This is a genomic window from Pseudomonas jilinensis (assembly GCF_003586265.1).
Taxonomy (GTDB): Bacteria; Pseudomonadota; Gammaproteobacteria; order Pseudomonadales; family Pseudomonadaceae; genus Halopseudomonas; species Halopseudomonas phragmitis.
Genome location: NZ_QJSA01000001.1, coordinates 346,028 through 401,467, shown reverse-complemented (window position 1 = coordinate 401,467; position 55,440 = coordinate 346,028). Strand labels below are relative to the sequence as shown.

The following is a 55,440-nucleotide window of genomic DNA, read 5'->3' as shown; positions in this document are numbered from 1 at the left end:
TGTGCAACTCCAGCCCCTGCTGGGTGAAGAGTTCGCGCAGCCTGAAGACCTGCGCTTCCAGCGCCTCGCGCACCCCAGCATTCTGACTGACGAACTGCACCTGGTGTTCCTGACCACGGCTCTGGATGTGAATTTCCAGCGGCCCCAGCTCAGCCGGGTCCAAACGGATTTCCACACCCCGCAGATTCTGGCTGGACATCCACATCACCTTTTCGACCACGGAGTCCCCCCAGCCGCTCTGCCCAAAGGGAACACCCAGCGATTGAGAAGTCGCTGTTACCGCACGGCTGGTCAACGCACCTTGAGCTGCAGCCTGCTGCGCCGTCCCCAGGCGTTGAGCGGCATCACCCGTTTCGCTGTCACTGCGACCTGATCCCGACACGCTGTCCAGGCTATCGCCCAACCGCGCGGCGAAACTGCTCTCGGCGGTCGCAGGCTGGGCCGTGATTTGCCGCAGATTGAGCTTCATCTCGAGCAGATCCAGCGGCTCCTTGCCGACCGCTGAGCGGGAGTCTTCAGCAGGCTGTGCAACCTTGGACTGGCTCTGACTCGGGTCAACGGCCACTCCTGAGGCCATGGTGCGCGCATTGTCCAGCCAACGTACCCACTCATCGGCAATCGCGGCAATGACCTCCGGTGCGGCATTGGCCAGAGTCGGATCGGATACTTCCATCTCGCCGGCCTCGGTCATTTCCGCAGCCAGCGGGTCAACCGGCAACTCCTTGCCGTCGGCGGCAAGGGCCAAGGCTTCAATTGCCACCCTCGCCGCATCCGGATCATCACCATTCAGCAGCTCGATCAACGCCTCAAGCCGTTCAGGGTTCTGACCCGCCAGGATCTCGGCAAAGGACTCCGGGGTCTCGCCATCCAGTGATACTGCCTGGATCTGCTCATCACTGAACAGTCCTGCCTGGCGCAAATCCTGGCCAAGCGACAGCAGCAGATTCTGAGTGACATTCATTGCGCGGTCTCCGTAGGTTAATGCATGCAATCGGTAGCGTTACCGACTCCAAGCAAACTACGGGCCAGCTTATTGGAATAACGAAGCGATTCAGGGGGAAAGCAGTGGCTGCAGGCGTTGAAAGCACCTGCGCATGTCGGCCAGCGCCTGTTTGGCCCTGTCGCCATCCGCCTGCTGGCCAGCCAGCTCGGCAGCGAGGCAGGACTGCTCCAGCGCCCGGGCACCTATATTGCCGCAACTGCCTTTGAAACTGTGGGCCTGCTGGCGAAAACCTTCCCAGTCCTGACAATCCAGGCAGTAGCTCATCAGGTGCAAACGTTGCTGAGCGTCAGAACGAAAGGTGGCGAGCAATAACGCGAAATCGTCCTGCATCAGTTCACGCAGGTTCGCTTGTACCTCTTGATCAAGATCAGGCAATGTTACGGGCATACGATCCTTGTTTGTTAGTCAATTCCAGCGCATCAAGTCAACTAGGGAACCTCTGCAAAACGTAGGCGAGGCCGGCAAGACAAGGCAAAAACAGCCGAAAAAGCGGAGTTTACGTGGTGTAAATGAGCATTTTGAGGCTGTTTTTAACGCAGTATTGCCAACGCAGCTAGTTTTTCAGAGGTTCCCTAGTATGCCCAAGCCGCCACTCAAAGACCACCGCCACCCGGTTGCCGGCCGGGCTGAAGCTCATATCCCGCGCCAGCGCCCGGATCAGCGCCAGGCCGCGTCCGGCATAGCCATCGGTACTTTCTTCTGGAACTGGCGGGTTGAAACCCCGGCCACTGTCCTCCACCTCGATGAGCAACTCGCCCCCCTGCGCCAATGGCCGGTGATCCAGCGACACACGGATCCAGCCGTCATCAAGTTGCTGTAGGCGCCGATTACGTTCGGCGTAATATCGACTAAAGCCTGCTGAATCACGTTTCCAGCTGGAGTCCAGCGCCAGCAGGCCATGCTCCAGGGCATTGCTATACAACTCGGTGAGAATGGTGAACAGGCTGCCGGCGTGCTCACGCAGCCCCGGCACATCCATCAGTACCTCTAGCAGAAATGGCAAGGGGTTATGCTTACGAATCGAAGCCGCTCGAAACTGGTAGGACAATTGCCAGTCTTGCGCGGCCAGATGATCGCTGGCCAGTTGACGCTGAGCCGGCGGCTGAATGCCGTTCTCCCCCATGACCACTTCGAGCAGGCTTAGGTCATCCTCTGGGCTACCGTGGAACGCCTCGATATCTTCCAGCAACGCATCAAACACCATAGCCGGGAGCCCGGCCTGGCGCTCCAGCACAGCCATTACCCGCTGCTCGCCAAACTGCTCGCCGGCCTGATTGCGACTCTCGATCACGCCATCGGTCCAGCACAGCAGCCGCTCACCCGGAGCTACCGACAGCACCACCGGATTGGGGTCGAAACGCTCGGCACTGGCCACTCCCAGCGGCAAATGCGCGGAGGGAATCCGGTGTAGCAGTTCGGCCTGCGGGCCGATGATCAATACCTCGGGCAAACCACCGTTCCAGACCTCAACAAGACCTTTGCCTGGACTGATCTCAATGAGTACCGCGCAACAGAAAATGCCCACCGGTAAAATCCGCCCGAGCTTGTGGTTGAGTTCAAGCAGGATGTCACGCAGATGGAAGCCGCGCGCTGTCATGGCATAGAACACCTCGGCCAATGGCATGGCGCCAATGGCCGCCGACAGTCCGTGCCCGGTGAAATCGCCCAACAGAATATGCATACCTCCAGCAGGCTTGTAGGCCGCCAGCAGGATATCGCCGTTGAACATAGCGAAGGCCGATTGCAGATAACGCAGATTGGGCGCCCCCAGACAGCCAGCATGGGCCACCCGATCAAAGATGATCTTGGCCAGCTCCTGATCACGCAACAGGTTGCGATGCTGGCTAGCGATCAGGTCACGCTGGCTCTGCAGGGTCCGGTGCATCTCCTGCATGCGCTGGAACGCCTGGATTTTGGCTCGCAAAATGATCGGGTTGTAAGGCTTGGTAAGAAAATCGTCGCCGCCAGCTTCCAGGCACTGCACCAGCGCCGTCGTCTCGCTCAGACTGGTGAGAAAGATGATCGGGATCAGATCCTCGCCGGCGTCCTGACGAATCAGACGAGCCGCCTCGAAGCCGTCCATCTCAGGCATCAAGGCATCCAGCAGGACCAGATTCGGGCGCTGGCGAGCAAACTGCTCGACGGCCTCCCGGCCGTTCTCGGCACGGATGACTCGATGGCCCAACTGCTCCACCAGGCGGCCGAGAATCATCCGGTCGGAAGGATTGTCATCGGCGATCAGAACCGTCAGTGCCTGACTGGGACCGAGGTCTGTGGCACTGGCGCGACTGACCGATGACATGATTCACTCGATAGTGAAAAGCTGTTCGAAATTGGAAATGCTCAGAACCTTGCGCACATCGGCATTGCAATGCGTAATCTGGATATCGGCCATATCGCCGCCAGCATGATCACGCAACAGCAACAGCATACCCAGCGCTGAACTGTCGATATAGTCGGTGTCATGCAGATCGACTACATAACGCTCGGGGCTCAGCCCTCCGCGCTCATAGGCTTCGCGAAAATCCTGGTGAGCTCCAAAATCGAAACGTCCACTGACCTTGATGGTCAAAACCTGGCCATCAGCTGACATGTTGGCCTGAATAGGCATGCTGACACTCCCTTGGCGAAAAGCTGCGCCGCCCCGGTCGCCCGGAGTCAAGACGGCTGTCTCAACTATGTAGCACAGCATGTCACCGCTGTCATGGTGCCGGGGACCAGATTCAATAGTTACCGCGCGCCCTCTGAGATAGTTCGTCCAGCAGTTTCTGCTCCTGTCGATCTGCTCGGGCCCTAGCCTCCTGACGATAGCGTTCGATCAGCTTGCGTAGCGCTTCCAGCCGCTGGTAGCGCTGTTGCCACTGCGCCCTGGCCTTGTCGAGGCTTTGCCGATGCCAGGCCACAGTCTGGCCCTGCTGTTCGATAGCGCTCTGCATCTGACCCATGAAGCGCTGATAGTTAAGCAGCCAGTCCCGACCCACACCCTGCGCCCCTCGCTGAGACCAGCCTTTCTGATATTCACCGCTGTAGTATTCCAGGTCGCGCAGACGCGCCTCGGCATCATCCACCTGGCGCTGACACTGCCCGAGCATGGCCGCCGCCTTGCGTTCGTCCTCCAGCGCCATGTCCAGCACCGGGATCAGACGACGGATGCGGGTCTCACTCATGACTGATGATCTGCTCCAGAGCGCTGTGACTGTCGTTCAGATTGACGCTGACGTGCAGGCCCTGGCGCAGGAACGATTGCATAACCGGCATTTTCTCGACCGCCTTGTCGATCAACGGATCAGACCCAGCGGCATAAGCACCGACGCTGATAAGGTCGCGACTCTGCTGATAGCGGGCATAGAGCTGCTTGAAGCGTTGGGCCTGTTGCAGGTGTTCGGGACTGACAATCTGCGGCATGGCCCGACTGATCGAGGCTTCGATATCAATCGCCGGGTAATGGCCCTCTTCAGCCAGCCGCCGCGACAACACCACGTGGCCATCGAGAATAGCCCTGGAGGCATCAGCAATCGGGTCCTGCTGATCATCACCTTCGGACAGGACGGTATAGAACGCGGTAATGGAACCGCCACCCTGTTCGGCGTTACCGGCCCGCTCGACCAACTGCGGCAACTTGGCAAATACCGACGGGGGGTAGCCCTTGGTAGCTGGTGGCTCGCCAATGGCCAGGGCGATCTCGCGCTGTGCCTGGGCAAAACGGGTCAGCGAATCCATCAGTAGCAGCACATTTTTGCCCTGGTCACGAAAATACTCGGCGATCCGGGTGCAATACATGGCTGCGCGCAAGCGCATCAGCGGCGCATCATCGGCCGGCGAGGCAACCACTACCGAACGAGCCATGCCCTTCTCGCCAAGGATCTGCTCAATGAACTCCTTGACCTCACGACCACGCTCGCCCACCAGACCAACAATAGTGATGTCAGCATCGGTGAAGCGGGTCATCATCCCCAGCAGCATACTTTTGCCCACGCCACTGCCAGCGAACAGACCCAGGCGCTGACCACGTCCTACGGTCAGCAGGCTGTTGATCGAGCGGATACCGACATCCAGCGGCTCCTCAATCGGGTGGCGTTTGAGCGGGTTGATCACCGGGCCGTTGAGGTCGACCCAGTCATCGGCCTTGAACTGGCCCTTGCCATCGAGCGGTCGGCCAATGCCATCCACGACCCGCCCGAGCATGGCGTTACCCATCGGCAACTTGCCGCCACCGGCACTGGGTACGACCCGCGCGCCCGGTTGCAGACCCTGCATACTGTCGACTGGCATCAGGTAGATCTTGCTGCCAGCAAAACCCATAACCTCCGCCTCAATCCGGGTCTGCCCCTGCGGCGTGTCGCTGATCACCATGCAACGACTGCCCACTGGGGCCTTGCAACCCTCGGCTTCCAGGGTCAGGCCAACCATACGGATCAGGCGCCCTTCGACCACCGGCTCGGACGGCAACTTCAGTGCCTGCTGATAGCCTGCCAGACGTCGGGCAAAGCTGATGCGCTCAGGATTGTTCATCAAAGGGCTCCGGCCCAGGGCCCGAGACCGGCAGGTCCGCTGCCGGTGGATGTGCACGCTGCTCGCGGCGTTGCTCGAACAACTGGATGATCAGTTGCTCGAGCCGGGTTTCCAAGGTCGCATCGACCTGACTGTGTTCGGTCTCGATCCGGCAACCACCGGGCAACAGCTGCTCATCTTCGAGCAACCGCCAACGCTCCTCATGCCGCTCGCGCAAAGCCTTGACCGCCTCGAAATCGACAGGATTGAGGTAGATACGGATGTTTTCGGCCCCCATCGGCAGCACCTTGAGCGCCCCACGCAGTACCGTGAGCACCTGGCTGGAGTCGATTTTCAACTCGCGCTGCACAACCTGGCGAACCATATGCTCGACCAGATGCAGGAGCATGTCCTCGATTTGCTCGTCCTGCTGGCGCAGCGGTTCAAGCAAATGCCCCAAAAGCTGTTCAAATTCGGCAACCCGGGCATCCATGCGGTTGCGGGCTTCCTGCTGGGCCTTGAGTTGGCCGGCATGAAAGCCGTCTTTCTCACCGGTGGAAAACCCTTCGTTGTAGGCTTCCTCGCGAATCTGCTCCAGCTCTTCAACGGTAAAGGGTTTGGGCGCTTCGAGCTCGTCGGCCTCCTCAAGCTCAGACTGCGGAATATCCTCTGGCTCGTCTTCGGGCTCCTCACGTACCACCGGCACATGGTGCTCGGCCTCATCGAAGCTGGGCAGATCCCAGCGACTGAGCCCTGTCAGTTGATCGCCGCGAATCAGTTCCGAGTCGGGATTGCCGCCGGCCATTTAGATCATCTCCTCGCCACCCTTGCCGCCGAGCACGATCTCGCCGGCATCGGCCATGCGCCGGGCGATGGTCAGAATTTCCTTCTGCGCGGCCTCGACTTCGCTGATCCGCACCGGGCCTTTGGCCTCCAGATCGTCCTGCAACAGCTCAGAGGCACGCTTGGACATATTGCGGAAGATCTTTTCCTTGACCGGCTCGTCCGCGCCCTTGAGGGCAACGATCAGCACCTCCGAGGAAACCTCACGCAGCAGCGCCTGAATGCCCCGGTCATCAACATCAGCCAGATTGTCGAAGACAAACATCAGGTCTTCGATCCGCGCCGACAGATCTTCATCCAGTTCCCGGATTGCTTCGATCAATTGCGACTCTGTGCTGCTTTCCAGGAAGTTCATGATATCGGCGGTGCGCTTGACCCCACCCATGGTTGCCCGCGTGGTATTGGAATTGCCGGCAAACTGTTTCTCAAGAATCTCGTTGAGTTCCTTCAGCGCGCTTGGTTGAACCGTGTTGAGGGCGGCCACCCGCAACAGTACGTCGAGTCGCACCTTGTGATCAAAGTAGCTGACGACTTCAGCGGCCATATCCGGGTCCAGATAGGCCACCACAATAGCCTGAATCTGCGGATGCTCGTAGCGGATCACATCGGCCACCGCGCGCGGTTCCATCCACTTGAGGCTGTCCAGACCCGAGGTGTTGCCGCCCAACAGAATCCGGTCAACCAGGCTATTGGCTTTGTCTTCACCCAGTGCCTGGGTCAGCATCTTGCGAATGTAATTATCTGAGCCAACCCCCAGGCCCGTCTGCTCTCCGACGGTCTCGATGAAATCGCCCATCACCTGCTGGACCTGGTCGCGCTGCACTGTACGCATGGATGCCATGGCACTGCCGACCCGCTGTACTTCCTTGGGGCCCATGTGCTTGAGGATCGCCGCGGCGTCGGACTCACCCAGGCTCAGCAGAAAGATAGCGGCCTTGTCCAGCTTCGACAGCTTCTGGGGTTTTCTCGCTTCTTCAGTCATCGGCGTTGATCCACTCTTTCACCACCTGGGCGACACGGCCGGGGTCTTCAGCCACCAGGCCTTTGATAGCATTGAGCTGCTGCTCATAACCGGCATTGGGCGGCGGTAACATCATGGCCGAACTGGCCGGCCCGGACAGACTGACCTGATCATCACGCAGATCATCACCCAAGTCGATATCGTCAATTGATGCCGGGTAGCCCGCAGTTTCAGTCGACTTGCCTGCTCCGGCCAGATTCTTAAGTACCGGACGCAAGACTCCGAATACCAGCACCAGAACGAAAAGTATACCGAGAATCTGCTTGGCGATATCCCAGAACCAGGGTTCGGACCAGAACGGGATGCTGGGAATCTCAGGCACCTCACCCTCGGCCACGAACGCGGTATTGATCACGCTGACGCTATCACCACGACTGGCATCATAGCCCACCGCGTCCTGGACCAGACGAGTCAGGCGCGCGATATCCGCTTCGGTCAACGGAGTGCGGACCAGTTCACCCTCAGCATTGGGCAACAGCGGATCATCGACCACCACGGCCACCGACAGCCGGCGCAGGCGGCCCTGCTGCTGGCGGGTATAGCTGATCTGGCGGTCCAGTTCGAAGTTGCGGGTCGCCTGTTCGCGGGTATCGCGCGGCGGCGCCGGCACGACGGGCTGACCTGTTGCCGGATCGATTACCTGTTCCGGCGCTTGGGCCATACCTGGCGGCTGGTTGGTCAAGGCTCCGGGGATACCCATAGGGGCCTGACCACCGCTGCGCGCTTCGCTAAGCACCTGCTCGCTGCGCAGCGCCGCGTCCGGGCTGAACATTTCGGCTGTCGATTCGACTGCGCTGAAGTCGACATCAGCCGATACCTCAGCCTGATAGCGTCCGGAGCCGAGTACTGGTTGCAGGATACTATGGACCCGACGGGTATAGGTTTCTTCCATGCGCCGGGTGTAGTCAAACTGGCGACCGGCAATGGTCAGCTCACTCAACTCGTTCTGATCGGACAGCAGATTTCCATTCTGATCAACCACGGTGACCAGATCCTTGCTCAGCTCCGGCACGCTGGTCGCCACCAGATTGACAATAGCCATCACCTGAGCCGGCTCCAGTCGGCGCCCGGCATACATTTCCAGCAGCACAGAGGCGCTCGGTTTGCGGTCATCGCGGACAAATACGGTGGTACGCGGCATGGCGATGTGTACGCGAGCGGCCTTGACGTTGTAAAGACTGGAGATGGTACGAGCCAACTCGCCTTCCAGCCCCCGGCGATAACGAGTGGTCTCCATGAACTGACTGGTGCCCAGCCCCTGCTCACGGTCAAGAATTTCAAACCCAACATTGCGATCGCTGGCACTGACACCGGCGCTGGCCAGCCGCAGACGGGCATCGGCCAAGTCTTCGCTGCGCACCAGCAATGCGCCGCTGTTGGGCTCTACCCGATAACGAATCCGGCCCTGCTGCAATACTTCTACCACCTGCCCGGAGTCATAGCCTTCCAGACTGCCATACAGCGGCCGCCATTCCGGTTGCTGCGACCATAGTACAACGGCAAAACCAATAGCCACGCTGGCAGCCAGCCCCACCAGCAGGGCGAACTGACGCAGCATCGGCAGTTGCGCCAGGTTGTCGAGAAAAGCCAGGCCCAGCAAAGGCTTGCGCTGAGCCTCAGCGGACTCGACGCCGGCCCGGGTGGCAGGGGTATTGGCAGTGCTGGCGGTTTCCATGCAGCTATCCTCAGAACATCAGGGTCGGCGTTGGCTGATCAGATGGGCATCTTCATGATGTCTTCGTAGGCATTGATCAGGCGATTGCGCACCTGCGTCATGGCCTGGAAGGCAACACTGGATTTCTGCGCGGCGATCATCACATCGGTCAGGTCGATTCCCGGCACGCCGCGCTCGAAGCCGCTTTGCAGCTCACTGGTGGTCTGTTGCAACTCGTTGACCTTGTCCACCGCCTGCTTGAGCACGTCATCGAATGCCGGTGCATTGACGTTTTGCTGTACCTGGGCCGGTGCCTGCGGTTTGCCCATGGCTTCCATTTGCATGGAACGCATCTGCAGCATCAGTCGGTTGAATTCTACACCCTGGGTCATCGTAACCTCCAAGCCGTGATTTTTTTGACGGCGTGTATCGCTTTGAGGTTAGTTCAGCAAGATTGGTGCCAGGTTACCAAGCAACAGCATAGAGCGTGGTGTTCTGAACTGGGCGCGACACTCCCAGGGGATTACCCGGACTCAGTACGCCACCAGATCCCGCTCAACATCAAACCCGGCATCACGCATCTGCGCCAGCTTGTAGCGCAGGGTACGAGGACTGATACCCAGGCGCTCGGCGGCTTCCTTGCGTCGTCCACGCTCAGCGCGCAGCACGTCAATGATCAGTTGGTACTCGCGCTGACGAACGCCAGTTTCCAGGCGTTCAGGCCCGGCAGCGACAGGAACCGCAGGAATCGCCGGCGCTTCGGCCGTCGAGAACTGTACCAGCGGAGCCGCCGCCAGTCCCGGCGGGCCAGCCAGACAGAGATCCGCAGCGGCGATGAGCCCACCCTGTTGTAGAATCAGGGCGCGTTGTACAGCATTATCCAGTTCACGCACATTGCCTGGCCAGGGGTGGCTGCGCAAGGCCTGACAAGCATCCTCGGCAAAGCGCACACCAGTCTGTTTCATCTTGGCTGCGTGACGGGCCAGCAAACGTTCGGCAATTGGCAAAATATCGCCGGGACGAGCACGCAACGGCTGCCACTGCAGCGGAAAGACTCCGAGTCGGTAATACAGATCTTCACGGAAACGCCCAGCCGCAACCTCGGCAGCCATGTCCCGGTTGGTGGTAGCAATGACCCGGATATCCAGGTCAATCAACTTGCGCCCCCCCACCCGCTCCACTTCACGCTCCTGCAATACCCGCAACAGCTTGGCCTGAAGACCCAAAGGCATTTCGGAGATTTCATCGAGCAACAGGGTGCCACCATTGGCTTGCTCGAACTTGCCGGGCTGCGAGGCAACCGCACCGGTAAAGGCCCCCTTCTCATGGCCGAACAGGGTAGCCTCGAGCATATTCTCGGGTATCGCCGCGCAATTGATCGCGATGAAGGGCTTGTCGGCCCGTGGCGACTGCTGATGAATGTAGCGCGCAAGCACCTCCTTGCCTGTGCCCGACTCACCCGAGATCAGTACTGTCGAATCACTGACGGCAACCCGTTGCGCCAGCGCCAGCAATTGCTGACTGGCCGGTTCGACCGCCACCGGCCCCTGGTCAGCACTGGATTGCAACTGACCCTGAGCGTACTGGCGCACCAATGAAGTCAGAGCCTCCGGTTCGAAGGGTTTAACCAGATAATCCACCGCACCATCACGCATGGCGCCCACAGCCTGGTGTACGGTGCCGTAGGCCGTCATCAGCAGCGTCGGCACTTGCGGATAGCGGTTGCGCAGCGTACGCAACAGCGCGTGACCATCCATGCCCGGCATGTTCACGTCACTGACCACCATGGCCACCGGTTCACGCGCCAGAAGAGCCAGGGCGGCCTCAGCGCTTTCAGCCTCGCGATAGGCATAGCCTGCCAAGGCCAGGGTATCGACCAACGCTTCGCGCAGCGCCTGATCATCTTCCACCAGTAGAACTGGCAGCATCTTCTGAGTCATGATTACTCCTCCCCACCAAGCTGAATCGGCAATAGGACTTCGGCGCAGGTACCCCGACCGACCTTGCTGCGCAAATGAAACGCTCCACCGTGCGCCCGCACCACCGACTTGACCACCGCCAGTCCCAGACCGGTTCCCTGGGGCTTGGTGGTATGGAACGGCTCAGCCAGGCGCGCCAACAATTCGGCACTCATACCTGGACCGTTATCCACTACACACAGACTCAACTGCCCTTCCAGCCGCCGCGCCACCACCTTGAGCCCTGAGCTCATCGAACCGGCCTGGCAGGCATTTTCCACAAGGTTGAGCAAGGCACTGACCAAGGTTTCGGCATTGCAACGCAGCCACCCCTGCGGTGGGCACAGGTCAACCCAGCGGCACTTGATCCCGGCCTGCTCCAGCACCGGCTCGGCCTGCAGACGCAAGCGCTCGAACAATGCCGGCGGCGTCAAACGATCCTCCAACGGCAAGTCGCCTCGGGCGAACAGCAACATATCGCGCACCTGCTGCTCCATGGCCTGCAGCCGATCCTTCAGGCGCAGACTGAAACGTTGGCGTTGTTCAAGACTCAGAGCGTCATCACCCAGGTGACTGGCATACAGCAGCGCCGTCGACAGCGGTGTACGAATCTGATGCGCCAAGGAGGCAACCATGCGCCCCAGCGCCGACAAGCGCTCATGGCGGGCCAGACGAGCCTGCAACTCCCGGGTTTCGGTAAGATCGTTGATCAGAATCAGTTGGCCCGGCTCGCCACGCAAAGACCGGGTAGCAAGCGAGACCCGCCGACCACTGCGCAGCGAAACTTCATGGTAATCATCTTCGCGCGGGGCAAAGCGCTCTTGAATCAGGTCACGCCAGAGCTGACCTTCCAATGGTTCACCCAGCAGTTCACGCGCCACCGGATTAGCCTCGCGCACCACGCCCCGACCATCGAGTACCACCACGCCACCCGGCAACAGATCCAGGAGATTTTGCAGACGTGCCGTAACACAGGCTTTTTCCGCCAGCTCTTGGGTCCGCTGGGCATGCATATCGGCTAGTTGACGCTTGAGCGTATCAACCTGGGCCTCAAGCAAAGCATGGGATTCGATCAGTTGTGCAGAGACCTGCTCAAGCAGCGCGCGGCTCTGCTCGATACGCTCGGCCTGAACGGCCTCGGTTGGTGACTGCCTGTTATCAGGCAGCGAGTGTGCGGATACAGCCATGGGGCATCCCCTGATCGTTGAAACTCCGGTCAGGGAGGGCTTAAGCAAGCCCTATGCCACCAACTAATAAACAAGAAAAAACAACAAGTTACGAAAAAACAAGCAACTTAAACGTCAGTCTTCTGACGCATCGATTCCGCGATTTATGCCGTACTTGCGCATCTTCTCGACCAGCGTGGTACGCCGGATTCGCAAACGCTCGGCAGCCCGTGCCACGACCCCTGAAGACTCATCCAGCGCTTGCTGGATCAAGGTTTGCTCCAGACCACCCAGATACTCTTTCAGATCCAACCCTTCAGGTGGCAGGAAAGCTGGACTGTCCAGTCCAACCAGACCATTGAAGGCTTCACTGCGTTCATCTTCATCGTCACGCAGTTGACGCAGGTCCTCGTGATCATCTTCGACATAACGGAACTTTCGTGGCAACTCACCGACGCCAATGACCCCATGCGGATGCATGATCGCCATACGCTCGACCAGATTAGCCAGCTCACGTACGTTGCCCGGCCAGTCGTGCCGGCACAGCGACATGATCGCCGAGGTGCTGAAACGGATCGAGCCCCGCTTCTCGGTTTCCATCCGGGTAATCAATTCATTGAGCAGCAGAGGCAGATCCTCAATCCGCTCACGCATGGCCGGCATTTCGATCGGGAAGACATTCAGGCGGTAATAGAGATCTTCACGGAAGCTGCCCTGCTCAATCATTTTCTCGAGGTTCTTATGGGTCGCGGCAATGATTCGCACATCGGCGGTTTGTACCTTGTTGCTGCCAACCCGCTCAAAAGTCCGTTCCTGCAGCACCCGCAGCAGCTTGACCTGCATCGGCAGCGGCATGTCACCGATTTCATCGAGGAACAGGGTGCCCCCCTCGGCCAGCTCAAAGCGCCCGGCACGACTGGTAATTGCTCCGGTAAAGGCGCCCTTCTCATGACCAAACAGCTCGCTTTCAAGCAACTCGGCCGGAATCGCACCACAGTTCACCGGTACGAAAGGAGCATCCTTACGCCGTGAGTGGTAATGCAGATTACGCGCCACTACTTCCTTGCCGGTGCCTGACTCACCCAGAATCAATACGGTGGCTTCGGTGTCGGCAACCTGCTGCATCATCTGCCGCACTGCCTGAATCGGCCGGCTGGTGCCGACCAGACTACGAAACAGGTTAGGCTCGCGCTGACGCGGCCGGCTGCTGCGCTCATCGAAGACTTCGCGATAAACCTGGGCCCGGTGCAGAGTGTCGAGGAACTGGCTGTAGCTCAGTGGCGGCTCCAGCACCGCCAGCAGACGCTGACGCAGGTGCTCAGGCCAATGGCTGGCCTGGGCCGGGTCCAGCATTACCACAGGCAGGTTTTCATCCCACTTGTCCAATTGCCCAAGCAGGCCCTGAACACCATGGTCATGGTCACAGCGGCCGAGAATCACGCACTTGACCGAACCGGGCGACTCGAACTCGTCATTGACGTCGCGCTGCCAGTCCGAAGACGTGGAAATGACCGCCTCCTCCCCCAGGAACCCCAGAATCACACTCAAATCGTGACGATTCTGCGGGCAATCATCGATAAGCAAAATATGGCTATTGAGCAGCATAGCGTGGCAGACGTCCTGTTAACGCACGAGCGGCACCAGTGATTTTTGATAGCGGTGCGCCAGCTTTTTTTGAATGGCCCAAAGGTAGTCAGATTCGACACCAGAGTCAAATACTTGGCGCGGATAAGGTATCGCAAAACGCCCTTACCCGTTAGCCACACAGGACAAACGGTCAGGGCGAGCAACTAACGGGACAATTATAGCAATCGAGCGCAAAAATCCAGCGCTCAGGAGAACATCTGATAAACCTTGGCACCAGCCTTGCCGCGCTGCATGCCTTGCAGCTCCTCGGCCAGCTTGCCTTGGACCGCCTGGCACAGACCGATCACCTCCCGATAGGTGGCCAACAATCCGTCCAGAGTTTCCACCACCACCTGGTCATCACGCTCGGGCTGCTCCATGGCCTGGGCAACCTGCTGGCGGCACAGCTTGTCCAGTTCACCCACCTGCTCCCAGTCACCGGCACGCACCGCGGCGATCAGCGCTTCATGGGTCTGCTGCAACTGCTTGACGGCTTGAGCCATGACTATCTCCTTAGGCGGCGTGACGAATGCCATCCCAACCGATTTTGACTTCTCGCAACAACCCGGCCACTTCGTCGAGGATTGCCGGATCATTCTGCAGATTGGCAGCACTCAGACGCTGTTGCATGAATGCATACAAGTTATCCAGGTTTTCGGCAATCTCGCCACCCTGCTCCCGGTTCAAACCGTCGCGCAGGCCACCGATAATCGCTACAGCCTTGCCTACCAACTCCCCCTTGAGAGCCAGATTGCCATACTCCATTGCACCCTTGGCTTCAGCAATCCGGCGCAACCCACCCTCCATCAGCATCTGAATCAACCGATGCGGATCAGCTTCACTGATCTGGGCGTTGACGTTGACAGTTTGGTATTGCTTCATGGCGGCGTAGGCATTCATCGAGCACATCCTGAGTGAGTGTTGCACATACTTCCTGTATCGGCGGCCGGGAGAAAACTTTAGGGAAAATGTCAAAAACGCCGGCGGCGGAATCCTGCACGCCTTCAACCACGTCATCGCGAAGGCCGTAGGCCTGTGGCGATCCAACTGCCGGGGCGGGTACCGGTGGATTGCCACATCGGCGGATGGCCGCCTCATGCGACTCGCAATGACGAAATATGCTCAAGCCGGCTCGATGGCGTCCCAGCCGTCCTTGATCTGGGCCAGCAACAATTCAACCTCATCCAGGGTACGCTGCGTGTCATCCAGAGCCACACCTGCCAGCTTGCGAGTCATATAGTCGTAGAGTGCGTCCAGATTCTCGGCGATCTCACCGCCCAGCTCCTTATCCAAGGCTGCCTGCAAGGCACCAATGATGCTGATAGTGTTGCCAATAGCCACACCACGTCGCTCAACATTACCGGTTTCCAGAGCATGCCGGGCCAAACGTATCCGCTCAATAGCGCCAGCCAGCAACAGCTGGACCGCACGATACTGAGAGACTTCCTGGGAAACCTTGACCTGCTTGTAGGTGTCGATCGGATTGCTCATCGTTTCCTATCCTGTCTGACCACGCCCGGCAGATTGGACAACTGGTTTTCGAGATATTGGCTGGTCTGACTGAGCTGCCCTACCAGCATATCCATGGCGTTGAACTGCGCAAAAAGACGCGTTTCCATGGCAGACATCCTGCGATCCAGATCTTCACGCTGCTTATCGATATTCTTGAGAGTGGTCTGCAGCGACTTGGTACGTTGCTCGAGAATTCCACCGGTCTGTATATATGGCTCAGCGCGTGCTTCCAGGCGCCCCATCAAACCTTTCTCACCCGTCAGGAAACCCTGAACCTGATCGAAGTTACGCTCCAGCGCCTGATCCAGCTTATCGCTATCAATTTCCAGCTTGCCGTCCTGCTTGGTGGTAATCCCAAGATCGGCCAGAATACGAATATCACCAGAGCCTTGAGCATTGCCAAGCTCGGTGCGCATGGCACTGAGGAATGAACGTACGGTAGCGTCACCAACCAACGGTCCGGCCAGTGGCGTACCAGAATCACCGCCAACCTGGGTTACCCTGGTCAGCGAGTTGGTGGTATCGATCAGCTTGTTGTAGGCATCGACAAACTTCTGCAGGTTGGCCTTGACCCCGGCGCGGTCTTCAGCCACGGCCAAGTTGAAGGTATTGGCATTAGCAATATCCTCGGCCGACTGGGGTTTTTTGAGGGTCAGGCTCACACCTTCAATCACATCATCAATGGTGTTGCTGGCACTGCTCATCAGCAGGCCATCCACAGCAAAGCTGGCATCACGAGCAAAGCTGATCACCCTCGCGGCTCGCGGATCATCCGGATCCGCCGCAGGAGGCTGATAGTTGGTCGCAGTTGGATCAGGCGGGGTAAAGGCCAACCGACCCAGATCACCGGTGGCATTGGCCACTTCGACCTGGATATCTTTGCCTGAGCCGCTATTGGTAGAAGTCAACACAATGCGCGCCCCGCCAACCCCTGACGGATCATTGACGATAGCCGCGCTCAACCCTTTGTCGGCACCAGCGGCATTGATCGCATCACGGATCGCGCTAAGCGACTGCTTATCCTCACCGATCTGAACATTGATGACCTCGTCACCAACTGTGATGTTCAGCTCGCCCGTACCAACCTGGGTAGTGGCCGAATCGAACCCAGCCAGAGCCACCTTGCTGCTCTGGGCCAGGTTGAATACCTGAACACTGTAGTTGCCCGCTGCTGCGCTGGAAGTGGCCGTGGCGGTAAAATAGTCCGTGTTGGACGAGGTCGCGGTGCGCTTCTGGAACAACGCCGAATCATTGAGATTCTTCAGCGCAGTCTGAAAATCGGAAATAGCACTGCGGAACTGCCCCAGTGCAGAGAACTGTGCGGTGGTCTTGCTTTCCAGACGAGAGAGCGACGCGGCCTTGGGGGCACGTTCAGCGTCCATGATCGCTTTGACCATGGAGTTGATATCCAGCCCCGAACCAATACCGGTAATATTCATGCTACTCACCTCGTTGCCGTTTTCTTGACGGCATCAATGCCTGATGGGTTCACCCAGAGCTTTCAGGCAAGAAACGGGCCAGCTCAAGCCTCCGCTTCAAACAACAAGCTACGAATCTCCGATAGGTTCTCTGCCAGACGCAGAGCCTCCTCGGAAGGAATTTGACGGATCACATCACCAGTAGCCGCCTCGGTGACCCGGACTACGACTTGACCTGTGCCATCATCCAACTGGAAATTGATATCCCGCCGCACGCTCTGGACAAAGTCCTGCATGTCCGACACGGCTTTTTCCAGACTCTGGCGATCAGCCGGTTGGACATCAACTACTGCGGGAAGTGCAGTCTTGTTCTGATTATCTGGAGCCTCTGGCGCCTTGCCCGCTACCAGACTAATGACCTTACCGGCAGCCGCGCTGACAGCAGCACCTGCAGGCCGCTCAGCCCCCGGTGTTCCAAGCATTCCCATGTCCATGGCGGTATCCTCATTAAGGACAATGCGGGAGAAAGGCTAACACCTTTCCCCCGTCATTTCACATCCCGTCAATCTTACTGCAACAGGCTCAGTACCGCCTGCGGCAACTGATTGGCCTGAGCCAGAATAGAAGTGCCGGCCTGTTGCAGAATCTGATTCTTGGTCAGATTCGCAGTCTCAGCGGCAAAGTCGGTATCCTGAATCCGCCCGCGCGCTGCCGAGACGTTCTCAGCAATATTCTGCAGGTTGGCAATGGTATTCTCGAAGCGGTTCTGCACCGCACCGAGGTCGGCACGCTGGGAGTCGATCATACGAATCGCTTCATCAATCACCAGCACGGCAGCCTGGGCACCATAGGCAGAAGTGATGTCGATGGCACTGACAGTACTGTCGGCAGCCGCTGCGGCACTGGTGTCATCAAGCGCAATATCGCTCATCTCGACTTCGGCTGGCAGCGTGGTAAATTCAATATCCGTGACGGCCGGACCATCACCAGCAGCATTCGAGTTGGTAATTACCTGCCAATTATCATCCCCGTCTTTCTGCACACTCACACCCAGATTGGCGTCGTTAACAGCGGCCGCCAACTTGGCCGTGATAGTGTCGGCATCATCGGATGCATCCAGTTCAACACTCAGCTCCACTGGGTCAGCCACCCCATCCAGCGTCACCGCAATGACAGCCGTCCCCCCGACATAATCCGCCGGAGTATCGAATGTCGCAGCCCCAAAAGCCTCGGTATAAAAAGTTCCATTCAACGAACTCGAACTCATCTCGCCGATGCCGACACTGATAATCTCGTTAGCTGCGGAGCCAACCTGGAAGCTGGAAATACCAAAGTTGCCATCCAGCAGCTTGCGACCACCGAAGGTGGTGGTGTTGCTGATCCGGTCGATTTCCTTTTTCAACTGAGTGACTTCAGCATTCAGCGCTTCGCGCTCGGAAGTGCTGTTGGAGCCGTTGGCCGACTGCAGAGCCAGATCACGCATGCGTTGCAGAATATTGGTCGACTGCTGCAACGCACCTTCAGCGGTCTGCGCCAGCGAGATGCCGTCGTTGGCATTACGTACCGCCACGTTCAGGCCGTTGACCTGGCTGGTCAGGCGGTTGGCGATCTGCAGGCCGGCAGCATCATCCTTGGCGGAGTTGATGCGCGAACCGGTGGACAGACGCTGCAAGGAAGTCTGCAGTGAACTGGCCGAGCTGTTGAGGTTACGCTGGGTATTCAGCGATGCTACGTTAGTATTTACTGTCAAGGACATGGGTCGCCTCCACTGAAGCTATTTAAGGCTACTGCCTGGGTTGCGTCTCAGGCACCCACCACTTCCCAGGCACCGATAGAATCCGCATTCAGACAGGTTATCGACCAGGCTGGCTTAAGCTTTAGCCCAATAACGACTTTTTACTCATCCATGAGCAAGAAGCCGGGCATACGCCCGGCTTCTCAACATCAAAATGCTTAACCAGACTACTCAGCCCAGCAAACTCAACACAGCCTGCGGCAACTGATTGGCCTGAGCCAGGATCGAAGTACCGGCCTGCTGCAGAATCTGGTTCTTGGTCAGATTCGCAGTCTCGGCGGCAAAGTCGGTATCCTGGATACGACCACGGGCTGCCGATACGTTCTCGGCAATATTCTGCAGGTTGGCAATGGTATTCTCGAAGCGGTTCTGCACCGCACCAAGGTCGGCACGCTGAGAGTCGATAGTCTGAATCGCCTGATCAATGATCAGCACTGCTTTTTGCGCGCCATCTGCAGTAGTAATATCAATGTCTGAAACACTTTCATCAGTAATCGCCGCAGCAGCTGTATACGTACCAGCCGTTACTCCCGCACCATCAACCACAGCGAGTGAGGTAAGCGCATTAGCGCCATCGGTATCCTGCTGCGAGATGATGCTGATTGCATTGGTAGCCTCATCAACGAAGGCGCCCACTCCCATGTTGGCGTCATTGATTGCTGCGGCTATCTTGGCACTTACAGCCGCCACATCATCTCCCGCACTAATGGCGGCAGAAAAGCTGAAATTTTTACCACCTACTGTCGCAGTGATAGCCATCTCACCATCTTCGGCGGCAGTTGCAATAGTCGACGCTGCAATCGAGCCTTCATAATACGCCCCCTCAAGAGAAGAGCTGCTCATCTCACCGATGCCAACACTAATGATCTCATTGGCCGCGGAGCCAACCTGGAAGCTGGAAATACCAAAGTTGCCATCCAGCAGTTTGCGACCACCAAAGGTGGTGGTGTTGCTGATCCGGTCAATTTCCTTTTTCAGCTGAGTCACTTCGGCATTCAGCGCTTCGCGCTCGGAAGTGCTATTGGAGCCGTTGGCCGACTGCAGGGCCAGATCACGCATACGCTGCAAAATATTGGTCGACTGCTGCAATGCACCTTCGGCGGTCTGGGCCAGCGAGATACCATCATTGGCGTTACGCACTGCCACATTCAGACCATTGACCTGGCTGGTCAGACGGTTGGCGATCTGCAGGCCGGCAGCATCATCTTTGGCACTATTGATGCGCGAACCGGTGGACAGACGCTGCAAGGAAGTCTGCAGCGAGCTGGCGGAGCTGTTGAGGTTACGCTGGGTATTCAGCGATGCTACGTTGGTATTGACGGTCAGGGACATATAGTGCCTCCGATAGTGGCGATTGCCCAGTATCCACTCCATGGTTCGACCGAGGTCGGGCAACCATGAAATCTGCGTTCAATCCCTGTATCGGCAGCCACTGACAAAGCTTTAGGCCAGCACCGGCAATTCTTCGGTCAGCAAAAAGCCGGGCGCAGGCCCGGCTTTGCCCCACCACAAATACAACTTACTGCAACAGACTGAGTACGGCCTGGGGTAACTGATTGGCCTGAGCCAGGATCGAGGTTCCGGCCTGCTGCAGAATCTGGTTCTTGGTCAGCGTCGCTGTCTCCGCAGCAAAGTCGGTATCCTGAATCCGCCCGCGCGCTGCCGAGACGTTCTCAGCAATATTCTGCAGGTTGGCAATGGTGTTTTCGAAACGGTTCTGCACCGCACCCAGTTCGGCGCGCTGGGCATCGATAAGACGGATGGATTCGTCGATCACCAGAATTGCCGCCTGAGCTCCCGCCACATCGCGAATATCCAGGTCAGCAATAGTGTTGTCTGCCACCGGTGTAGCAGCCGACAGGTCAACAGTAGTGAATGTCGCACCTGAAGCTGGAGTGGAGTCACCAAAAGTGATGGTCTGCAAATCGCTGACCGTTGGATCATTGGCATCAGTGCGCGAAATCACCTGATAGTCACCATCAGCATCAAGGTGCACACCCACACCGATATTGGCGTCATTGATTGCCGCTGCCAGTTTGGCGGTAAGAAGATCACCAGTATCGCCAGCTTTCAGTTCAACCGTGATGGTTGTGTTCTTGCTGGTGTCAGTAAACACCAGATCAAGAGTAACCTGGGTATCGACAGTTACCGTACCAGCCGCATCACCAAAAGCTTCCGAGTAGAAGTTGGTTTGCAACGACTGAGCACTCATTTCGCCAATGCCAACACTAATGATCTCATTGGCCGCCGAGCCAACCTGGAAGCTGGAAATACCAAAATTGCCATCCAGCAATTTGCGTCCACCAAAGGTAGTGGTGTTACTGATCCGGTCAATTTCCTTTTTCAACTGACTGACTTCGGCGTTCAGCGCCTCACGCTCAGAGACACTGTTGGAGCCGTTGGCCGCCTGCAAGGCCAGATCGCGCATACGCTGCAGGATATTGGTCGACTGCTGCAGAGCACCTTCAGCGGTCTGTGCCAGCGAGATACCGTCATTGGCGTTGCGTACCGCCACGTTCAGGCCATTGACCTGACTGGTCAGGCGGTTGGCAATCTGCAGGCCAGCAGCATCATCCTTGGCGGAGTTGATGCGCGAGCCGGTGGACAGACGCTGCAAAGAAGTCTGCAGCGCATTGGATGAAGTATTGAGGTTACGCTGGGTATTCAGCGACGCCACATTGGTGTTCACCGTCAGGGACATGTCTTGCCTCCATTGTTGCCTGTTGCCCGTACCGCGATCACCAGGCAGCCATGCAATCTGCATTCAACGAATATTCGGCATCGATGCAGACGAACGACTGCATTGCCGCTTTTTAATGTCACAAGGTTGAATGAGCAGGAAGTGTGCCAACAACAATAAAGCGCCCAACCACGGCCACTTACAGCCAGCCAGACCGACTGACCAGCGAGATATTCCGGCAAACTTTTGCCGCGCAGGCAAGCGCCTGCCGCAAATACACACAAGCCGGGCATAAGCCCGGCTTGTGTTGAAAACCAACCCTACTGCCAGATCAGCCCAGCAGACTGAGTACCGCCTGCGGCAACTGGTTGGCCTGGGCCAGGATAGAGGTACCGGCCTGCTGCAGAATCTGGTTCTTGGTCAGGTTCGCAGTTTCCGCGGCAAAGTCGGTGTCCTGAATCCGTCCACGGGCGGCCGACACGTTCTCGGCAATGTTTTGCAGGTTGGCAATGGTGTTCTCGAAGCGGTTCTGTACCGCACCGAGGTCAGCGCGTTGAGAGTCGATCATCTTGATCGCATCATCGATAACCAGCACTGCTGCCTGCGCACCGGCTGCAGTAGTGATGTCAATGTCTTTGACACTGTTGTCAGTCGACACAGCAGGCGCTGCTGCTGTGACACCAATAGTGCCAACAGTCGTCGTACCAGCGTCCTGCACAGTCACACCAGTCAACAAACTGGCACCAGCGTCATTCGTCCTGGATACATAGTTGATCTGGAAGTCACCCGCAGTAGTACTCTCCTCAACGAAGGCACCCACACCCACGTTGGCATCATTCACCGCTGCGGCAATCTTTTCCAGAACCTGCTTATTAGTCTCACCCCCTTCAAAAGCAACTTTTACATCAACATTGCCAGTAGTAAGTGCAATCCTGAAAGTTGCCTCACCCTCGGTAACAGCACTAACAGTAGCACCAGTTAGCGCAGCGCTATTAGCGGTATAGTACGTACCTTCCAAAGAGCTGGAACTCATCTCACCAATGCCAACACTGATGATTTCATTAGCCGCAGAGCCAACCTGGAAGCTGGAAATACCGAAATTGCCATCCAGCAGCTTGCGACCACCGAAGGTGGTGGTATTGCTGATTCGGTCGATTTCTTTCTTCAATTGGGTTACTTCGGCGTTCAATGCCTCACGCTCGGAAGTGCTGTTGGAACCGTTGGCCGACTGCAGGGCCAGATCACGCATGCGTTGCAGGATATTGGTCGACTGCTGCAGAGCACCTTCAGCTGTCTGCGCCAGCGAGATACCGTCATTGGCGTTGCGCACCGCCACATTCAGACCATTGACCTGACTGGTCAAACGGTTGGCAATCTGCAGACCTGCGGCATCATCCTTGGCGGAGTTGATACGCGAACCGGTGGACAGGCGCTGCAAGGATGTCTGCAGAGAACTGGCCGAACTGTTGAGGTTGCGCTGAGTATTCAGCGACGCGACGTTGGTATTAACGGTCAAGGACATGTCATGCCTCCAGAGGACCTAATAATGTTTGCCTGAGCCTGCGCCTCCAAGGTGGGACTTGCCCAGGCACCCATAGAGTTCGCATTCGATTACTTTATCGGCGTCTGTTCGGGGAGCTTTAGGACCTTTTTAAGGATTTTTTTCTTTCTTTTTGACAGGCACTTGCAGCCAGTCATCGCCTCTCAAGGCTCTATTGACAGCATTTTGACATGCAAATTTAACCGTCATGAGGTTATCAGCAGGCAGGGGCGGGCTTGAGAGTGGCCTGGGGTTTCCTGGGAGCCTGGAGCATCTGCTCCAGGACAGGGATGCGGCGGGCTCGCTGCGGGAGCGGATGCTCCCGCCTTACAGGATTCATGAACAGCCAGTTACACCCGACCAACGGCTGCGGCCATGACACGCTGCTGTCATCTGGGTGCGGTTAGCTGGTGGCACTCTTCACCGGCGCGCTAAACGCTCGCCTTCAACATTCCGAGGTGCCCCCATGTACGCTGAAAAGGCAGTAATTCGCGTGCACCGAGATATGAAGGTGCACACCTGGTGTTATCCGAACCCCGACGCAACCGCTACCATCATTCTGGTCAACGGCTCGCTGGCCACCAGCGCCTCGTTCAGCCAGGCGTTGCGGTTTCTCCAACCACTGTTCAATGTGGTGTTGTTTGACCAGCCTTATGCTGGCGCCTCACGCCCGCACAACCCAATCCTGCCATTGATTGGCAAGGAGGACGAGGCACTGATTCTGCTGGATCTGATCGAGCACTTTAGTGCCGACCACATCTACTCGTTCTCCTGGGGCGGCGTCGCCACACTGCTGGCCCTGGCTCAGCGACCCGCACGGATCCGCAGTGCCGTGGTCAGCTCATTCTCGCCGATTCTCAACAGCGCGATGCATGACTATCTCAGTCGCGGCCAGACCCATCTGGCGGCCTGTGACCGCCAGGCGGTGGGCAATCTGGTCAATGACACCATCGGTGAATATCTGCCGCCCCTATTCAGGCGCTGCAATTTTCGCCATGTCAGCAGTTTGGAGGAGCACGAGTATGCGCAGATGCTGTTCCATATCCGTCAGGTACTGGGGCTGGATAGCGACAGCTATATGAGCTGCGTGACCAATATCGACCTGCCGCTGCTGTTCATCAATGGCGAGTGGGACCGTTACACCAGCCCGGATGATGCACGTGGCTTTGCCAAACTGGCGCCACAGGCTCAGTTTGCAACCATAGCTCACAGCGGTCACTTTCTGGAAATGGAACACAAGACGGCCTGGCAGGATACCCGCTCGGCGGTGGAGCGGTTTTTCCTGCGCCAGGGGGTGGCCGAGCAGCGATTGGCGTTGGCTGTGTAGATAAAATGACGAGGTGGAGGACGGGGAACGCCTGAGTTTGGCTCCCGCTCCCGTCATCGCGAAGGCCGTAGGCCTGTGGCGATCCAGGGGGTGTACTGGCCCAGGCACTGATGGATTGCCACATCGGCGGATGGCCGCCCCCTGCGACTGGCAATGACGAGGTGGCGCAGGGAATGTCTGGCTTGGCTCCCCCCGTCATCGCGAAGGCCGTAGACCTGTGGCGATCCAGCTGTCGGGGGGAGCTTTTTACTCAGGGGTTGAGCGAATCGAACACGTCCTGCTCACGATCTGCCGCAGCAGCACGCAGCTTGATCAGTTCCTTGATCTTGCGATGTGGGAATACGTAGAACTGATCATTCTCCACCGCCCTGAGGGTCATTTCAGCGATATCGGCAGCCTGAATCTTGCCCTTGGCCACGGCGGCTTTGGTCAGCTCGGCACGCTTGAGCATGACGTCGCTCGGCGTAATGGTTTCAGCCTTGTCGGCCGGACGATTGCGGGCCGAGTCAGAGATGCCGGTGGGGAAGAAAGCCGGGCACAGGCAGGTCACGCCAACATTGGCACCGACATCACGCAGGTCCAGCGCCAGAGTTTCCGACAACGCGACCACCGAGTGCTTGGTGACGTTGTAGATAGCCATGCTCGGCCCATTGAGCCAACCGGCAGCCGATGCGGTATTGATGATATGCCCTTCGCCCTGCGCGATCAGCAGCGGTGTAAACACCTTGACACCCCAGACCACGCCATACAGGTTAACGCCCATGACCCAGTCCCAGTCAGCCACTGTGTTTTCCCACACCGGGCCACCGACGCTGACACCAGCGTTATTGAACACCAGGTGAACTCCGCCGAAGCTGCTCTTGCACAGATCGGCAAAAGCCTGAACCTGATCCAGACTGGAGACATCCAGGCGCATGGTTGTGGTTTCGGTACCCGGATGAGCGGCCTCGACCAAGCGCTGGGTTTCCACCATACCCTTCTCATCCACATCACCCAGCACCAACTTCATGCCCCGGGCGGCGCAGCACAGTGCCAGTTCACGCCCCAGACCACTGCCACCACCGGTAATCGCCGCCACCTTGCCCTGAAAATCTTTCATCGGCCTATCTCCTCAAAACTCGTGAAGTTGATATATTCCACACATCATCATAAATATGATGAATAGGATGCCTGTCCAGGATGGTCAGAACCAGCGCTATGCGTGACCGTGATCGCGATTTAGTAACAGAGCTTATGGTCGAGCGGCGCAGCAGGCCAAGCGATTCTATAGTGACTCCATACACCCGAAAGGACGCCCAACATGTTTCGCCTTACCAGCATCCTCATGCTGTGTGGTTGCGCCAGCCTGGCTGCTGCCTCTGATCCTGTCAGACTCAATACCGATATATTTCCACCTTACCAGGTAAAGGAAGGTGACCAGTTGGGCGGTAGTTCTGTTACGGCCCTGAGTTGTATCTTCAAGGCGCTGGCCCAGCCTTACGAAATTCGAGTGCTGCCCTGGGAGCGTGCGATTCATGAGGTCAGTCAGGGGCGAGCTGACGGTTTTTTCTCCGCCACCCGCACCCGCCGGGCCAACGAATTTGCCCAACTCTCGGCACCTCTGGCACTGGAGAAATGGTATTGGTACAGCAACAACCCCGAGCACCCTCTCGAGCCTCGCCGAACGAGCGACCCTCAGTTAAAGATTGGCGGCATCCGCGGCAGTAATCAGGTGGCTTGGCTGGAGAAGCAGGGAGTCGAGGTCAACACCCTGGTCGGCAATACCCGGCAATTGTTACAGTTGCTTGAACGTGGGCGTATCGACGCTTTCCTGGCCGATCAGCGCACCCTGCGTATTGAACTAACCCCGCTCCCGCTTGGACTGCGCCCCCGACATCAACACTTCCAGCAGTACACCAATCTCGGGGTGTACTTCGCCGATGACTTTCTGCATCGTCACCCGAGCTTTTTAAGCCGCTTCAACGACGAGGTTTTCCACTGCATTCCGGAAATGGCTACCCTCACCGCGGAGGAGCGTGAACGCATCCAGGTACTGCATCAACAATTGTTCGCCGACTGGCCCGGCAAGCCCGAAATTATTGAGGCGGTGCTGGAACAGAACCGCCGCCACCAGCAACTGGACGTCACCCGTATCATTCAGCTCGATCAGCAGTGGATCGCGGAGACCAGCCAGCATGAGCGTCCACTGATCAATAGCGTACTGGCTCACCCACTGTCACACTGGCTGACTGATCAACAGATTCGCCACAATGGCCTGATTACCGAGGTCATGGTGACTGATTATCTGGGCCTGAATGTCGCTGTCAGCGAGATCACCACAGATTACTGGCAAGGTGACGAAGCCAAGTTCACCGAGTCATTTTTCGCCAGTAACACCACCCCGTTCATGGGGCCATTGGAGTATGATCAGTCAACACAGGGTTTTCAGGTACACGTCAGCAGCCAGATCATCGACCCCATAAGCGGCAAGGTGGTTGGTGTTCTGGTCATTGGTCTGGATATCGAGTTGGCCCTACGCATGAACGGAATCAGTGGAGAGTTGTAATGTTTCCTCTCAAGGCCGCAGCCATGGGCCTTTTCTGCTGCACCTTGTCGGCTTGCGCCCAGCAGCCGACCCCACCGCTGGACAGCCAGCAGGTCAGGATCGAACAGCGCACCTCGATGCCGCTCGATCAGTTGCGCGCTTACCGCCTCAATGGCGAGTTGGTGCGTAGTCTGAGATTTCCCGACCTGCCGCCTGGCTCGCACGAACTGCAGGTTCGCTTCCAGTTCGAGGTACCCGGCGGCGGGCAGCGTAACGGTGGACGCCTGGAAAGTCGCGAGCGCACCTGCATTCTCGGCCTGAGCCATGATGACTTCCGGGCCGGTCAGCAGTATCAGATTTACGCTGAACGCAGGGGCTGGCAGCCCGCAGCCTGGCTACTGAATCCAGAAGGTGAACGTCTGACCAGGGCTCGAATCATTCGCTGCGGACCAGGACTCTGACTGAAGAATGTGTCTGCGCCACTCGTGATGACGCTGATGTGAAAACACTCCAGTGCTATTGCCACCGCGCCAGCCAGTCCAGACTGGCCGCTGTGCTGCTGGCTGGGCGATATTCGGCAGCAAGCCAGCCTTGATAACCAGCTCGCTCCAAAGCGGCCAAAGCGCCAGCAAAATCCAGCACGCCAGTGCCCGGCTCAGCCCGCCCCGGGCTATCAGCAAACTGCACATGACCAATCCGTCCGGCCAATCGCTCGATACTGTCCGCAGGCACTTCGTCCATCCGGGCCATGTGGTACAGATCCAGTTGCGCTGACAGATTGGCATGCCCTACCCGCTCCAGCATGGCCAGCAGTTCAGCCGAAGTAGACAGCACAAAACCCGGCATGTCGTGTCGGTTGATTGCCTCACAGGTCACCCCTACCCCAATCGTGGCAAAAGCTTGGGCAGCGCGTTGCAAACGTTCGGCCAGGGTTTCCAGAGCCGCCTCACGACTCAGCCCTTCGACCAGCCGCCCAGGCAGGACATTGATTCGCTGTGGCCTGACCTGCGCGGCATAAGCCAGCCCTTGTTCCAGCGCCTGCTCGAACTCGGCAGCTCGGCCCGGCGCCGCTGCCAGTCCCGGACCGCCTTGCAACAAGTCGGCCGCCGGCAGGTTGATCAGTACCAGCGGCATCCTGGCCGACTCCAGCCGGGATTTGAGCTCTTGCGCTGGCAGTTCATATGGGAACTGGATTTCCACGCCGTCAAAGCCTGCGCTGGCCGCTGCTTCGATACGCTCGGTCAACGGCACTTCGGTAAACAGCATCGACAGGTTGGCAGCTATCGGCCAAGGCATCAGGTGGCTCCTGAACGCTAAAAAAGAATGACAATCCTAACCGTCTGTTTGGCGGCAAGAAAGCCTGCATCGCCCAGACCGCCAGCCCCGTCATCACGAGCGGCGCAGCCGCGTGGTGATCCATGCGGCCTGTGGATTGCCGCGTCGCTGCGCTCCTCGCATTGGCAGAAGATGCCTTATCGAAGGCTCGGAGCCTGCCGCGCCAAGCATTTCCCGCTTGCTCCGCCAGTCGATTGCTCTAAACTTGCGCCACGCCCTGGCCGGTCTCGACACCCGGCCCGGAGTCATCCGCTATTGAACCGGAGAAACCACATGTCGATGATCAAACGACCGCTGGCCGTGCTGGCCGGCGCATGCCTGTCCGTTGCCACCCTGTTTTCCACTGCGCAGGCCCAGGACGTGCTGCGCGTCTCGGCCATTCCCGACGAAGCTCCGACCGAGCTGCTGCGCAAATTCAAGCCGCTGGGCGAATATCTCGAGCAGGAACTGGGCCTGAGCGTGCAGTTTCAGCCAGTTTCCGACTACGCCGGTGTAGTCGAGGCTCTCGGCGCCAAGCGCCTGGACATGGCCTGGCTGGGCGGCTTCACCTTTGTTCAGGCCCGCCTGCGTACCGGTGATGCCATCCCGCTGGTACAACGCGAGCAGGATGAGGTCTTCACCAGCACCTTCATCACCGCCGATCCCAAGGTCAACAGCCATGCAGACCTGGCCGGCAAGAGCTTTGCCTTCGGCTCGGTATCGTCCACCTCCGGGCACCTGATGCCGCGTTATTTCATGCAGCAGGACGGTATTGAGGTAGATAGCCATTTCAGCCGCATCGGCTTCTCCGGTGCCCATGATGCGACTGTCGCCTGGGTCGAATCCGGCCGGGTCGATGCCGGCGTCCTGAATGCCTCGGTCTGGGAAAAACTGGCTGACGAAGGCAAGGTCGACACCAGCAAGGTACGCGTTTATCAGGTTACCCCGACCTATTTCGACTACAACTGGACCGTGCGCGGCGATCTCGACCCGGCACTGGTCGAGCGGATCAAGGCCGCGTTCCTCAAGCTCGACCCGGCCAATCCTGAGCACAAGGCCATTCTCGACCTGCAGCGTGCCAGCCGTTTCATCGAAACCCGGCCGGAGAACTATGAAGGTATCGAGCAAGCCGCCCGAGCTGCCGGCTTGTTGCAGTGAGCATCAGGCTTAGTGGCGTGGGGCTGACCCACGCCAATGGCTTCGCGGCGTTGCAGGGTGTCAATCTGCAGATTGAGGCCGGCGAGCGGGTCGCCATCATCGGCTCTTCCGGGGCTGGCAAGACCAGCCTGCTGCGTCTGCTGGGCACCAGTCTGCTGCCCAGCACGGGCGAACTCCAGCTACTCGGCAGCCAGCCGGCTCGCCTGCGCGGCCGGGCACTGCGACATCTGCGTCGACGTATCGGGCTGATCCATCAAAGCCCGCCGCTACCACCGCGCCAACGCGTGGTGACGGCCGTGCTGGCCGGACGCCTCGGCCACTGGTCGCTGGGCAGGGCGCTGCTGTCACTGTGTTATCCCCTGGATATTGCCGGCGCCCACGCAGCACTGGCCCCACTGGATCTGGCCGACAAGCTGTTTGTGCGTTGTGATCAGCTCTCTGGCGGCCAATTGCAGCGGGTTGGCATTGCCCGGGTGTTGTACCAGGGCGCCGACCTGCTATTGGCCGATGAGCCGGTTTCGGCCATGGACCCGGTGCTGGCTGATCACACGCTGGGGCTACTCAACCGGCTGGCCAACGAGCGCGGCGTGAGTCTGATCGCCAGCCTGCATGCGGTCGACCTGGCCCTGCGTCATTTCCCTCGGGTCATTGGCCTGCGTGAGGGCCGGTTGCTGTTCGACAAGCCCGCCAGTGACGTCAGCCAGCGCGACCTTGAACAGCTCTATGTCAACGCCAGCCTGAATAGCGGTGAGCCACTTGCCACCTCCCAAAGCGGCGTCGAAGCGGTCAATATCCCGCGATGTTTCTGAAACCAGGCGCACAGGCGCAGCATTGGCGCGATCCTGCCGCCCTGCCACGGGCACTGGTGACCCTGGGCGTCCTGATTCTGTTATGGCCGGGGCTGGTGCTGACCGAATTCAATCCCGCTAGCCTGCTGGACTCGCGCAACCTGGATACCTTCGGCCGTTTTCTTGCCGGCTTCTGGCCGCCGGACACCTCCCCAGAGTTTCTCGCCCTGCTCGGCAAGGCCACGCTAGAGACCTTGGCAATGGCCACCGCCGGCCTGGTCCTGGCCCTGCTGCTGGCCATCCCGCTGGGGCTGATCGCCACCCAAGCGCTGTCGATCTCCGCCTTACTGCATGGCAAGCCGGCACTGCGCAGTGGCCTGATTCGCTACCCGGTACGACTGCTGCTGATCATCCTGCGCAGCGTGCCGGAAATCGTCTGGGCCTTGCTGTTTGTTCGCGCTGTCGGTCTTGGACCAACGGCTGGCGTGCTGGCTATCGCCATTACCTACAGCGGCATGCTTGGTAAGGTCTATGCGGAAATCTGCGAGTCGGTCGACCAGCGTCCAGCCCAAGCCTTATTGCAGGCCGGCAGTGGTCGCCTCGCGGCGTTCTGCTACGGCATCCTGCCGGCTGCCGCCCAGGAGCTGACCTCCTACACTCTGTACCGCTGGGAATGTGCGGTACGTGCCTCAGTCATCATGGGCTTTGTCGGAGCCGGTGGACTGGGCCAGATGATCGACCTGTCGATCCGCATGTTCGCCGGCGGCGAAGTGGTCAGCATTCTGCTGACCTTCCTGCTGCTGGTGCTACTGGCCGACCAGCTCAGCACCCTGCTACGCCGGAGGCTGGCATGAGCCGACGCGGGGAAGCCATAGGCTGGCTGCTGCTGATTGGCGCAGCGGTGATCGCCTCGTTCTGGTATCTGGATATGGACCTGAGAGGCCTGCTGCGCGGCGACAGCCCACAGCAGATGCAGGCCTATGCACTGTCTTTCTTCCCGCCCGACAGCTCCGCCAGCTGGCTCAGACAGATCAGTCGTGGCGCCCTGGAAACACTGGCTATTTCGGCCATCGGTACTCTGCTGGCAGCTCTACTGGGCGCCGGCCTCAGCCTGCTCGCGGCCGGTCGGCTAGGTCGGCTGGCCAAGGCAGCGGCCCGGTTGCTGCTCAATGCCCTGCGCTCAGTACCTGAACTGGTGTGGGCTGCGCTGATGGTACTGGCCGCCGGTCTCGGGCCCTTTGCCGGCACCCTGGCCATTGCCCTGCACACCGCTGGCGTGCTTGGCCGACTGTTTGCCGAGGCGCTGGAAAACACCCCAGCCGAACCGGCCAACGCCCTGCGTGAAGCCGGAGCCGGTACCGTGGCGGCGTTTTTCTACGGCACCCTGCCAGGCGTATTGCCGCAGTGGCTGGCCTATACCCTGTATCGCTGGGAAAACAATATCCGAATGGCAGCGGTGCTGGGATTCGTCGGTGCCGGCGGTTTGGGCCAGATGCTCTATGTGACCCTCAGCCTGTTCCAGCAACCGCGGGCGATGACCGTAATTCTGGCAATGCTGCTGATGGTGCTGCTGGTTGATGCACTCAGCGCCTGGCTTCGCCGGCGCCTATGACCTGACGCTCTTTATGGATGGATTGCCGCACCGCTGCGCGACTCGCAATGACGAAGCACGGCGTCTCTGCCAGTCTGTGACTCAGGCCCGCTCCTGTACCAGTACCCAGGGCCGGATAACCACGGCCCATAGGTTGTCGGGGTGGCGCTCGCTCCAGTCAATGGCCTGTTCATTGCTGATCGGGCCGAACTGCCCAGCATCCATCCAGCCCTTGACCGTGTCGGCATCATCGGCCGTCAGCGCCTGGGCTACCGCTACCAAATCCAGCGCAGCCCCCACCACCAGGACTTCTCCTCGGGCAAAATGCGGTTCCAGGGTTTTCCAGTCGATCCGACCGGTCGAGCCTAAAATGGCGGCGTAAGTTTCACTTGGGCTGGTCATCGACGGGCTCCCGGGGGCTGAAGGGCTCTGAAAACGCGTAGGGTAGCACCCGGAAAAAGCCTGACCAATCGGTCATTTGTCACTAATAGGTAATTTTGTTGCACTTTAAGGACATCTGTCAGCAAATTGAAACAGCTCGATTCCCTGTCTTATATCCCATTGCTAAACTGCTCCGGTACAGTTCCCGGAGAAGGTCCCGAGCCGCCAACCCTCGGCACTTTCATTTGTCGGACAACAACAAGTGAGCAGATAACATGAAGAAAATGCATCGCAAAGCACTATCCCAATTCATCGCCGCCACCGCTCTGGCCAGCATCAGTAGCTTTGCCCTGGCCGACACCATCAAGATCGCCTTGGCCGGTCCGGTTACCGGTCCAGTAGCGCAGTACGGTGACATGCAGTTCATCGGCGCCAAGATGGCCATTGAGCAGATCAACGCCGCTGGCGGCGTCAATGGTAGCCAGCTTGAGGGTGTGGTATTCGACGATGCTTGCGATCCCAAGCAGGCGGTTGCAGTCGCCAACCGGATTGTCAACGATGGCATTCAATTCGTGGTAGGCCATCTCTGCTCCAGCTCAACTCAACCAGCTTCCGATGTATATGAAGAAGAAGGCGTGCTGATGATCACCGCCGCCTCAACCAGCCCGGATATCACCGCACGCGGCTATGAGCTGGTATTCCGCACCATCGGCCTGGACAGCCTGCAAGGCCCGACTGCAGGTCAGTACATCGTTGAACATATTAAGCCAAGCAAGGTCGCAGTGATCCACGACAAGCAGCAATACGGTGAAGGTATCGCTACCGCCGTGCGTGATGTGCTGCGCGAAAACAGCATTGAAGTGCCAGTCTTCGAAGGCGTGACCGCCGGCGACAAGGACTTCTCTGCCCTGATTGCCAAGCTGCGCCAGGCTGGTGTTGATTTCGTCTACTACGGTGGCTACCACCCGGAACTGGGGCTGCTGCTGCGCCAGTCGGCCGAACAGGGCTTGAACGTTGGCTTCATGGGTCCGGAAGGCGTGGGTAACAGCGACATTTCCGCGATTGCAGGCCAGGCTTCCGAAGGTCTGCTGGTCACTCTGCCCAAGGCCTTTGACGAAGACCCGAAAAATGCTCATCTGGTCGAAGCCTTCAAGGCCAAAAACGAAGACCCCTCAGGGCCGTTCGTATTTCCGGCCTATGCCGCTGTTCAGGTGATCGCCGATGGCATCAAGCTGGCCGGCAGCACAGACACCGAGGCAGTTGCCGCTGCCTTGCGCGCCAACAGCTTCGACACCCCGACCGGCACCCTTGCCTTCGATGAAAAGGGTGACCTGAAAGACTTCAATTTCGTGGTCTACAAATGGCACGCAGATGCCACCAAGACCGCACTGACTGAGTAAACCGTCAACGTCATCGGGCCCGCTGGTCACCCCAGCGGGCCCGATTTTTGTGAGTTCCCTCCGAACGACGTTCCTGTCACAACAGGTAGCTTGGCTATGCCAGAGTCCCTTTATTATTTTATCCAGCAACTGCTCAATGGACTGACAGTTGGCAGTACCTACGCCCTGATCGCCATCGGCTATACCATGGTTTACGGCATTATCGGCATGATCAACTTCGCCCACGGCGAGGTTTACATGATCGGCAGCTATATCGCCTTCATGGCATTGGCAGCCCTGGCCTTGATGGGAGTCGAGTTTCTCCCGCTAATGATTCTCGGCGCCTTCATCATCAGCATGATCGTCACTAGCGCCTATGGCTACAGTATCGAACGGGTTGCCTATCGACCATTACGCGGCGGCAACCGGCTGATTCCACTCATATCAGCCATCGGCATGTCGATCTTCCTGCAAAACCTGGTGCGGCTGGCTCAGGGCTCGCGCGATATCGCCATGCCCAGCCTGGTGACCGGTGGTATCAGCATCGGCCCGGATGAGGGGTTCCACGCCACCTTGTCCTATATGCAGATGATCATCTTCGTGGTCACCCTGCTGACCATGACCCTGCTGACCCTGTTCATCTCCCGTTCGCGCATGGGCCGGGCCTGCCGCGCCTGTGCCGAAGACCTGAAAATGACCAATCTGCTTGGCATCAACACCAACGGCATCATCGCCCTGACCTTCGTCATTGGTGCGGCCCTGGCTGCGGTTGCCGGTGTACTGCTGAGCATGTACTACGGAGTGATCAACCCCTACATCGGCTTTATGGCTGGCCTCAAGGCCTTTACCGCCGCAGTACTGGGTGGCATCGGCAGCATTCCCGGAGCTGTACTTGGCGGTCTGCTGCTGGGTGTTACCGAGGCGATGACCGCCGGTTACTTCAGCACCGAATACAAGGACGTTGTGGCCTTCAGCCTGCTGATCCTGATCCTGCTGTTCCGCCCCAGCGGCATTCTCGGTCGCCCGGAGGTTGAGAAGGTATGATCCGTAACAACCTGAAACCCGCGCTTATTTCCGCTGCGGTGGTGGTGGTTCTCACCGCCATGCTGATGGGCGTGCGCCTGACCCCGTCCGGCACCGGTCTGACCATCAGCGGCGCAGGTACCGATGTCCTGTGGAAAATTGCCGGCGCAGCCTTGTTCATCTTCCTGTTCAATCTGTTCCGCGACCACTTGGGCAAAGCCTGGCAAGCCGTACCCGGCCTGCCCAAGCCCCCGACCAGGCTGGTTGAGGCCACGGACAAGCCTGTTATCCAGCGCCTGTTCTGGTGTTTTCTGATCGCAGCCGCACTGGTCTTTCCGTTCTTCAGCAACCGCGGCAACATCGATCTGGCTACCCTGGTGTTGATCTACGTAATGCTCGGCCTGGGGCTGAACATTGTGGTTGGCCTGGCCGGCCTGCTGGATCTGGGCTATGTCGGCTTCTATGCGGTCGGAGCCTACAGCTATGCCTTGCTGGCGATGTATTTCGGCATGGGCTTCTGGACCGGGCTGCTGGTCGCCGGGCTGCTCGGCGCCTTCTTCGGTTTCATTCTCGGCTTCCCGGTGCTACGCCTGCGAGGTGACTACCTTGCGATCGTGACCCTGGGCTTTGGCGAGATTATCCGCATTCTGCTCAACAACATGACCTGGCTGACCAATGGTCCCAACGGGATCGGCGGCATCCCCAAACCAACGCTGTTCGGTCTGGAGTTCAACCGCCGCGCCAGCGAAGGCATGCAGACCTTTCACGAGTTCTTCGGCATTGCCTTCAACTCCAACCACCGGGTGATCTTCCTTTACCTGCTGGCGTTGATGCTGGTGTTGATCACCCTGTATGTGATCAACCGCCTGTTGCGCATGCCCATAGGCCGCGCCTGGGAAGCACTGCGTGAAGACGAGATCGCCTGCCGTTCGCTGGGCATCAACCCCACAGCGGTCAAGCTCAGCGCCTTCACCATCGGCTCTACCTTTGCAGGGTTCGCCGGCTGCTTCTTCGCCGCCCGCCAGGGCTTTATCAGCCCGGAGTCGTTCACTTTCATCGAGTCGGCAATCATCCTCGCCATTGTAGTGCTCGGTGGAATGGGCTCGCAGGTTGGAGTAATTCTGGCAGCAATCATCATGACCATCCTTCCCGAGATGGCACGCGAATTCAATGAATACCGCATGCTGCTATTCGGTCTGATGATGGTGCTGATGATGATCTGGCGCCCGCAGGGGCTGCTGCCAATGAAACGCCCGCATATGGAGCTACGCACCCAATGACCATGCCCATGCTTGAAGTCTCTGGCCTGACCATGCGTTTTGGCGGGCTGCTGGCGGTCAACGGCGTTGCCCTGACCGTACAGGAAAAACAGATCGTATCGATGATCGGCCCCAACGGGGCCGGCAAGACCACGGTGTTCAACTGTCTGACCGGTTTTTACAAACCCACCGACGGCAAGATCATCTTTCGTGGTGAGGAAATTCAGGGCCTGCCCGGTTTCAAGGTTGCCCGCAAGGGCATGATCCGTACCTTCCAGCATGTGCGCCTGTTCAAGGAAATGACTCTGCTGGAAAACCTGCTGGTGGCTCAGCACCAACACCTGAATACCAGCCTGCTGGCGGGCCTGTTCAAAACCCCGAACTACCGCCGCAGCGAGAAGCAGGCGCTGGAGCGGGCCGCCTACTGGCTGGAGCGGGTCGACTTGCTGGAGTTTGCCAACCGCCCGGCCAACAGCCTGGCCTATGGTCAGCAACGACGCCTGGAAATCGCCCGCTGTATGGTGACTCAGCCATCACTGCTGATGCTTGACGAACCGGCCGCCGGCCTCAACCCCAGGGAAACCGATGATCTCAAGGCGCTGATCAGCGAACTGCGCGATGCCCACGGCATCACCGTGCTGCTGATCGAACATGACATGAAACTGGTCATGAGCATTTCCGACCATATCGTGGTGATCAACCAGGGTTGCCCACTGGCAAACGGCACACCGGACCAGGTGCGCAGCAACCCTGACGTGATCAAGGCCTACCTGGGCGAAACCTGAGGGCAAGAGCTGATGCTGTACATGAAAAATGTCTCGACCCACTACGGCAAGATCCAGGCACTGCACGACGTTAGCCTGGAAGTCCAGCGTGGCGAGATCGTTACCCTGATCGGTGCCAATGGTGCCGGCAAGACCACATTACTGATGACCCTGTGCGGCGACCCGCGCCCCAGTAGCGGCAGCATTCGTTACGAAGGCGAAGATCTGACCGGACTGAGTACAGCCGAAATCATGCGCAAGGATATTGCCATCGTGCCGGAGGGCCGGCGCGTGTTCTCGCGCTTGACCGTCGAGGAAAACCTGGCGATGGGCGGTTTCTTCACCAGCAAGGAAGCCTTCCAGCAGCAACTGGACGCCACACTGGTACTGTTCCCACGCCTGAAGGAGCGCTATCAGCAGCGCGCTGGCACCATGTCCGGCGGTGAACAACAGATGCTGGCCATCGGCCGTGCCCTGATGAGCAAGCCACGCCTGCTGCTGCTCGACGAGCCATCACTGGGGCTGGCACCGATCATCATCCAGCAGATTTTCGAGATCATTGAGGAGCTGCGCAGGCAGGGAGTAACTATCTTTCTGGTCGAGCAGAACGCCAACCAGGCACTCAAGCTCGCCGATCGTGGTTATGTGATGGAGCACGGGCATATTGTCATGCAGGACAGCGGCGCTGCACTGCTGGCCAATCCACAGGTGCGCGACGCCTATCTCGGGGGGTAACCCCCCCTCCTGTTGCGCCTGCCCAGGTTGCTACCAACCGCGGTAGGCGCAGCCTTCCTGACGCAGGCCATCATGCTCCAGTACTGCACGCTGATGGAAGAAACTACCTGGAATCGCCCGGCAGCCCTGAGGATAAATCCACAGCTCCGCCGCCTCACCACGCAGTGTACGGAAGTTCAAGGCAACACCGGGCAACTGCTCATCGATCACCGGCACCCACTCGCGCGTGTTCAGGCGCATGCCCTGTTCACCCAACTCAGCCTGCCAAAGCGGGTCATCTCCCAGCGCCACCCAGCGGGCAATGGCCCCAACCTGATCGGCACAGCCACGCCCGACCGATTGCATGCGCCACACCTGACTGACCTGCAACACGCCCTGCCCCACCAGCCGACCACTGACATCGACAAAGATCGCACTCTGCCCAGGCTGCGCCAGCTCTGCAAACAACTCCTCCAGCCCGGCCCCGTCCTCTACTACCAGAGCCTCTCGGCCCGAGCAGGGCTGCAGCTGCCAGGAATTCCCACCGCTGTGCTCCAGCAGCCCCATGACACGCTGTTCGGGCCCCTGCTCAGGACTGGTGGCGAACAGCGCACAACCACTCAGCACCAAACCAGCCGCTGCAACCAGCGCGCCGCGCATCCATGACAGGCAAGAACTCATACTGTGAACTCCTTGGCGTTGACGGGACTCAACCGACAGATTGCATGTTTGAGCAGATCACAAAAGCCGGCTCTGATGGTAACCTTGCGTGGATAAAGCAGCCACCACCATTGAACGGCCTTCTACCAACATCGGAACTTCCATGAAAAGCACAAAAATCCTCCTGCTGTCTTCCTTGTTCGTGGCCCTGACCGCCTGCTCTGCCAAACAACCGGTACAGCAAAGCGCCGCAGTTCAGCCTTCCTGGGCCGAATCGCGGGTTGCCAGCCTGACCGAACTTGCCCAGCGCGAAGGTTACGAAGTCGAGCACGAAGGTGAGCAGATCCGCCTTATCATTCCGGTTGACGGCAACTTCCACCCCAAGCGCACTCTACTTCTGCCTTCAGGTCTGGTTCCCTTGAGCAAAGTGGCTCAGGCACTTAGACACGATGACGAAACTCAGTTCCATGTCGTCGGACATGCCGATAGCGTAGGTGACGGGGAACTGAACCAGCGCTTGAGCCTGGAACGCGCCCAGGCCGTAGCCAGCGTCCTGATGCTAGGTGGTGTCAGTAGCCAGCGCATGCAATTGCGCAGCATGGGTGAAGATCAGCCCCGCGCCGACAACAGCACCGCTACCGGTCGCGCTCTGAACCGTCGGGTGGAAATCGTCATGCTGCCCTACCCCACCCGGGTAGCCATGGCCGACTGAGGTTTCCCCCCCTTCCCCAGCCCCTCTCCCGCTAGCGGAGAGGGGCGTCTGCAATCGCTTTAGCCATCACTGATCCCAAGGCTCGCCCCGAGTCCGTTCAACGCGCTTGAGCTTTTCATGCATCGCCGCTTTGGCCAGCATATGGGCACTGACCGGCGCAGTCATGAACAGGAAGATAGTGATCAGCAGCTCGTGCAGGCTAAGGCCCTCGCCACGGGTACTGAAATACAGCAGTGAACCGATTACCAGCGCCCCCACCCCCAAGGTGGTGGCTTTGGTCGGTCCGTGCAGACGCATGAAAAAATCCGGCAGTTTCCACAGACCAATCGAGCCGATCAGGGCAAACAGGCTGCCAAGCAGAATCAGCGCCGCTACCAGCCATTCAATCCAGGTCGCTTCGAGCATTTTCGTCCCCTTACTCGATGATGTCGCCGCGCAACAGGTGCTTGGCGATTGCCACGGTACCGACAAAGCCCATCACCGCAATTAGCAGCGCAGCCTCGAAGAACAGATCGGACGCCAGATACAGCCCCAGCAGCATGATCAGGGCGATGGCGTTGATATACAGGGTATCCAGCGCCAGGATCCGGTCCGGCAGGTCTGGCCCTTTGAGCAGGCGCAGCAGATTGAGCAGGACAGCTACCGACATGATGCCCAGGCACAGCAGGATCACGAATTGGAGCATTCGAAGACCTCCTTGAGCGGCTGTTCGTAACGCTGTTTGATGGTGGCGATCAGCTCCTGCTCATCGGCCACGTCCAGACCATGGATCAGCAGCCTGCGCTTGTCCGCACTGATATCGGCCGACACCGTACCCGGCGTTAGAGAAATAGTGCTGGCCAGCAGGCTGATGGCAAAGTCGTGGGTCAGCTCCAGCGGGTACTCGACAAAGGCCGGGCGAAGATTTTTGCTCGGCCCCAGGATCAGTCGGGCGACATCAAGATTGGCCACCACGATGTCCCACAATACCCGCAGGGTAAAACGCAGCAGCACGCCGGGGCGATGCAGGGTAGGCGGATGCGGCCAGAACACGTCCGTCAGCATCGGAATGCCCCAGGCCAGAATAAAGCCCATGATCAGGGTACCGGCCGACAGATCATTCATGATCAGTTGCCAGACGATGACCAGGAACAGACTCAGCCACGGGTGTGGCAGCCAGCGCTTGGCACTCATCATGCCTCACCTCCCATGCTCATCACCGCCTCGATATAGTGTGTCGGAGCCAACACCTGCGCTGCGGTGGCCTGCAGATAGTCCAGCAGCGGCCCGGCCATGATCACCAACAGTGGACTGCTGACCAGCAACAGCAGCACTGCCAGCATGCGCCAGGCATCCAGCGGCTCGCCGGTCGCCGGTTCCGGCTCCTGACGCCAGAACAGGGTACTCCCGGCTCGGCTCAGACCGATCAGGGCCAGCAAGCCACCCATCAATACCACCAGATACAGCCAGAACGCGGCCAACCCGACTCCCGCCGCCTGCAGCAACAGCAGCTTGCCGACGAACCCGGACAGCGGCGGCATACCAACTACAGAAATCGCCGCGATAAAGAACAGTCCGCTGAGCAACAACGCATGCGGCACTGTAGGCCCCGGCACCAGCCGTCCGGCATGACGCGGACCACGCGCGCGACTGAGCAGGCCGGCAAACAGGAACAGCGCGCCACTGATCCAGGTCGAGTGAATCAGGTAATACAGGGTGGCGACCAGCGCATCTTCAGAGCCCAACGCCACACCGGCCAGCAGCGTGCCGACCGACACCACCACCAGATAGGCGATCAGACCATTGAGGGTACTGGCTGCCAGCGCTCCAATCGCCCCCAGAGCCAGAGTCAGCAACGCCAGCGGCCATAACCAGGTTTCGGCCAGATTGGCCAACGGCCCGGCCGCCTCACCAAAGATCAAGCTATAAACCCGGATGATCGAGTAGATGCCCACTTTGGTCATGATCGCAAACAGCGCGGCAACCGGCGCACTCGCAGCAGCGTAGGCTCGAGGTAACCAAAAATACAGCGGGAACACCGCTGCCTTGAGGCCAAACACCACCAGCAGCAACAACCCGGCCGCCCCTACCAGCGGCGCATCCACCGGCTCAAGCGCCGCTACCCGCACCGCCATGTCGGCCATGTTCAGGGTTCCGAGCAGGCCATACAAGGTGCCCACCGCAATCAAAAACAGCGCCGATCCGAACAGGTTGAGCAACACATAATGCAGGCCAGCCCGCACCCGCGCCGAACCCGCACCATGCAGCAGCAGGGCATAGGAAGCAATCAGCAGAATCTCGAAGAACACGAACAGGTTGAACAGGTCACCGGTCAGAAACGCACCATTGATCCCCATCAACTGGAACTGGAACAGCGCATGAAAGTTGCGGCCCAGACCATCATCTCCGCGCAGCGCATACAATACCGCGCAACTGGCCAGCACCGCCGTGACCATCAGCAGCAGGGCCGAGAGATGATCAAGTACCAGCACTATGCCAAACGGCGGCATCCAGTTACCCAAGGCATAAACACTGATGCCTTCACCAGCCTGGCCCATCAGCGCCCAAGCCAGGGGAATCTGCAGCAGGGTCGCCAGCAGCGACAGACTGCGCTTGACCACCATCTTGCTGCGGGCGATCAACAGCAACAACGCGCCCACGAACATGGGCAACAACACCGGCAGGATCGGCAAGTGACTCATCAACGATCCCCCTTCCCATCAACGTGATCACTGTCCAGTTCGCCCTGGGCCCGTAGCGCCAGCACCAGAGCAAAGGCAGTCATGGCGAAACCGATCACGATCGCAGTCAGCACCAGTGCCTGGGGCAAAGGGTCGGCATAATTCTCGGCCCGGCCGATCACCGCCGGCATCCCGGTGTTCAAGCGGCCCATGGCGAACAGGAACAGGTTGACGGCGTAGCCGATCAGGGTAAGGCCCACCACAACCGGAAAGGTCCGGGCCCGCAACAGCAGATATACGCCGCAGGCGGTCAACAGCCCCAGGGTCAGGGCAAACAGCAGCTCCATCAGAGATTCTCCCCAGTCACGGCCCGGCCCGTGGACAACTTGCCCAGGTTGGCCAGAATCAGCAAGGTGGCGCCCACCACGGTCAGATAAACCCCCAGATCGAAGACCAGCGCACTGGCCAGCTCGACCTCACCCACCAGCGGAATATGGAAGTGATCGAAGGCGCTGGTCAGGAACGGATAACCGAACAACCAACTGACCAGACCGGTAGCCCCGGCGATGATTACCCCCCAGCCCGCCATATGGTGATAGTTCACACCCCAGCGCTCACTGGTCCACTGCTCACCGCTGCCCACGTATTGCAGGATCAGCGCCACAGCCGTGATCAGACCGGCAATGAAACCGCCACCTGGCAGGTTGTGACCACGCAGGAAGATGTACGCCGAGACCATCAGCGCCAGCGGCAGGATCACCCGCGACAAGTTGACCAGCATCAGTGGGTGGGCATCGCGAGCCCAGACCCGCCCCAGTGCATCGGTTTGTGGAATACGCAGGCGCAGACCATCAATCAGGGCATAGATCGCCACCCCGGCAATCGCTAGCACAGTGACTTCACCCAGGGTATCGAAACCGCGGAAGTCGACCAAAATCACGTTGACCACGTTGGTGCCGCCACCGCCCGAGACACTGTTGGCCAGGAAATAACCAGCGATGCTGTCATACGGACGGGTCATTACTGCCAACGCCAGAATCGTCACCAGCGAGCCGGCCAGCAACGCCAGAGCGATATCGCGGCCCCGCCGCAGCTTGCTCGACTCGGCCGGGGTCAGGCGCGGCAGGAAGAACAGCGCCAGCATCAGCAGGACGATGGTCACCACCTCGACCGACAACTGGGTCAGCGCCAGATCTGGTGCAGAGAAACGGGCAAAGGCCAACGCCACCATCAGGCCCACCACGCTGAGCATCACCAGCGCGACCAGGCGCTGACGATGCCAGTACACCGTGGCCAGGGCCGAGATCATCAGAATCAAAGTGCCGACCAGGGTTACACCGTCTATCGGAGCCAGGGCCAGCGCCCCGCGCAGGGCCGGCAGTTGCACCAGCCAGTAGCCACTGACCACCAGCGCGGCAATCAGCATACAGGCCAGATAGCGCTGCAACGATGCATTCTCCAGACGCAGCGTAAACTGACCGCAGCGCCGAACCGCACTCTGGACCAGGCGCTCGAACACCAGCTTGGCATCCAGGCTTTCAAAGCGCGAGTCAGCGTACCAGTCAAACAGCGGTTTGCGCTTGGCGTAAACCAGCACCCCTACCAGCAGGGCCACAAAGCTCATAATCAGCGGCAGGTTGAAGCCATGCCAGATCGCCAGACTGTACTCGGGCAGGTCGCCCCCCACTGTGGCGCTGGCCGCCACCTCGAGCAGGCTGGCTACGGTAAAGGCCGGCAACAACCCGACCAGCAGACACAAGGCCACCAGGATTTCCACCGGCACCTTCATGTAGCGCGGCGGTTCATGTGGCGGATACTTGGGCAAGTTGACCGGCTTGCCGTTGAAGAACACGTCGTGGATAAAACGCAGTGAATAGGCCACCGAGAACACCCCGGCCAGGGTCGCCACCAGCGGAATCACCCAACTGAAGTTGCCGAACTGGTGCTGCTGCAGGGTTTCGGTAAAGAACATTTCCTTGGACAGGAAGCCGTTAAGCAAGGGCACACCGGCCATCGACGCCGCAGCGACCATCGCCAGGGTCGCCGTGTGCGGCATATAGGACCACAAGCCGTTGATCCGGCGCATGTCACGGGTACCGGTTTCATGGTCGATGATCCCTGCGGCCATGAACAACGACGCCTTGAAGGTCGCGTGGTTGATGATATGGAATACCGCTGCCACTGCCGCCAACTGGGTATCCAGACCAAACAGCAGGGTAATCAGCCCCAGATGGCTGATGGTCGAGTAAGCCAGCAGGCCTTTAAGGTCATGCTTGAACAGCGCGGTTACCGCGCCCAACAACAGAGTGGCCATACCCGTCAGACTGACCAGCCAGAACCACAGATCAGTTTCGGCCAGCGCCGGATACAGCCGTGCCAGCAGGAAAACCCCGGCCTTGACCATGGTGGCCGAGTGCAGATAGGCCGACACTGGGGTCGGCGCCGCCATCGCATGCGGCAGCCAGAAGTGGAACGGGAACTGCGCCGACTTGGTGAACACCCCAAGCAGCACCAGCACCAGCACCACCGGATATAGCGCATGGGCACGGATCTGCTCACCCGCCGCCAGCACCGCACTCAACTCATAACTACCAACGATATGCCCCAGCAGCAAAACCCCGGCCAACAACGCCAGGCCACCCCCACCAGTCACCGCCAGCGCCATACGCGCGCCCTTGCGGGCGTCGCTGGAGTGTGACCAGTAACCAATCAGCAGGAACGACGACAGACTGGTCAGCTCCCAGAAGAACATCATCAGCAGCAGGTTTTCGCTCAGCACGACGCCAAGCATGGCGGCCATGAACAGCAGCAGATAGGAGAAGAAGCGCCCCATGGGGTCCTTCTTCGACAGGTAATAGCGGGCATACAGAATGACCAGAATGCCGATCCCCTGGATCAGCAGGGCAAACAGAAAGCCCAGGCCATCAAGCCGAAAGCTCAGGTTCAGCCCAAGCCGTTCGATCCACGGCAGTGTCTGAACTACCGCCTCACCGGCGAATACCGCCGGCACATGACGCCACATCAGGATCAGACCAAGCACCGGCGCGACCATGGTTGCCAGAGCGCACAGTGAGCGCCCATAGCGGTCGGTCAGCAACGGCAACAGGGTTCCCAACAAGGGAAGCAAGACGATTAGCGCCAAGGTCATGCAGAACTCTCTCTATATAATGGCCGGTGGGGCTTCTTCGATTTCACTATGGCGACAGCGACATTCCGGCCCTGTCATGGCCGGGAAAGCCCACCATTATCCACACAGAGCCAGGCGCTGTCATGAAAACAGACTATCGATTTGATAGGAATGATTGAGAAGCCGCCTGAGAAAACACCGGCCAAATAAGGTCATGCCAGCATTGATCAAGCAGGCAGACAATCTGCAGTTGTACACCGAGTCATTACACCCACGCACCTGGATTGCCACGCCGCTACGCGGCTCGCAATGACGGTGGAGCAGATACGCAGCAGTCCTGTACACACGAACGCCAAAATCCACTCCACCGTCATTGCGAACGGCCGAAGGCCTGAAGCAATCCATACGGAGTCCGCCACAGCTCGGTGCAGTTGTGCTGCAACTACACGGCAGCGAACACTGATCGCTGCGGCTCGCCCTAACCAGCCGTTGGCGTATTTGGCGGCACTGCTTTGCTTCAGGGTTCACAGCACATCGGAACAGAATCAGCACCAATCGGGTAGGCCCCGACCTAGACTTAATCAGTGTTTCCCTGGTACACCAAATCAGTGATCCTGATCCCCACCTGCCCGCTCCAGCGCATCCCCCAAGGGCCCGACCAAAGGTTTAACACCAGCCCGGTGGGCAGCGCGGGAAATCGCATGAGCCGCTAGCGGCGCGGTCATCAGCAGCACGGCAATTGCCAGCAACACCGCAAACCAGCTTTGTCCCCCAGTAGCACACAGCACCCCGAGCAGTACCAGAATAGCGCCCAGGGCTCCGGCCTTGCTGGCCGAGTGCATGCGGGTATAAGCATCTGGCAGACGCCACACCCCCAAAGCCCCAAGCAGACTCAGCAACGCCCCGAGCAACACCAGCACCGAGGCTCCCACCGACCAGAACGTCATAGCCCCGCCTCCCCGCGCTCAGGCGGCTGATCATGCGGGTCATCACTGTGGTGGGTACCCTTGAACAGCAGTGCGAAAGCCACGCTACCCAGGAAACTGACGATCGCCAGCACAATAGCCACATCCAGCAATACCGCCTGCTCACGGACCAGGGCGACCACTCCAACCCCGGCCACTCCGATCAGAGTCATGGCATCCACCGCCACCGCCCGATCCGGACGACTCGGCCCTGCCAGCAACCGCCACATGATCAATACCGCGCTGCTCACCAACATGGCACCAGCCAACGGCAGCACCCAATAGGCACCCGCCAGTTCAACCGTCATGTTTGCCTCCCAGTTTGTCTCCCATGGGATAGACCCAAGCCATCAAGCGCAACTCGATTTCATGAATCGCCTGCTGTACCGGGTCGGCCGAGGCTGTATCCAGTACGTGCACGAACAGTTCACCGGGCCGGTAGGATAGCGCCAGGGTACCCGGTGTCAGCGTCAGCAAACAGGCGATAACCGTGACCAGCCGGCGGTCCTGGGTATCCAGATGGACCTGAACCACCGCCGAATTGACCTGTCGGCGCGGGTTGATCACGATCAGCGCCACATCCAGCGAGGCACTGAACACTTTCCAGGTAAACCAGGGCACGAAGCGCGCCCCGGCCTCGACCCGCATGGCATAGACTCGACATACCGGCAGCAGCAGGCCCAATAGTTTCAACAGCCCATAGACCAGCACGAACGCCAGCAGCCAGCTGGCCAGCGTTGCGCCGTCATACCAGAGGCTGAGCAAACTGGTCAGCAACAGATGGACAAAAACCATCACTCACCTCCCCGTTCGATCAGTTGCAGATAGGCTGGCGCCTCGACCAGTTGCTCGGCCGAGGCCACCGCATACTCCATCACCGGCCCAGCGCCAAAGCCGATCAGCACAGTAATCGCTGCCAGCACGATCATGGTCAGCCAGGCCCCCCTCGGCCCATCACCGGCAACACCCAGTTGTTCGGGCTGCGGGTGAGCTTTGAGGAAGCTTTCGTTCCAAATTTTGCTCATCGACAGCAGGGTAAAGATCCCAGTGAGCAGGGCGAAGAACGTCGCGATCCAAACCCCCGCATCGAGACTGGCCTTGACCAGCACGAACTTGGCCCAGAAACCGGACAGCGGCGGAATCCCGGCCAGCGACAGCGCCGGAATCGCAAACAGCACCGCCAGCAGTGGCTTGCTGGCATACAACCCGCCCATCGCTGCCAAACGCTCCGAACCGGTCAGCCGCGCGGCCACGCCACCGACGAAGAACAGGTTGGCCTTCACTACAATATGATGAATCAGATAGAACACTGCGCCAGCCAGAGCCAGCGGCGTCGCCAGCGCCAGCCCCAGTACCATGTAGCCGACCTGGCTGACGATATGGAACGACAGAATCCGCCGTACCTCGGTCTGCGCCGCCGCCCCCAGCACCCCGATGATCATGGTCGCGCAGGCCACCCACAGAAGTACCGTATGCACCATCCCCGGCTCAGGCCAGAGCAAGGTCACCATCCGGATCAGGGCATACACCCCAACTTTGGTCAGCAACCCAGCGAACAGCGCCGACACCGGGGTCCAGGCCACGTGGTAACTGGCCGGTAGCCAGCCAAACAACGGGAACAGCGCCGCCTTCACCGCGAACGACATCAGCATTAGCATGACACCCAGCCAGGCTCCGGAAGTGGCCTGATCGGCGCGGAAGATCAGCGCCAGTTCGCCCATGTTTAGCGTTCCCGTGGAGCCATAGACAAGACCGGCCGCCAGCAGGAACATCAGGGTCGCCAGCATGTTCAGCACCAGATAAGTCATGGCCCCAGCCAGCCGACGCTCACCACCGCCCAGCGCAATCAGGGCAAACGAGCCGATCAACAGCACCTCAAACCAGACATACAGGTTGAACACGTCAGCGGTGATGAAGGCTCCACAGATACCGGCCAGCAGGCCCTGAACAAACAGGTGCACATCGCGCAGAAAATCGGCCGGCATAGGCTGGCGATGGGCATATACCAGGGTTGCCAGACCAATCACCCCGGTAATCGCCACCATCACCGCAGACAGCCGGTCAATCACCAGACTGATGCCATAGGGCGCCGCCCAGTTGGCCATCTGACCGCTAAGCACCACGCCCTGGGCAGCCAGCATCACCAGCCAGACCCCGGCCGCCAACAGTGCCAGGCTGCCGGCCAGGCTGATGAACGACACCCAGGCGTGGTGGCGCTTGACCAACAGGCCCAGCAACAACGTGGTCAACGGAATGACCACCGGCAGGACCAACAAGATATTCATCATGCCCGGCCCTCCGGCTCATGGTGATCCTCGTTATGGTCTGGAGCCGGCTGCTCGGTAGACGCACTGACCTTGTCGGTATCCTTGTCCCCATGCAGCTCATGGGTCCGCTTGAGTACTGCAAGAGCGAATACAAACAGCGCAAAGCCAATGACAATCGCGGTCAACACCAGTGCCTGGGGTAGCGGGTTGGCCGCATCGGTTACGGCCTCGTTGCCAAACACGAAGGCTGCTCGCTCGCCAGCGAAACGACCAGCGGTCAGCACCCCAAGATTGATCGCATTGCCCAGCACGGCAATACCCAGTACCACTCGCATCAAGTGGCGGTCCAGCATCATCCACACGCCCAGCGCGGCCATGATGCCGGCGGTAATGGCGGCAATCCATTCCATCAGCCAGCCCTCCCGATCAGATTACGCAGCATGTGCATCACCGAACCGAACACGGTGAGGAACACGCCAATGTCGAACAACAGCGGTGTACCCAACTTGATCCCGGCCACGTCAATCCAGTGCCCGCTCATATAAGGCTGGCCGCTGGCCAACCCGAAGAACCCGGCACCAACCGCACAGGCCAACCCCAAACCAATCAGGGTTGGTGGGGTTACCCGCTCCAACCCACGCTGAATACCGCGACCAAAGGTCACCACCAACAGAGTGAAGCCGGTCGCCGCTACCAGCCCGCCGATAAAGCCACCGCCCGGCAAGTTATGGCCGCGCCAGAGAATCACCAAGGACACTATCAACAAAATCGCCGCCAACGGCCGCATGCCCTGACGCAGCAGCACCGAGCCGAATTCCGGCATGCCCTTGGGCTTGGGATCGGCCACCTGCCCGGCACCCAGCAGAGTCGAAGCCCCGAGCGCGGCAATAGCCACCACAACGATCTCACCCAAGGTATCCACGGCGCGGAAGTCAACCAGAATCACATTGACCACGTTGCTGCCAAAGCCACCCGGCAGGCTGTTGGCCAGGAACCACTCGGCCAGATCTCCCGGTAACGGCTGACTGACCGCAGTCATGATCATCAGCGTCACGGTCAGCCCCAACACCACGGCAACTACGCCATGCCAGATATTGACTCGGCGATAGCGCGAGCCACTGGCCGGAACCATCGGCAAGCGCCGCAGTACCATGGCCAGGAACACCACAGTCAGGGTTTCGACCATCAATTGGGTCAGAGCCACGTCCGGCGCATTGATAGACACAAAGAACAAGGCCAGCCCCAGACCACTAGCCCCCAGCGAGGCCACCAGCGCCAAGCGACCAGGCATAAAAGCGGCACCGGCGGCCCCACCCAGAGCCAGCAGACAACCAATCACGCCCGGCACGGTAATGGCCGAGAGGTTTTCAGCCTGCAATGGCTGCACGCCGACCACCAGCGCCCAACCCAAAACACTGATGCTGATCATCAGCGTCATCAGCGCCATATGCAGACGCAACGAACCATGCTGGAACTGTCGTGCCACCCAACCGGCCACCTGAAATACCCGGTTGAGCAGCAGATCCCAGAGCAGGTCGCCGCTGTAGTTCCAGGCTTTGCCAAGCTGAGTTGCCAGATAGCGAACCTGATCGGCATGGAAGTAGAACCAGGCCCCCAGCCCCAACGTCAGGACACTGGCGAACACCGCCGGGGTTATGCCGCCCCACAGATACAGGCTGACCTCGACCGGGCCGGTAGCCACGCTCTGCACCGCTGTGTTGACCAGCCAGGTTTCCGGCCAGTGATTCCAGGCCCCCAGGCTAAAGCCACCAATCGCCAGCAGCAGCGGCCCCAGCCACATGAACGGTGACACCTCGTGCGGATGCCCCGGCCAATCACCACGCTTGCCCAGAAAGGTGCGGAAGAAGATCAGCGCCGCAGCCGCTACCAACAAGGCATTGGTCAGAATCATCACCAAAGTCACAGTCCAGCCGATACTGCCCATTTGCATCAGACCGGTGTACTTGAACTCTTTAGCGATAAAACCGAAGAACGGTGGCAGACCAGCATTGGAGAACGCCGCCAGTCCAACAGCAAAGCCGGTTACCGGCATCAGCTTGATCAAGCCACCCAAATGGCGCAGGTCTCGTGTACCGGTGGAATGGTCAATCGCACCGACTGCCATGAACAACGCGCCTTTGTAGAACGAGTGTGCTACCAGATACAACACAAAAGCCTGCAAACCATAAGTGGTGTTGGTGCCGATCAGCATGGTCAACTGACCCAGCACGGTTACCGTGGTATAGGCCAGCATGCGCTTGAGGTCGTATTGCCGGATCGCCAGCACCGCACCTAGCACCGCAGTCAGCGCGCCCAGCCCGATCAGGATAGTGCTCCAGCCAGTGCCGCCACCGAGTACCGGATTCAACCGCGCCAGCAGATAGATACCGGCCTTGACCATGGTCGCCGAGTGCAGGTAGGCCGATACCGGGGTCGGCGCATTCATCGCATTGGGCAGCCACAGGTGGAACGGGAACTGCGCCGACTTGGTGAAGCAGCCCACCAGCACCAGCAGCATGATCGCCGGGAACAGCGTGTGGGCTTGGACGACCGCCTTCTCCAGCGCCGAGAACTGCCAGGCTTCACCGGCAATCCCCAGCAACACCAAGCCAGCCAACAGTGCCAGGCCACCGCCGCCAGTGATCAATAGTGCCTGCAACGCAGCCCGGCGCGACTCGCCCTTCTCGTGCTGGTAACTGATCAACAGATAGGAAGCCACGCTGGTCAGCTCCCAGAACACGAACATGGCGATCAGGTCATCGGCCAACACCAGACCGAGCATGGCCATCATGAAGGTCAGCAGGTAGGCGTAAAATCGCCCGAGATGATGATGGTCGTGCAGATAGCCCGCCGAATAGAGCACGATCAGCGCACCGATACCGGTGATCAGCAAAGCGAACAGCAGCGACAGACCGTCCAGACGCAGGGTCAAGGCCACATCCAGGGCCGGCACCCAGGCAATGCTGGCGGTCAGCACCTCGCCCGCAGCCACGGTAGGGATAGCCGCTACGAACCAGGCAAAACAGGCCGCCGGCACCAGCGCCAGCAACCAGCCGGCATGACGCGGTGCCATGCGCCAGATCCAGGGCGCCAACAAGGCATTGAGAGCAATGGCTAGCAAACTGACATGCATATCCACAATCCTGTACGGATGGAACTCAACATGGGCCGGATATCTCCGTTACGGCTTGGTAAATCATTTACTTACCATAGGTTGCCAATCAGACAACATCTTGACAGCCCCGGTTAAACCCATAGACGAGAACTATCGGGATAGCAATATAAATAAGAAGGGGAAGCCACTACGCTTGTAGCAATTTGAAGCAATTTACTAGCCCGGGAACAGGCTTGGGGGTGTGATTATTGCGGGGAGAACTTGATTTTGATGAGTTACACAGCAGCGTGGTAATCCATCAGTAGCCATGGATCACCACGCGGCTGCGCCGCCCGTGATGACAACCGGGAGTGCCGACTTGCACAGGTTACTTGGTAACCCGAGACTCGCCATTCACAGTCAGAATCCGCACCCGGTCACCCGGAGCGAAGCTGATGTTGTTGGACACCTGCTGCACATAGGCGCGAGTCTGGCCGTCGTCTTCACGTACGGTGATTTCCACACCCTGGCTACGGGTAATGCCTTCCTCGGCAGCAGCGCCGACCATACCACCGGCAACCGCACCCACCACGGTGGCGATGGCGCTGCCACGACCACCACCGACACCACTACCGGCAATACCGCCCACTGCGGCACCTGCGGCCGGGCCAATCACAGTCTTGGTGCCTTCGATCTGTACCAGGCGGACAGACTCGACGGTGCCCAGACGCACGGTTTGTGGAGCGCGGGCCTGATCACGGCTATAGACATCACCGGTCAGTTGCGAGGCGCACCCACCGACCACCAGCAAGCTGCTGAGCAGGGCACTGAGAAGTAAAGGCTTTTTCATGGGTATATCCCTAAATATGGAGGACTTGATGATTTTGACTGCATCAACATTCAAATGTTGCGGTTTTTCACTTCAGGTTACAACGCCACGTTTTGAACGCATGTGCCTTTGATCGGTTTTTGGTAGGTCATGGTCGAATGCCGGACACGCTTTAGGTTAAAATTCGAGCGATTTTAAGTCGGAATCGGTATATGCCGATATCCTGTCATTCACTTTTTAACGCTTCGTTGTAACCCAGCCATAACAACAAGAAAACGAGCAGGTTGCCGAGCATGTCCGGAGGTCACGCATGCCCGTGTTTCAGGCTGCCTGGATGTATTATCTGAGTCATCCGGCTCTGGTTCTCAATGGACTGGCGCTGTTTTACGCCGTTTGCGGCAGTTGGCTATGGATTGCCACGCAAGTACGTAGTGCCCGCGCCAACGCCCGTCTGGCCACCAGCCCAGCCAGTGCTGGCGACATGAGCCTTGACAACGCCAGTGTGCGGGTCAACCGCATGTTTTATGCAGTAGGTACGGTGTGCTTGGTACTGGCTGTGGTCCTGAGTCTGATCAGCACCCAGTTGTAGAATGTTTTCGCGGCCGCGGCCGCTCCTGCCCCGGCAATTTCAGGGCAGGGGCGCTCCGCGAGCGCGAACACCTGTTTGCAGCCCATCACAGCCGCAGACCCTAGCCAACCTTAGCGCGACTGATCACAGGATTGGCATACTGCAACAACCAGAACGGCTGCTGCTCAACCGGGCAGGCGGCCAGACGCTGCTCGAAACGCTCCTGTTCGACCTTCAGGGTCACGGTATCAAACTGCGCACGCCAGTCACCCAGCTCAATCTGAGGTGCGTCGGGCAGCCGCTCAAAGGCAAGATAATTGCTGACATACAAGCGGTAGGACCCGAGAATCTGCCGGTCGCACTCACGCGCCACCAGCTTGGCATCGGCATACTCGGCCTGGAGCGGCTCACCAAAGGCCACATGCACCCGGCCCTTGTAACCGGTCAGCCCCTGAGCTATTGAGCGATCATCCTCGCCCGGCTGTTTGACGTAACCACCAGTCCGCTCGCGCTGTTCCAGCTCACGCGCCTTCATCAGATCACAGGGGTCCCACTCATAGGCGATGGACACCGGGACGATGCCCAGCGAGCGGATCACCTCTGGGAACGGCTCGTCCTTGCGGCTCATACAGAACATCTTGATGATTGCCGAGTCGGTCTCGTCCTTGCCATCCTTTGCTCGGCCTTCGGCTTGGGCGATCCAGACCGACTCCCCCGAGGCAATCGAATGGCAGATATAGGCCGACAGAGTTTGGTAGGCCGCCAGTTTCTCGCGGCGCCCGGTCAGCGACCGGTGGACAATGAAGCTCTTGTTCAGCCGCATCAGATCACTGACAAAGGGCCGTTGCAGCAAATTGTCGCCAATGGCGATCCGTGGCGTCGGGTGGCCGGCATGGTAAAGCGCGTAATTGACGAACGCCGGATCCATGACGATATCGCGGTGATTGGCCAGAAACAGATACGGTCGATCCTTGGCCAGATGTTCCAGACCGCTGTAGGTCACTTCCAGCGTACTGCTCTCGATCAACCGGTTCAGATAGGGTTCCAGCCGCTGTTGCAGTTCGCTGACTGTATGGATATTGCGCGCCTGGCGGCGCAGACGACCACCAATCAGAGCCACCAGCGGCCCCATCAGCCAACGGGACAGACTGGGAAACCGGTAGCGGGCAAACATCTGCAGCAACTCAGGGTCACGCAACAGACGCTGCATCACCGCCGGGACTTCGTCATCATTGTAGGGTCTTATGGCATCGAACTCGGCCATGGGGCTCCTCGTCACACGTGGGTGTTGGGGATATCCTGACAAACAGCAGCGCCGGCCCAACCCGTACTCACTGCCTGTCTTCAGGATTTCCCTGGGCCGCGCATTATGCGCGGCCCGTTCCAGAGTCTCAATTGCTCTGGTCGGTTTCGCCCGGTTGACGATCGGACTACACTGAATGTCACAGCCTAGGATAGGTCAATCACTGCCGGAGGTCATGCCCATGCAAGCGCTCGAAGAAGCCATGCTGCAATGCCCCCACTGCGGCGAGGCGATTACCTTGTTGCTGGATCTCACCGGCGGCAGCCAGTCTTACATTGAGGACTGTCAGGTCTGCTGCCAGGCGATCCATGTCAACCTGTGGATCGATCCCGACCAGGACGGTTATCATATCGACCTGCGCCGCGAGCAGGACTGACCACTACGCCATGCTGTGTGCCTATAACCCCCGTGATCTGATCGAAGCCGAGCTGCTAAAACAGTTGCTGAGCAGCCACCATATCCGTTGCCATCTTACCGGCCAGTACCTGCAAGGTGCGGTAGGAGAATTGCCAGCTCATGACTTGCTGGGACTCTGGGTCGAGCCTGCGGACCTGGGACTGGCCCGCGAGTTGATCAACGACTGGCAACACGCCACCCCACTGGATGATGAGTTTGATGACCCCGAAAGTGAGCCAGCCCTGACATGAGCGGACGCCTGGCCCAGTTCAATGCCCCACACCGCGACACCCCTGCCGGCTGGCAGCCCAGCTGGAATCTGGCGCCAGGCCAGCGGCTGCTGATCCTGCGCAAGGCTGACAATCGCCTGGAGTGTGTCCAGACTCTGTGGAATTTGACGCCCGGCTGGCTGCGCGACCTGAGTCGGGCGCCATTCAGCGCCCAGGCCGAATACCTGCACGACAAACCGATGTTCCGCCAGGCCCTTGCCCAGCGTCGCTGTCTTATTCCGGTGGATGGCTACTTTCTCTGGCACAGCCAGGGCGGACGCAAGCAGCCCTGGTATCTGCGCCGTCGGGAAGGTGGCCTGGCCCTGGCCGGGTTATGGGAGCGCTACAGTCTGGATGACGGCAGCTATTGGGACAGTTGTGCGCTGATCACAGTGCCCGCCAAGGGCCTGAGCAGTCGCCTGGCCGAGCGTATGCCGGTCAGCCTCAATCAGGCCGAGCAAAGCCTGTGGCTGGCCAACGCCACCGCGACGCAGGCCCTGCAACCACTACTGCTCAATGCCGACTCACGGGTAGACCTGATGCACCCGGTAACCCCGGCAATGAGCAGTCCACAAACCCAGGGGCCGATCTGCTGCACGCCCACCGGGCCCCTGATCCAGCCCTGATCAACCCCTGATCAAACCCGGAACTGGTTGATCAGGCGGCGCTGGTGCTCGGCCAGCTTGGTCAACCCGGCGCTGGCCTCAGAAGCCTCCTGAGCCCCCTCGGCTACCGACTTGGCGACCTGGTCAATGGTCGCCACATTGCGATTGATATCCTCGGCTACCGCACTCTGCTCCTCGGCGGCACTGGCGATCTGGGTGTTCATCTCATTGATGACCGACACCGCCTGAGTGATCGAGGTCAGGGCGGCATCGGCCTCCTCAGCCTGCAGCACACTTTGCTCGGTCTGAGCCCGACTCTGCTCCATGACCTTGACGGTTTCCCGGGTGCCTTGCTGGAGCTGCTCGATCATTTGCTGAATTTCTTCGGTCGAGGCCTGAGTCTTCTGCGCCAGATTGCGCACCTCGTCAGCCACTACCGCAAAGCCGCGTCCTTGCTCACCTGCCCGGGCCGCCTCAATCGCAGCATTGAGCGCCAGCAGATTGGTCTGCTCGGCGATACCGCGAATGGTGTGCAAAATACCAGTGATATTCTCACTGTCGCGGGCCAGATCCTGCACGCTGAGCACCGCGCGCTGGATATCCTCAGCCAGATGCTGAATGGTCTGCGAGGTCGCCCGCACCACTTCCCGACCATGGTTGGCCGAGCCATCGGCATTGCTGGCTGCCTCGGCCGCCTGGGTCGCATTGCGCGCCACATCCTGGGCAGTAGCAGTCATTTCCGTTACCGCCGTAGCGACCAGATCGATCTCGCTGAGCTGCCGCTGCACCCCGTCGTTGGTGCGCATGGCGATATCGGCGGTAGTTTCCGAGGCATCGGTCACCTGCTGCACCGAGCCAACCACCTCACGCATCATGGCCTGCAACTTGTCGAGGAAAGCATTGAAGCCACGGGCAATAGCGCCAAGTTCATCAGCACGGTCGATCTCCAGACGCCGGGTCAAATCCCCTTCACCCTGGGCGATACCTTCCAGCATGCTCGACAACTGCCGGGCCGGGCGTGCCAGGCTGTAGCCCACCAGCGCCATCACTCCGACC

The 55,440-nt window shown here is 59.2% G+C and carries 58 protein-coding genes and 1 pseudogene (1 of these 59 running past the window's edge); 17 read left to right on the top strand and 42 right to left on the bottom strand.

Annotated elements, in window-relative coordinates:
* The 22 genes from C2846_RS01850 to C2846_RS01740 form a co-directional block, all read right to left on the bottom strand.
* Positions 1 to 961, bottom strand: the 5' portion of a protein-coding gene (locus C2846_RS01850) for a flagellar hook-length control protein FliK (protein ID WP_119700531.1). 176 nt of this gene lie to the left of the window's left edge; 961 of the gene's 1,137 nt are visible here — the first part of the coding sequence; the start codon lies at positions 959 to 961; its stop codon lies off the left edge, out of view.
* 90 nt (positions 962 to 1,051) lie between these two features.
* Positions 1,052 to 1,390 carry an Hpt domain-containing protein gene (locus C2846_RS01845; protein ID WP_080049878.1) on the bottom strand — a complete coding sequence of 113 codons (339 nt, stop codon included), beginning with the start codon at positions 1,388 to 1,390 and terminating at the stop codon, positions 1,052 to 1,054.
* A 166-nt stretch (positions 1,391 to 1,556) separates the two neighbouring features.
* The gene (locus C2846_RS01835; protein WP_119700530.1) at positions 1,557 to 3,305 is read right to left on the bottom strand and encodes a fused response regulator/phosphatase; all 1,749 of its coding nucleotides are present in this window, start codon (positions 3,303 to 3,305) and stop codon (positions 1,557 to 1,559) included.
* Positions 3,306 to 3,308: 3 nt separating this feature from the next.
* The gene (locus C2846_RS01830) at positions 3,309 to 3,614 is read right to left on the bottom strand and encodes an STAS domain-containing protein (RefSeq protein ID WP_080049876.1); all 306 of its coding nucleotides are present in this window, start codon (positions 3,612 to 3,614) and stop codon (positions 3,309 to 3,311) included.
* 112 nt (positions 3,615 to 3,726) lie between these two features.
* Positions 3,727 to 4,170 (bottom strand): flagellar export protein FliJ, encoded by a 444-nt coding sequence (fliJ, locus tag C2846_RS01825; RefSeq protein ID WP_080049875.1) that lies wholly within the window; start codon positions 4,168 to 4,170, stop codon positions 3,727 to 3,729.
* A complete protein-coding gene (gene fliI / locus C2846_RS01820; RefSeq protein WP_080049874.1) occupies positions 4,163 to 5,515 on the bottom strand; it encodes a flagellar protein export ATPase FliI in 1,353 nt (450 codons plus the stop codon). Before fliI ends, fliJ begins: the two co-directional genes overlap by 8 nt.
* Positions 5,502 to 6,299, bottom strand: coding sequence for a flagellar assembly protein FliH (gene fliH, locus C2846_RS01815; protein WP_080049873.1), 798 nt, complete (start codon positions 6,297 to 6,299; stop codon positions 5,502 to 5,504). Before fliH ends, fliI begins: the two co-directional genes overlap by 14 nt.
* The gene (fliG, locus tag C2846_RS01810; RefSeq protein ID WP_080049872.1) at positions 6,300 to 7,319 is read right to left on the bottom strand and encodes a flagellar motor switch protein FliG; all 1,020 of its coding nucleotides are present in this window, start codon (positions 7,317 to 7,319) and stop codon (positions 6,300 to 6,302) included.
* The gene (gene fliF, locus C2846_RS01805; protein ID WP_080049871.1) at positions 7,312 to 9,033 is read right to left on the bottom strand and encodes a flagellar basal-body MS-ring/collar protein FliF; all 1,722 of its coding nucleotides are present in this window, start codon (positions 9,031 to 9,033) and stop codon (positions 7,312 to 7,314) included. Before fliF ends, fliG begins: the two co-directional genes overlap by 8 nt.
* Before the next feature lie 38 nt (positions 9,034 to 9,071).
* Entirely contained in the window at positions 9,072 to 9,404 is a 333-nt protein-coding gene (fliE, locus tag C2846_RS01800; RefSeq protein ID WP_080049870.1) for a flagellar hook-basal body complex protein FliE, read from the bottom strand.
* Positions 9,405 to 9,545: 141 nt separating this feature from the next.
* Positions 9,546 to 10,940: a sigma-54-dependent transcriptional regulator gene (locus tag C2846_RS01795; RefSeq protein WP_231705605.1), complete on the bottom strand. Its 1,395-nt coding sequence runs from the start codon at positions 10,938 to 10,940 to the stop codon at positions 9,546 to 9,548.
* Positions 10,941 to 10,954: 14 nt separating this feature from the next.
* Complete coding sequence (locus tag C2846_RS01790; RefSeq protein WP_080049868.1) at positions 10,955 to 12,157, bottom strand: sensor histidine kinase; 1,203 nt, start codon at positions 12,155 to 12,157, stop codon at positions 10,955 to 10,957.
* 114 nt (positions 12,158 to 12,271) lie between these two features.
* A complete protein-coding gene (locus tag C2846_RS01785; protein WP_080049867.1) occupies positions 12,272 to 13,741 on the bottom strand; it encodes a sigma-54 dependent transcriptional regulator in 1,470 nt (489 codons plus the stop codon).
* A 227-nt stretch (positions 13,742 to 13,968) separates the two neighbouring features.
* Entirely contained in the window at positions 13,969 to 14,265 is a 297-nt protein-coding gene (locus tag C2846_RS01780) for a flagellar protein FliT (protein ID WP_165443742.1), read from the bottom strand.
* 10 nt (positions 14,266 to 14,275) lie between these two features.
* Positions 14,276 to 14,662, bottom strand: a complete 387-nt coding sequence (gene fliS, locus C2846_RS01775; RefSeq protein WP_080049865.1) for a flagellar export chaperone FliS — start codon at positions 14,660 to 14,662, stop codon at positions 14,276 to 14,278.
* Positions 14,663 to 14,884: 222 nt separating this feature from the next.
* The gene (gene fliS / locus C2846_RS01770; RefSeq protein WP_080049864.1) at positions 14,885 to 15,253 is read right to left on the bottom strand and encodes a flagellar export chaperone FliS; all 369 of its coding nucleotides are present in this window, start codon (positions 15,251 to 15,253) and stop codon (positions 14,885 to 14,887) included.
* Positions 15,250 to 16,713 (bottom strand): flagellar filament capping protein FliD, encoded by a 1,464-nt coding sequence (fliD, locus tag C2846_RS01765; protein ID WP_080049863.1) that lies wholly within the window; start codon positions 16,711 to 16,713, stop codon positions 15,250 to 15,252. Before fliD ends, fliS (C2846_RS01770) begins: the two co-directional genes overlap by 4 nt.
* An 83-nt stretch (positions 16,714 to 16,796) precedes the next feature.
* Positions 16,797 to 17,186, bottom strand: coding sequence for a flagellar protein FlaG (locus C2846_RS01760; protein ID WP_080049862.1), 390 nt, complete (start codon positions 17,184 to 17,186; stop codon positions 16,797 to 16,799).
* Between the two features lie 74 nt (positions 17,187 to 17,260).
* The gene (locus C2846_RS01755) at positions 17,261 to 18,448 is read right to left on the bottom strand and encodes a flagellin (protein ID WP_119700529.1); all 1,188 of its coding nucleotides are present in this window, start codon (positions 18,446 to 18,448) and stop codon (positions 17,261 to 17,263) included.
* 210 nt (positions 18,449 to 18,658) lie between these two features.
* A complete protein-coding gene (locus C2846_RS01750) occupies positions 18,659 to 19,819 on the bottom strand; it encodes a flagellin (RefSeq protein WP_119700528.1) in 1,161 nt (386 codons plus the stop codon).
* 187 nt (positions 19,820 to 20,006) lie between these two features.
* Positions 20,007 to 21,188 carry a flagellin gene (locus C2846_RS01745; protein ID WP_080049859.1) on the bottom strand — a complete coding sequence of 394 codons (1,182 nt, stop codon included), beginning with the start codon at positions 21,186 to 21,188 and terminating at the stop codon, positions 20,007 to 20,009.
* A gap of 310 nt (positions 21,189 to 21,498) precedes the next feature.
* Positions 21,499 to 22,689 carry a flagellin gene (locus C2846_RS01740; RefSeq protein WP_119700527.1) on the bottom strand — a complete coding sequence of 397 codons (1,191 nt, stop codon included), beginning with the start codon at positions 22,687 to 22,689 and terminating at the stop codon, positions 21,499 to 21,501.
* Between the two features lie 484 nt (positions 22,690 to 23,173).
* Between C2846_RS01740 and C2846_RS01735 the strand changes: the two genes are divergently transcribed.
* A complete protein-coding gene (locus C2846_RS01735; protein WP_119700526.1) occupies positions 23,174 to 24,034 on the top strand; it encodes an alpha/beta fold hydrolase in 861 nt (286 codons plus the stop codon).
* A gap of 250 nt (positions 24,035 to 24,284) precedes the next feature.
* Here C2846_RS01735 and C2846_RS01730 read toward each other — a convergent pair whose 3' ends face one another.
* Positions 24,285 to 25,133: an SDR family NAD(P)-dependent oxidoreductase gene (locus C2846_RS01730; RefSeq protein ID WP_119700525.1), complete on the bottom strand. Its 849-nt coding sequence runs from the start codon at positions 25,131 to 25,133 to the stop codon at positions 24,285 to 24,287.
* Positions 25,134 to 25,334: 201 nt separating this feature from the next.
* Between C2846_RS01730 and C2846_RS01725 the strand changes: the two genes are divergently transcribed.
* Together C2846_RS01725 and C2846_RS01720 are read left to right on the top strand one after the other, a co-directional pair.
* Positions 25,335 to 26,579 carry a type 2 periplasmic-binding domain-containing protein gene (locus tag C2846_RS01725; protein WP_119700524.1) on the top strand — a complete coding sequence of 415 codons (1,245 nt, stop codon included), beginning with the start codon at positions 25,335 to 25,337 and terminating at the stop codon, positions 26,577 to 26,579.
* A complete protein-coding gene (locus C2846_RS01720; RefSeq protein WP_119700523.1) occupies positions 26,579 to 27,019 on the top strand; it encodes a PA0061/PA0062 family lipoprotein in 441 nt (146 codons plus the stop codon). Before C2846_RS01725 ends, C2846_RS01720 begins: the two co-directional genes overlap by 1 nt.
* Positions 27,020 to 27,074: 55 nt before the next feature.
* Here the strand turns inward: C2846_RS01720 and C2846_RS01715 are convergent, their stop codons facing one another.
* Positions 27,075 to 27,854: a hydroxypyruvate isomerase family protein gene (locus C2846_RS01715; protein WP_080049853.1), complete on the bottom strand. Its 780-nt coding sequence runs from the start codon at positions 27,852 to 27,854 to the stop codon at positions 27,075 to 27,077.
* Between the two features lie 318 nt (positions 27,855 to 28,172).
* Between C2846_RS01715 and C2846_RS01710 the strand changes: the two genes are divergently transcribed.
* Genes C2846_RS01710 through phnE form a run of 4 tightly spaced genes read left to right on the top strand, consistent with a single transcriptional unit; the run spans position 28,173 to position 31,430 of the window.
* Entirely contained in the window at positions 28,173 to 29,030 is an 858-nt protein-coding gene (locus tag C2846_RS01710; RefSeq protein ID WP_080051688.1) for a putative selenate ABC transporter substrate-binding protein, read from the top strand.
* Entirely contained in the window at positions 29,027 to 29,839 is an 813-nt protein-coding gene (locus C2846_RS01705) for a phosphonate ABC transporter ATP-binding protein (protein ID WP_119700522.1), read from the top strand. Before C2846_RS01710 ends, C2846_RS01705 begins: the two co-directional genes overlap by 4 nt.
* Positions 29,830 to 30,672, top strand: a complete 843-nt coding sequence (locus C2846_RS01700) for a PhnE/PtxC family ABC transporter permease (protein WP_119700521.1) — start codon at positions 29,830 to 29,832, stop codon at positions 30,670 to 30,672. Before C2846_RS01705 ends, C2846_RS01700 begins: the two co-directional genes overlap by 10 nt.
* A complete protein-coding gene (gene phnE / locus C2846_RS01695; RefSeq protein ID WP_080049850.1) occupies positions 30,669 to 31,430 on the top strand; it encodes a phosphonate ABC transporter, permease protein PhnE in 762 nt (253 codons plus the stop codon). The genes C2846_RS01700 and phnE overlap by 4 nt, the downstream gene beginning before the upstream one ends.
* An 81-nt stretch (positions 31,431 to 31,511) precedes the next feature.
* On the opposite strand, the gene C2846_RS01690 is transcribed toward phnE, so the two are convergent.
* Positions 31,512 to 31,811: a DUF2288 domain-containing protein gene (locus C2846_RS01690; protein WP_080049849.1), complete on the bottom strand. Its 300-nt coding sequence runs from the start codon at positions 31,809 to 31,811 to the stop codon at positions 31,512 to 31,514.
* Between the two features lie 254 nt (positions 31,812 to 32,065).
* Between C2846_RS01690 and C2846_RS01685 the strand changes: the two genes are divergently transcribed.
* The 5 genes from C2846_RS01685 to C2846_RS01665 all read left to right on the top strand — a co-directional run bounded on the left by C2846_RS01685 (position 32,066) and on the right by C2846_RS01665 (position 36,950).
* Positions 32,066 to 33,190 carry a branched-chain amino acid ABC transporter substrate-binding protein gene (locus C2846_RS01685; RefSeq protein ID WP_119700520.1) on the top strand — a complete coding sequence of 375 codons (1,125 nt, stop codon included), beginning with the start codon at positions 32,066 to 32,068 and terminating at the stop codon, positions 33,188 to 33,190.
* Positions 33,191 to 33,286: 96 nt separating this feature from the next.
* Positions 33,287 to 34,213, top strand: coding sequence for a high-affinity branched-chain amino acid ABC transporter permease LivH (gene livH / locus C2846_RS01680; protein ID WP_095625230.1), 927 nt, complete (start codon positions 33,287 to 33,289; stop codon positions 34,211 to 34,213).
* Positions 34,213 to 35,472: a high-affinity branched-chain amino acid ABC transporter permease LivM gene (locus C2846_RS01675; RefSeq protein WP_119700552.1), complete on the top strand. Its 1,260-nt coding sequence runs from the start codon at positions 34,213 to 34,215 to the stop codon at positions 35,470 to 35,472. Before livH ends, C2846_RS01675 begins: the two co-directional genes overlap by 1 nt.
* Positions 35,469 to 36,236: a high-affinity branched-chain amino acid ABC transporter ATP-binding protein LivG gene (gene livG / locus C2846_RS01670; RefSeq protein WP_080049845.1), complete on the top strand. Its 768-nt coding sequence runs from the start codon at positions 35,469 to 35,471 to the stop codon at positions 36,234 to 36,236. Before C2846_RS01675 ends, livG begins: the two co-directional genes overlap by 4 nt.
* Before the next feature lie 12 nt (positions 36,237 to 36,248).
* Entirely contained in the window at positions 36,249 to 36,950 is a 702-nt protein-coding gene (locus C2846_RS01665; protein ID WP_080049844.1) for an ABC transporter ATP-binding protein, read from the top strand.
* A gap of 30 nt (positions 36,951 to 36,980) precedes the next feature.
* On the opposite strand, the gene C2846_RS01660 is transcribed toward C2846_RS01665, so the two are convergent.
* Positions 36,981 to 37,610: a hypothetical protein gene (locus tag C2846_RS01660; protein WP_131038196.1), complete on the bottom strand. Its 630-nt coding sequence runs from the start codon at positions 37,608 to 37,610 to the stop codon at positions 36,981 to 36,983.
* 142 nt (positions 37,611 to 37,752) lie between these two features.
* On the opposite strand from C2846_RS01660, the gene C2846_RS01655 reads away from it, so the two are divergent.
* Complete coding sequence (locus C2846_RS01655) at positions 37,753 to 38,301, top strand: OmpA family protein (protein ID WP_080049842.1); 549 nt, start codon at positions 37,753 to 37,755, stop codon at positions 38,299 to 38,301.
* Between the two features lie 66 nt (positions 38,302 to 38,367).
* On the opposite strand, the gene C2846_RS01650 is transcribed toward C2846_RS01655, so the two are convergent.
* The 13 genes from C2846_RS01650 to C2846_RS01590 all read right to left on the bottom strand — a co-directional run bounded on the left by C2846_RS01650 (position 38,368) and on the right by C2846_RS01590 (position 51,264).
* On the bottom strand, positions 38,368 to 38,706 hold the full coding sequence (locus C2846_RS01650) for a Na+/H+ antiporter subunit G (protein ID WP_080049841.1): 339 nt from the start codon (positions 38,704 to 38,706) through the stop codon (positions 38,368 to 38,370).
* 10 nt (positions 38,707 to 38,716) lie between these two features.
* Positions 38,717 to 38,986 (bottom strand): K+/H+ antiporter subunit F, encoded by a 270-nt coding sequence (locus C2846_RS01645; protein WP_080049840.1) that lies wholly within the window; start codon positions 38,984 to 38,986, stop codon positions 38,717 to 38,719.
* Positions 38,971 to 39,474 carry a Na+/H+ antiporter subunit E gene (locus tag C2846_RS01640; RefSeq protein WP_205890075.1) on the bottom strand — a complete coding sequence of 168 codons (504 nt, stop codon included), beginning with the start codon at positions 39,472 to 39,474 and terminating at the stop codon, positions 38,971 to 38,973. The genes C2846_RS01645 and C2846_RS01640 overlap by 16 nt, the downstream gene beginning before the upstream one ends.
* Positions 39,474 to 40,982 carry a monovalent cation/H+ antiporter subunit D gene (locus C2846_RS01635; protein WP_080049837.1) on the bottom strand — a complete coding sequence of 503 codons (1,509 nt, stop codon included), beginning with the start codon at positions 40,980 to 40,982 and terminating at the stop codon, positions 39,474 to 39,476. Before C2846_RS01635 ends, C2846_RS01640 begins: the two co-directional genes overlap by 1 nt.
* Positions 40,982 to 41,308, bottom strand: coding sequence for a Na+/H+ antiporter subunit C (locus C2846_RS01630; protein WP_080049836.1), 327 nt, complete (start codon positions 41,306 to 41,308; stop codon positions 40,982 to 40,984). The genes C2846_RS01635 and C2846_RS01630 overlap by 1 nt, the downstream gene beginning before the upstream one ends.
* Complete coding sequence (locus C2846_RS01625) at positions 41,308 to 44,109, bottom strand: monovalent cation/H+ antiporter subunit A (protein WP_080049835.1); 2,802 nt, start codon at positions 44,107 to 44,109, stop codon at positions 41,308 to 41,310. Before C2846_RS01625 ends, C2846_RS01630 begins: the two co-directional genes overlap by 1 nt.
* A gap of 584 nt (positions 44,110 to 44,693) precedes the next feature.
* Positions 44,694 to 45,035: a monovalent cation/H(+) antiporter subunit G gene (gene mnhG, locus C2846_RS01620; protein ID WP_080049832.1), complete on the bottom strand. Its 342-nt coding sequence runs from the start codon at positions 45,033 to 45,035 to the stop codon at positions 44,694 to 44,696.
* A complete protein-coding gene (locus C2846_RS01615; RefSeq protein WP_080049831.1) occupies positions 45,032 to 45,361 on the bottom strand; it encodes an MrpF/PhaF family protein in 330 nt (109 codons plus the stop codon). Before C2846_RS01615 ends, mnhG begins: the two co-directional genes overlap by 4 nt.
* Complete coding sequence (locus C2846_RS01610; RefSeq protein WP_080049829.1) at positions 45,351 to 45,848, bottom strand: Na+/H+ antiporter subunit E; 498 nt, start codon at positions 45,846 to 45,848, stop codon at positions 45,351 to 45,353. Before C2846_RS01610 ends, C2846_RS01615 begins: the two co-directional genes overlap by 11 nt.
* Entirely contained in the window at positions 45,848 to 47,341 is a 1,494-nt protein-coding gene (locus tag C2846_RS01605; protein ID WP_177344523.1) for a proton-conducting transporter transmembrane domain-containing protein, read from the bottom strand. The genes C2846_RS01610 and C2846_RS01605 overlap by 1 nt, the downstream gene beginning before the upstream one ends.
* Positions 47,338 to 47,730 carry a sodium:proton antiporter gene (locus C2846_RS01600; protein ID WP_119700519.1) on the bottom strand — a complete coding sequence of 131 codons (393 nt, stop codon included), beginning with the start codon at positions 47,728 to 47,730 and terminating at the stop codon, positions 47,338 to 47,340. The genes C2846_RS01605 and C2846_RS01600 overlap by 4 nt, the downstream gene beginning before the upstream one ends.
* Positions 47,730 to 50,453, bottom strand: a complete 2,724-nt coding sequence (gene mbhE / locus C2846_RS01595; protein ID WP_080049825.1) for a hydrogen gas-evolving membrane-bound hydrogenase subunit E — start codon at positions 50,451 to 50,453, stop codon at positions 47,730 to 47,732. The genes C2846_RS01600 and mbhE overlap by 1 nt, the downstream gene beginning before the upstream one ends.
* Before the next feature lie 349 nt (positions 50,454 to 50,802).
* Positions 50,803 to 51,264, bottom strand: coding sequence for an outer membrane lipoprotein (locus C2846_RS01590; RefSeq protein ID WP_080049823.1), 462 nt, complete (start codon positions 51,262 to 51,264; stop codon positions 50,803 to 50,805).
* Positions 51,265 to 51,553: 289 nt separating this feature from the next.
* On the opposite strand from C2846_RS01590, the gene C2846_RS01585 reads away from it, so the two are divergent.
* Positions 51,554 to 51,832 carry a hypothetical protein gene (locus C2846_RS01585; protein ID WP_080049821.1) on the top strand — a complete coding sequence of 93 codons (279 nt, stop codon included), beginning with the start codon at positions 51,554 to 51,556 and terminating at the stop codon, positions 51,830 to 51,832.
* 100 nt (positions 51,833 to 51,932) lie between these two features.
* Here C2846_RS01585 and C2846_RS01580 read toward each other — a convergent pair whose 3' ends face one another.
* Positions 51,933 to 53,075 (bottom strand): 1-acyl-sn-glycerol-3-phosphate acyltransferase, encoded by a 1,143-nt coding sequence (locus C2846_RS01580; RefSeq protein WP_080049819.1) that lies wholly within the window; start codon positions 53,073 to 53,075, stop codon positions 51,933 to 51,935.
* A 220-nt stretch (positions 53,076 to 53,295) separates the two neighbouring features.
* Between C2846_RS01580 and C2846_RS01575 the strand changes: the two genes are divergently transcribed.
* From C2846_RS01575 to C2846_RS01565, 3 genes are read left to right on the top strand one after another with little or no spacing between them, the layout of a single operon-like run.
* Positions 53,296 to 53,490, top strand: coding sequence for a CPXCG motif-containing cysteine-rich protein (locus C2846_RS01575; protein WP_080049817.1), 195 nt, complete (start codon positions 53,296 to 53,298; stop codon positions 53,488 to 53,490).
* A gap of 10 nt (positions 53,491 to 53,500) precedes the next feature.
* Positions 53,501 to 53,761, top strand: a complete 261-nt coding sequence (locus C2846_RS01570; protein WP_080049814.1) for a putative signal transducing protein — start codon at positions 53,501 to 53,503, stop codon at positions 53,759 to 53,761.
* Positions 53,758 to 54,405, top strand: coding sequence for an SOS response-associated peptidase (locus tag C2846_RS01565; protein WP_080049812.1), 648 nt, complete (start codon positions 53,758 to 53,760; stop codon positions 54,403 to 54,405). Before C2846_RS01570 ends, C2846_RS01565 begins: the two co-directional genes overlap by 4 nt.
* An 11-nt stretch (positions 54,406 to 54,416) precedes the next feature.
* On the opposite strand, the gene C2846_RS19010 is transcribed toward C2846_RS01565, so the two are convergent.
* Positions 54,417 to 55,190 carry a methyl-accepting chemotaxis protein gene (locus C2846_RS19010; RefSeq protein WP_420848996.1) on the bottom strand — a complete coding sequence of 258 codons (774 nt, stop codon included), beginning with the start codon at positions 55,188 to 55,190 and terminating at the stop codon, positions 54,417 to 54,419.
* Between the two features lie 81 nt (positions 55,191 to 55,271).
* Positions 55,272 to 55,430, bottom strand: a pseudogene (locus C2846_RS19005) (HAMP domain-containing protein); the annotation flags it as partial.
* Between the last annotated feature and the right edge of the window lie 10 nt (positions 55,431 to 55,440).

What these genes read in the sequence shown, in the direction of transcription:
- fliF (WP_080049871.1), bottom strand. Translation starts at nt 9,033, where the DNA reads ATGGAAACCGCCAGCACTGCCAATACCCCTGCCACCCGGGCCGGCGTC.
- C2846_RS01740 (WP_119700527.1), bottom strand. Translation starts at nt 22,689, where the DNA reads ATGTCCTTGACCGTTAATACCAACGTCGCGTCGCTGAATACTCAGCGC.
- phnE (WP_080049850.1), top strand. Translation starts at nt 30,669, where the DNA reads ATGAGCCGACGCGGGGAAGCCATAGGCTGGCTGCTGCTGATTGGCGCA.
- C2846_RS01635 (WP_080049837.1), bottom strand. Translation starts at nt 40,982, where the DNA reads ATGAGTCACTTGCCGATCCTGCCGGTGTTGTTGCCCATGTTCGTGGGC.
- C2846_RS01600 (WP_119700519.1), bottom strand. Translation starts at nt 47,730, where the DNA reads ATGGAATGGATTGCCGCCATTACCGCCGGCATCATGGCCGCGCTGGGC.
- C2846_RS01575 (WP_080049817.1), top strand. Translation starts at nt 53,296, where the DNA reads ATGCAAGCGCTCGAAGAAGCCATGCTGCAATGCCCCCACTGCGGCGAG.
- mbhE (WP_080049825.1), bottom strand. Translation starts at nt 50,453, where the DNA reads ATGCATGTCAGTTTGCTAGCCATTGCTCTCAATGCCTTGTTGGCGCCC.
- C2846_RS01755 (WP_119700529.1), bottom strand. Translation starts at nt 18,448, where the DNA reads ATGTCCTTGACAGTAAATACTAACGTAGCATCGCTGAATACCCAGCGT.
- C2846_RS01795 (WP_231705605.1), bottom strand. Translation starts at nt 10,940, where the DNA reads ATGCTGCCAGTTCTACTGGTGGAAGATGATCAGGCGCTGCGCGAAGCG.
- C2846_RS01605 (WP_177344523.1), bottom strand. Translation starts at nt 47,341, where the DNA reads ATGATGAATATCTTGTTGGTCCTGCCGGTGGTCATTCCGTTGACCACG.
- C2846_RS01700 (WP_119700521.1), top strand. Translation starts at nt 29,830, where the DNA reads ATGTTTCTGAAACCAGGCGCACAGGCGCAGCATTGGCGCGATCCTGCC.
- C2846_RS01640 (WP_205890075.1), bottom strand. Translation starts at nt 39,474, where the DNA reads ATGAGTGCCAAGCGCTGGCTGCCACACCCGTGGCTGAGTCTGTTCCTG.
- fliD (WP_080049863.1), bottom strand. Translation starts at nt 16,713, where the DNA reads ATGAATATTACCGGTATTGGTTCGGGGCTGGATATCAACTCCATGGTC.
- C2846_RS01660 (WP_131038196.1), bottom strand. Translation starts at nt 37,610, where the DNA reads ATGAGTTCTTGCCTGTCATGGATGCGCGGCGCGCTGGTTGCAGCGGCT.
- C2846_RS01630 (WP_080049836.1), bottom strand. Translation starts at nt 41,308, where the DNA reads ATGGAGCTGCTGTTTGCCCTGACCCTGGGGCTGTTGACCGCCTGCGGC.
- C2846_RS01690 (WP_080049849.1), bottom strand. Translation starts at nt 31,811, where the DNA reads ATGACCAGCCCAAGTGAAACTTACGCCGCCATTTTAGGCTCGACCGGT.
- C2846_RS01615 (WP_080049831.1), bottom strand. Translation starts at nt 45,361, where the DNA reads ATGACGGTTGAACTGGCGGGTGCCTATTGGGTGCTGCCGTTGGCTGGT.
- mnhG (WP_080049832.1), bottom strand. Translation starts at nt 45,035, where the DNA reads ATGACGTTCTGGTCGGTGGGAGCCTCGGTGCTGGTGTTGCTCGGGGCG.
- fliI (WP_080049874.1), bottom strand. Translation starts at nt 5,515, where the DNA reads ATGAACAATCCTGAGCGCATCAGCTTTGCCCGACGTCTGGCAGGCTAT.
- C2846_RS01655 (WP_080049842.1), top strand. Translation starts at nt 37,753, where the DNA reads ATGAAAAGCACAAAAATCCTCCTGCTGTCTTCCTTGTTCGTGGCCCTG.
- C2846_RS01585 (WP_080049821.1), top strand. Translation starts at nt 51,554, where the DNA reads ATGCCCGTGTTTCAGGCTGCCTGGATGTATTATCTGAGTCATCCGGCT.
- C2846_RS01745 (WP_080049859.1), bottom strand. Translation starts at nt 21,188, where the DNA reads ATGTCCCTGACGGTGAACACCAATGTGGCGTCGCTGAATACCCAGCGT.
- C2846_RS01565 (WP_080049812.1), top strand. Translation starts at nt 53,758, where the DNA reads ATGAGCGGACGCCTGGCCCAGTTCAATGCCCCACACCGCGACACCCCT.
- C2846_RS01665 (WP_080049844.1), top strand. Translation starts at nt 36,249, where the DNA reads ATGCTGTACATGAAAAATGTCTCGACCCACTACGGCAAGATCCAGGCA.
- livH (WP_095625230.1), top strand. Translation starts at nt 33,287, where the DNA reads ATGCCAGAGTCCCTTTATTATTTTATCCAGCAACTGCTCAATGGACTG.
- fliH (WP_080049873.1), bottom strand. Translation starts at nt 6,299, where the DNA reads ATGGCCGGCGGCAATCCCGACTCGGAACTGATTCGCGGCGATCAACTG.
- C2846_RS19010 (WP_420848996.1), bottom strand. Translation starts at nt 55,190, where the DNA reads ATGCGCACCAACGACGGGGTGCAGCGGCAGCTCAGCGAGATCGATCTG.
- C2846_RS01570 (WP_080049814.1), top strand. Translation starts at nt 53,501, where the DNA reads ATGCTGTGTGCCTATAACCCCCGTGATCTGATCGAAGCCGAGCTGCTA.
- C2846_RS01590 (WP_080049823.1), bottom strand. Translation starts at nt 51,264, where the DNA reads ATGAAAAAGCCTTTACTTCTCAGTGCCCTGCTCAGCAGCTTGCTGGTG.
- C2846_RS01790 (WP_080049868.1), bottom strand. Translation starts at nt 12,157, where the DNA reads ATGGCTGTATCCGCACACTCGCTGCCTGATAACAGGCAGTCACCAACC.
- C2846_RS01750 (WP_119700528.1), bottom strand. Translation starts at nt 19,819, where the DNA reads ATGTCCCTGACCGTCAATACCAACGTAGCATCGCTGAATACCCAGCGT.
- fliS (WP_080049865.1), bottom strand. Translation starts at nt 14,662, where the DNA reads ATGAATGCCTACGCCGCCATGAAGCAATACCAAACTGTCAACGTCAAC.
- C2846_RS01625 (WP_080049835.1), bottom strand. Translation starts at nt 44,109, where the DNA reads ATGACCTTGGCGCTAATCGTCTTGCTTCCCTTGTTGGGAACCCTGTTG.
- C2846_RS01685 (WP_119700520.1), top strand. Translation starts at nt 32,066, where the DNA reads ATGAAGAAAATGCATCGCAAAGCACTATCCCAATTCATCGCCGCCACC.
- C2846_RS01735 (WP_119700526.1), top strand. Translation starts at nt 23,174, where the DNA reads ATGTACGCTGAAAAGGCAGTAATTCGCGTGCACCGAGATATGAAGGTG.
- C2846_RS01725 (WP_119700524.1), top strand. Translation starts at nt 25,335, where the DNA reads ATGTTTCGCCTTACCAGCATCCTCATGCTGTGTGGTTGCGCCAGCCTG.
- C2846_RS01610 (WP_080049829.1), bottom strand. Translation starts at nt 45,848, where the DNA reads ATGGTTTTTGTCCATCTGTTGCTGACCAGTTTGCTCAGCCTCTGGTAT.
- C2846_RS01710 (WP_080051688.1), top strand. Translation starts at nt 28,173, where the DNA reads ATGATCAAACGACCGCTGGCCGTGCTGGCCGGCGCATGCCTGTCCGTT.
- C2846_RS01720 (WP_119700523.1), top strand. Translation starts at nt 26,579, where the DNA reads ATGTTTCCTCTCAAGGCCGCAGCCATGGGCCTTTTCTGCTGCACCTTG.
- C2846_RS01645 (WP_080049840.1), bottom strand. Translation starts at nt 38,986, where the DNA reads ATGCTCCAATTCGTGATCCTGCTGTGCCTGGGCATCATGTCGGTAGCT.
- livG (WP_080049845.1), top strand. Translation starts at nt 35,469, where the DNA reads ATGACCATGCCCATGCTTGAAGTCTCTGGCCTGACCATGCGTTTTGGC.
- fliJ (WP_080049875.1), bottom strand. Translation starts at nt 4,170, where the DNA reads ATGAGTGAGACCCGCATCCGTCGTCTGATCCCGGTGCTGGACATGGCG.
- fliS (WP_080049864.1), bottom strand. Translation starts at nt 15,253, where the DNA reads ATGAGCAATCCGATCGACACCTACAAGCAGGTCAAGGTTTCCCAGGAA.
- C2846_RS01715 (WP_080049853.1), bottom strand. Translation starts at nt 27,854, where the DNA reads ATGCCTTGGCCGATAGCTGCCAACCTGTCGATGCTGTTTACCGAAGTG.
- C2846_RS01760 (WP_080049862.1), bottom strand. Translation starts at nt 17,186, where the DNA reads ATGGACATGGGAATGCTTGGAACACCGGGGGCTGAGCGGCCTGCAGGT.
- C2846_RS01580 (WP_080049819.1), bottom strand. Translation starts at nt 53,075, where the DNA reads ATGGCCGAGTTCGATGCCATAAGACCCTACAATGATGACGAAGTCCCG.
- C2846_RS01830 (WP_080049876.1), bottom strand. Translation starts at nt 3,614, where the DNA reads ATGCCTATTCAGGCCAACATGTCAGCTGATGGCCAGGTTTTGACCATC.
- C2846_RS01835 (WP_119700530.1), bottom strand. Translation starts at nt 3,305, where the DNA reads ATGTCATCGGTCAGTCGCGCCAGTGCCACAGACCTCGGTCCCAGTCAG.
- C2846_RS01730 (WP_119700525.1), bottom strand. Translation starts at nt 25,133, where the DNA reads ATGAAAGATTTTCAGGGCAAGGTGGCGGCGATTACCGGTGGTGGCAGT.
- C2846_RS01785 (WP_080049867.1), bottom strand. Translation starts at nt 13,741, where the DNA reads ATGCTGCTCAATAGCCATATTTTGCTTATCGATGATTGCCCGCAGAAT.
- C2846_RS01650 (WP_080049841.1), bottom strand. Translation starts at nt 38,706, where the DNA reads ATGCTCGAAGCGACCTGGATTGAATGGCTGGTAGCGGCGCTGATTCTG.
- fliE (WP_080049870.1), bottom strand. Translation starts at nt 9,404, where the DNA reads ATGACCCAGGGTGTAGAATTCAACCGACTGATGCTGCAGATGCGTTCC.
- C2846_RS01845 (WP_080049878.1), bottom strand. Translation starts at nt 1,390, where the DNA reads ATGCCCGTAACATTGCCTGATCTTGATCAAGAGGTACAAGCGAACCTG.
- C2846_RS01780 (WP_165443742.1), bottom strand. Translation starts at nt 14,265, where the DNA reads ATGGCTCAAGCCGTCAAGCAGTTGCAGCAGACCCATGAAGCGCTGATC.
- fliG (WP_080049872.1), bottom strand. Translation starts at nt 7,319, where the DNA reads ATGACTGAAGAAGCGAGAAAACCCCAGAAGCTGTCGAAGCTGGACAAG.